The 57671-nt window shown below is 73.7% G+C and carries 43 protein-coding genes and 1 pseudogene (2 of these 44 cut by a window edge); 26 read left to right on the top strand and 18 right to left on the bottom strand.

Annotated features, from left to right (window positions below; translation table 11 throughout):
- The 5 genes from ACGF5G_RS10070 to ACGF5G_RS10050 form a co-directional block, all read left to right on the top strand.
- On the top strand, positions 1 to 1258 hold the 3' portion of the coding sequence (locus ACGF5G_RS10070) for a 3-hydroxyacyl-CoA dehydrogenase family protein (protein WP_393260979.1). It extends 533 nt beyond the left edge of the window; the window shows 1258 of its 1791 coding nt (coding positions 534–1791); its start codon lies beyond the left edge, outside the window; it ends in the stop codon at positions 1256 to 1258.
- A 40-nt stretch (positions 1259 to 1298) separates the two neighbouring features.
- Positions 1299 to 1793 (top strand): SigE family RNA polymerase sigma factor, encoded by a 495-nt coding sequence (locus ACGF5G_RS10065; protein WP_393260977.1) that lies wholly within the window; start codon positions 1299 to 1301, stop codon positions 1791 to 1793.
- Positions 1790 to 2821 (top strand): hypothetical protein, encoded by a 1032-nt coding sequence (locus ACGF5G_RS10060; protein ID WP_393260975.1) that lies wholly within the window; start codon positions 1790 to 1792, stop codon positions 2819 to 2821. Before ACGF5G_RS10065 ends, ACGF5G_RS10060 begins: the two co-directional genes overlap by 4 nt.
- Before the next feature lie 56 nt (positions 2822 to 2877).
- Positions 2878 to 3204, top strand: coding sequence for a hypothetical protein (locus tag ACGF5G_RS10055; RefSeq protein ID WP_393260973.1), 327 nt, complete (start codon positions 2878 to 2880; stop codon positions 3202 to 3204).
- 66 nt (positions 3205 to 3270) lie between these two features.
- Positions 3271 to 4080 carry an alpha/beta hydrolase gene (locus ACGF5G_RS10050; RefSeq protein WP_393260971.1) on the top strand — a complete coding sequence of 270 codons (810 nt, stop codon included), beginning with the start codon at positions 3271 to 3273 and terminating at the stop codon, positions 4078 to 4080.
- Between the two features lie 42 nt (positions 4081 to 4122).
- Here the strand turns inward: ACGF5G_RS10050 and ACGF5G_RS10045 are convergent, their stop codons facing one another.
- The 5 genes from ACGF5G_RS10045 to mce all read right to left on the bottom strand — a co-directional run bounded on the left by ACGF5G_RS10045 (position 4123) and on the right by mce (position 11888).
- Positions 4123 to 5451: an AI-2E family transporter gene (locus ACGF5G_RS10045; protein WP_393260969.1), complete on the bottom strand. Its 1329-nt coding sequence runs from the start codon at positions 5449 to 5451 to the stop codon at positions 4123 to 4125.
- Between the two features lie 418 nt (positions 5452 to 5869).
- Complete coding sequence (locus ACGF5G_RS10040; protein WP_393260966.1) at positions 5870 to 8056, bottom strand: hypothetical protein; 2187 nt, start codon at positions 8054 to 8056, stop codon at positions 5870 to 5872.
- A gap of 174 nt (positions 8057 to 8230) precedes the next feature.
- Positions 8231 to 9502 (bottom strand): cell division protein DivIVA, encoded by a 1272-nt coding sequence (locus ACGF5G_RS10035; RefSeq protein ID WP_393260964.1) that lies wholly within the window; start codon positions 9500 to 9502, stop codon positions 8231 to 8233.
- Between the two features lie 277 nt (positions 9503 to 9779).
- Entirely contained in the window at positions 9780 to 11135 is a 1356-nt protein-coding gene (gene ccrA, locus ACGF5G_RS10030) for a crotonyl-CoA carboxylase/reductase (RefSeq protein WP_393260961.1), read from the bottom strand.
- A 282-nt stretch (positions 11136 to 11417) separates the two neighbouring features.
- The gene (mce, locus tag ACGF5G_RS10025; protein WP_393260958.1) at positions 11418 to 11888 is read right to left on the bottom strand and encodes a methylmalonyl-CoA epimerase; all 471 of its coding nucleotides are present in this window, start codon (positions 11886 to 11888) and stop codon (positions 11418 to 11420) included.
- A gap of 62 nt (positions 11889 to 11950) precedes the next feature.
- Here mce and ACGF5G_RS10020 point away from each other — a divergent pair, with 62 nt between their 5' ends.
- The 6 genes from ACGF5G_RS10020 (at position 11951) to ACGF5G_RS09995 (ending at position 19185) form a co-directional block, all read left to right on the top strand.
- Positions 11951 to 13150, top strand: coding sequence for an acetyl-CoA C-acetyltransferase (locus ACGF5G_RS10020; RefSeq protein ID WP_393260956.1), 1200 nt, complete (start codon positions 11951 to 11953; stop codon positions 13148 to 13150).
- 177 nt (positions 13151 to 13327) lie between these two features.
- Complete coding sequence (meaB, locus tag ACGF5G_RS10015) at positions 13328 to 14263, top strand: methylmalonyl Co-A mutase-associated GTPase MeaB (protein WP_393261655.1); 936 nt, start codon at positions 13328 to 13330, stop codon at positions 14261 to 14263.
- A gap of 84 nt (positions 14264 to 14347) precedes the next feature.
- On the top strand, positions 14348 to 14761 hold the full coding sequence (locus ACGF5G_RS10010; RefSeq protein WP_357699960.1) for an Asp23/Gls24 family envelope stress response protein: 414 nt from the start codon (positions 14348 to 14350) through the stop codon (positions 14759 to 14761).
- 109 nt (positions 14762 to 14870) lie between these two features.
- Complete coding sequence (locus tag ACGF5G_RS10005) at positions 14871 to 16559, top strand: methylmalonyl-CoA mutase (protein WP_393260954.1); 1689 nt, start codon at positions 14871 to 14873, stop codon at positions 16557 to 16559.
- A gap of 190 nt (positions 16560 to 16749) precedes the next feature.
- Positions 16750 to 17667 carry a tetratricopeptide repeat protein gene (locus ACGF5G_RS10000; protein ID WP_393260951.1) on the top strand — a complete coding sequence of 306 codons (918 nt, stop codon included), beginning with the start codon at positions 16750 to 16752 and terminating at the stop codon, positions 17665 to 17667.
- A gap of 66 nt (positions 17668 to 17733) precedes the next feature.
- A complete protein-coding gene (locus ACGF5G_RS09995; RefSeq protein WP_393260949.1) occupies positions 17734 to 19185 on the top strand; it encodes an arginase family protein in 1452 nt (483 codons plus the stop codon).
- Between the two features lie 450 nt (positions 19186 to 19635).
- Here ACGF5G_RS09995 and ACGF5G_RS09990 read toward each other — a convergent pair whose 3' ends face one another.
- Complete coding sequence (locus ACGF5G_RS09990) at positions 19636 to 21600, bottom strand: penicillin-binding transpeptidase domain-containing protein (RefSeq protein WP_393260946.1); 1965 nt, start codon at positions 21598 to 21600, stop codon at positions 19636 to 19638.
- Positions 21601 to 21886: 286 nt separating this feature from the next.
- Between ACGF5G_RS09990 and ACGF5G_RS09985 the strand changes: the two genes are divergently transcribed.
- A complete protein-coding gene (locus ACGF5G_RS09985; RefSeq protein ID WP_393260943.1) occupies positions 21887 to 26938 on the top strand; it encodes an NAD-glutamate dehydrogenase in 5052 nt (1683 codons plus the stop codon).
- A gap of 178 nt (positions 26939 to 27116) precedes the next feature.
- On the opposite strand, the gene ACGF5G_RS09980 is transcribed toward ACGF5G_RS09985, so the two are convergent.
- Both ACGF5G_RS09980 and ACGF5G_RS09975 read right to left on the bottom strand, forming a co-directional pair.
- Positions 27117 to 27797, bottom strand: coding sequence for a class F sortase (locus ACGF5G_RS09980; protein ID WP_393260940.1), 681 nt, complete (start codon positions 27795 to 27797; stop codon positions 27117 to 27119).
- A 1-nt stretch (position 27798) separates the two neighbouring features.
- Positions 27799 to 28905 carry a hypothetical protein gene (locus tag ACGF5G_RS09975; RefSeq protein WP_393260939.1) on the bottom strand — a complete coding sequence of 369 codons (1107 nt, stop codon included), beginning with the start codon at positions 28903 to 28905 and terminating at the stop codon, positions 27799 to 27801.
- A 433-nt stretch (positions 28906 to 29338) separates the two neighbouring features.
- On the opposite strand from ACGF5G_RS09975, the pseudogene ACGF5G_RS09970 reads away from it, so the two are divergent.
- Positions 29339 to 29404: pseudogene (locus ACGF5G_RS09970) on the top strand (hypothetical protein); the annotation flags it as partial.
- Positions 29405 to 29882: 478 nt separating this feature from the next.
- Here ACGF5G_RS09970 and ACGF5G_RS09965 read toward each other — a convergent pair.
- The 3 genes from ACGF5G_RS09965 to ACGF5G_RS09955 all read right to left on the bottom strand — a co-directional run bounded on the left by ACGF5G_RS09965 (position 29883) and on the right by ACGF5G_RS09955 (position 32225).
- Positions 29883 to 30266 (bottom strand): hypothetical protein, encoded by a 384-nt coding sequence (locus ACGF5G_RS09965; protein ID WP_393260937.1) that lies wholly within the window; start codon positions 30264 to 30266, stop codon positions 29883 to 29885.
- 305 nt (positions 30267 to 30571) lie between these two features.
- Positions 30572 to 31621 (bottom strand): hypothetical protein, encoded by a 1050-nt coding sequence (locus ACGF5G_RS09960; protein ID WP_393260935.1) that lies wholly within the window; start codon positions 31619 to 31621, stop codon positions 30572 to 30574.
- A 10-nt stretch (positions 31622 to 31631) separates the two neighbouring features.
- Positions 31632 to 32225: a hypothetical protein gene (locus tag ACGF5G_RS09955; protein WP_393260932.1), complete on the bottom strand. Its 594-nt coding sequence runs from the start codon at positions 32223 to 32225 to the stop codon at positions 31632 to 31634.
- Positions 32226 to 32491: 266 nt separating this feature from the next.
- Between ACGF5G_RS09955 and ACGF5G_RS09950 the strand changes: the two genes are divergently transcribed.
- From ACGF5G_RS09950 to ACGF5G_RS09915, 8 genes are all read left to right on the top strand, one after another.
- Positions 32492 to 33982 carry a catalase gene (locus tag ACGF5G_RS09950; RefSeq protein ID WP_393260930.1) on the top strand — a complete coding sequence of 497 codons (1491 nt, stop codon included), beginning with the start codon at positions 32492 to 32494 and terminating at the stop codon, positions 33980 to 33982.
- 230 nt (positions 33983 to 34212) lie between these two features.
- The gene (locus tag ACGF5G_RS09945) at positions 34213 to 36954 is read left to right on the top strand and encodes a nitrate- and nitrite sensing domain-containing protein (RefSeq protein ID WP_393260928.1); all 2742 of its coding nucleotides are present in this window, start codon (positions 34213 to 34215) and stop codon (positions 36952 to 36954) included.
- Positions 36954 to 37376 carry a roadblock/LC7 domain-containing protein gene (locus ACGF5G_RS09940; protein WP_393260927.1) on the top strand — a complete coding sequence of 141 codons (423 nt, stop codon included), beginning with the start codon at positions 36954 to 36956 and terminating at the stop codon, positions 37374 to 37376. Before ACGF5G_RS09945 ends, ACGF5G_RS09940 begins: the two co-directional genes overlap by 1 nt.
- Positions 37366 to 37755: a DUF742 domain-containing protein gene (locus ACGF5G_RS09935; protein ID WP_393260926.1), complete on the top strand. Its 390-nt coding sequence runs from the start codon at positions 37366 to 37368 to the stop codon at positions 37753 to 37755. Before ACGF5G_RS09940 ends, ACGF5G_RS09935 begins: the two co-directional genes overlap by 11 nt.
- On the top strand, positions 37736 to 38338 hold the full coding sequence (locus tag ACGF5G_RS09930) for an ATP/GTP-binding protein (RefSeq protein WP_350708658.1): 603 nt from the start codon (positions 37736 to 37738) through the stop codon (positions 38336 to 38338). The genes ACGF5G_RS09935 and ACGF5G_RS09930 overlap by 20 nt, the downstream gene beginning before the upstream one ends.
- A 123-nt stretch (positions 38339 to 38461) precedes the next feature.
- Positions 38462 to 39499, top strand: coding sequence for a lactonase family protein (locus ACGF5G_RS09925; protein WP_393260924.1), 1038 nt, complete (start codon positions 38462 to 38464; stop codon positions 39497 to 39499).
- Positions 39500 to 39631: 132 nt separating this feature from the next.
- Positions 39632 to 41392, top strand: coding sequence for a substrate-binding domain-containing protein (locus tag ACGF5G_RS09920; protein ID WP_393260921.1), 1761 nt, complete (start codon positions 39632 to 39634; stop codon positions 41390 to 41392).
- A gap of 215 nt (positions 41393 to 41607) precedes the next feature.
- Complete coding sequence (locus ACGF5G_RS09915; RefSeq protein WP_393260918.1) at positions 41608 to 43089, top strand: sugar transferase; 1482 nt, start codon at positions 41608 to 41610, stop codon at positions 43087 to 43089.
- Positions 43090 to 43105: 16 nt separating this feature from the next.
- Here ACGF5G_RS09915 and ACGF5G_RS09910 read toward each other — a convergent pair whose 3' ends face one another.
- Complete coding sequence (locus tag ACGF5G_RS09910) at positions 43106 to 44236, bottom strand: PP2C family protein-serine/threonine phosphatase (protein ID WP_393260916.1); 1131 nt, start codon at positions 44234 to 44236, stop codon at positions 43106 to 43108.
- 97 nt (positions 44237 to 44333) lie between these two features.
- On the opposite strand from ACGF5G_RS09910, the gene ACGF5G_RS09905 reads away from it, so the two are divergent.
- Positions 44334 to 44873, top strand: coding sequence for a MarR family winged helix-turn-helix transcriptional regulator (locus tag ACGF5G_RS09905; protein ID WP_393260914.1), 540 nt, complete (start codon positions 44334 to 44336; stop codon positions 44871 to 44873).
- A gap of 50 nt (positions 44874 to 44923) precedes the next feature.
- On the opposite strand, the gene ACGF5G_RS09900 is transcribed toward ACGF5G_RS09905, so the two are convergent.
- Complete coding sequence (locus tag ACGF5G_RS09900) at positions 44924 to 46162, bottom strand: ROK family protein (RefSeq protein WP_393260911.1); 1239 nt, start codon at positions 46160 to 46162, stop codon at positions 44924 to 44926.
- Between the two features lie 76 nt (positions 46163 to 46238).
- On the opposite strand from ACGF5G_RS09900, the gene xylA reads away from it, so the two are divergent.
- From xylA to ACGF5G_RS09880, 4 genes are all read left to right on the top strand, one after another.
- The gene (xylA, locus tag ACGF5G_RS09895; RefSeq protein WP_393260908.1) at positions 46239 to 47426 is read left to right on the top strand and encodes a xylose isomerase; all 1188 of its coding nucleotides are present in this window, start codon (positions 46239 to 46241) and stop codon (positions 47424 to 47426) included.
- 12 nt (positions 47427 to 47438) lie between these two features.
- A complete protein-coding gene (gene xylB / locus ACGF5G_RS09890) occupies positions 47439 to 48905 on the top strand; it encodes a xylulokinase (protein WP_393260905.1) in 1467 nt (488 codons plus the stop codon).
- Between the two features lie 40 nt (positions 48906 to 48945).
- Positions 48946 to 50058: a DUF5925 domain-containing protein gene (locus ACGF5G_RS09885; protein ID WP_393260902.1), complete on the top strand. Its 1113-nt coding sequence runs from the start codon at positions 48946 to 48948 to the stop codon at positions 50056 to 50058.
- 62 nt (positions 50059 to 50120) lie between these two features.
- Positions 50121 to 51545 (top strand): MFS transporter, encoded by a 1425-nt coding sequence (locus tag ACGF5G_RS09880; protein WP_393260901.1) that lies wholly within the window; start codon positions 50121 to 50123, stop codon positions 51543 to 51545.
- A 52-nt stretch (positions 51546 to 51597) separates the two neighbouring features.
- On the opposite strand, the gene ACGF5G_RS09875 is transcribed toward ACGF5G_RS09880, so the two are convergent.
- The 5 genes from ACGF5G_RS09875 to ACGF5G_RS09855 all read right to left on the bottom strand — a co-directional run.
- The gene (locus ACGF5G_RS09875; RefSeq protein ID WP_393261653.1) at positions 51598 to 53274 is read right to left on the bottom strand and encodes an alpha-amylase family glycosyl hydrolase; all 1677 of its coding nucleotides are present in this window, start codon (positions 53272 to 53274) and stop codon (positions 51598 to 51600) included.
- A 63-nt stretch (positions 53275 to 53337) separates the two neighbouring features.
- Positions 53338 to 54417 (bottom strand): LacI family DNA-binding transcriptional regulator, encoded by a 1080-nt coding sequence (locus ACGF5G_RS09870; protein ID WP_393260898.1) that lies wholly within the window; start codon positions 54415 to 54417, stop codon positions 53338 to 53340.
- Positions 54418 to 54477: 60 nt separating this feature from the next.
- Positions 54478 to 55446 carry a carbohydrate ABC transporter permease gene (locus ACGF5G_RS09865; RefSeq protein WP_393260896.1) on the bottom strand — a complete coding sequence of 323 codons (969 nt, stop codon included), beginning with the start codon at positions 55444 to 55446 and terminating at the stop codon, positions 54478 to 54480.
- Between the two features lies 1 nt (position 55447).
- The gene (locus ACGF5G_RS09860) at positions 55448 to 56497 is read right to left on the bottom strand and encodes a carbohydrate ABC transporter permease (protein WP_393260893.1); all 1050 of its coding nucleotides are present in this window, start codon (positions 56495 to 56497) and stop codon (positions 55448 to 55450) included.
- Positions 56498 to 56563: 66 nt separating this feature from the next.
- Positions 56564 to 57671: the 3' portion of an ABC transporter substrate-binding protein gene (locus tag ACGF5G_RS09855; RefSeq protein ID WP_393260892.1), read on the bottom strand. 233 nt of this gene lie beyond the right edge of the window; the window shows 1108 of its 1341 coding nt (coding positions 234–1341); its start codon lies beyond the right edge, outside the window; the stop codon is at positions 56564 to 56566.

Raw genomic sequence — 57671 nt, 5'->3', positions numbered from 1 at the left:
GGTCGACGTCACCATCAACGACCGCGCCGGCTTCATCGCCAACGCGCTGCTCTTCGGCTATCTCAACCACGCCGTCGGCATGTTCGAGTCGCACTACGCCAGCCGTGAGGACATCGACGCGGCCATGAAGCTCGGCTGCGGCCTGCCGATGGGCCCGCTGGCGCTGATGGACCTGATCGGCCTGGACACCGCGTACGAGATCCTGGACACCATGTACCGGCGCGGCGGCCGGGACCGCCGGCACGCCCCCGTGCCGCTGATCAAGCAGATGGTCACCGCCGGGCTGCTCGGCCGCAAGTCCGGCCGGGGCTTCTACACCTACGAGCGGCCTGGCTCCCCGAAGGTCGTACCGGACGAGCGGACGCCCGTGGCGGCGGAGCCGGCGCTGGCCGACGGCGCGCGGGCCATCGCGAAGGTGGGCGTGGTGGGCTCCGGGACGATGGCCACCGGCATCATCGAGGTCTTCGCCAAGGCCGGCTACGAGGTCGTTTCGGTGACCCGGGGCGCGGAGAAGTCCGCGAAGGTCTGCGAGGCGGTCAAGACCTCGCTCAACAAGGGCGTGGTGCGCGGCAAGCTCAGCGAGGACGACCGGGATGCCGCGCTCGGCCGGGTCAACTGGTCGGCCACCCTGGAGCACCTCGCGGACGTCGACCTCGTGGTCGAGGCCGTGGTGGAGGAGCTGAGCGTCAAGAAGGCCCTCTTCGCCAGCCTCGACGAGATCTGCAAGCCGGGCGTCGTGCTCGCCACCACCACCTCGTCGCTGCCGGTGATCGACGTCGCGATGGCCACCCAGCGGCCCGCCGACGTGGTCGGGTTGCACTTCTTCAACCCGGCCCCCGTCATGCCGCTGGTCGAGATCGTGCAGACCATCCGGACGTCGGCCGAGACGACCGCCACCGCCCGCGCCGTCTGCGCCGCGCTGGGCAAGACGGGCGTGGTCTGCGGCGACCGGTCCGGCTTCGTCGTCAACGCGCTGCTCTTCCCGTACCTCAACGACGCGGTCAAGATGCTGGAGGCCAGCTACTCCACCGCCGACGACATCGACTACGCGATGAAGCTGGGCTGCGGCTACCCGATGGGCCCGTTCGAGCTGCTCGACGTGGTCGGCCTGGACGTCTCGCTGGCCATCCAGCGGGAGCTCTACCTGGAGCTGCGTGAGCCGGGCTTCGCGCCCGCCCCGCTGCTGGAGCACCTGGTCACGGCCGGCTACCTGGGTCGCAAGAGCGGCCGCGGCTTCCGCGACCACACCCGTCGCTGAGCGGGTCAACGCCCGGCGCCGGTGACGGCGTCTGCATGGTGTGACCTTCGAGGAGTACGTCAGCAGCCGCGGGCCGGCCCTGATCCGGCTGGCCCGGCTGCTGACCGGGGACGAGCACCGGGCCGAGGACCTCACCCAGGACGTCCTCGCCCGCGCGTACGTGCACTGGCGGCGGATCGCCAGGGCGGACCGGCCCGACGTGTACGTGCGCCGGATGCTGGTCAACGCCAACCACTCCTGGTGGCGCCGGCGTACGAACCGGGAACTGGCGACGGCCGACTTCGCCGAGCGGCCGCAGCGCGGCGACCTCGGCGGCGAGACCGCCGACCGGGACGCGATGTGGCGGCTCGTCCTCGGGCTGCCGGAACGCCAGCGGGCGGTGCTCGTGCTGCGCTACTACGAGGACCTCGACGACGCGACCATCGCCCAGATCCTGGACTGCTCGCCGGTCACCGTCCGCACCCATGCCATGCGGGCGCTCACCCACCTCCGGGAGCGCTGCGGCCTCCCGACGACGAACGGGAGCCGGTCGTGACCGACCTCGACGAGCGGATCGTACGGGCGCTGCGCGAGCGCGCCGAGGGGGCGGTGGACACCGACCGGCTGACGGCGCGTGCCGTCGCCGGGGGACAGGCCCGCCGCCGTCGTCGTCGGGCCGGCGCGGGGGTCGCGGTGGGCCTGGTGGCGGTGCTCGGCCTGACCGTCGGCACCGGCGCCGGCTGGCTGGAGGGGGTACGCCCACCGCACGCCGCCGCGCCGGGAACCTCTGCGGTGACGCCACCCGGGGCGGACGACGTACCGGGGGCCGCGAGCCGGCCCGACCTGGTGGGCACGGATCCGCAGGTGCTGCACTTCGGGTTGGACCCGGCACGGGCCCGCTATCTGGGCTGGGAGGTCTGGTCGGGGGTGGAGGTGGTCCGGGCCGACGTCGGCGGGGGCCGGGCGGTCACCGTCGAGCTGACCACCTCCGCCGCCGCGCTCATGCACGATGTGGTCAACGGAATGACGGTCGAGGAGGCCTACGACGGCAGCGACCGCCGGCACCGGGGCAGGGGAGACACGCCCAGCTGGGTCCGGCTCTGGCAACCGGCCCGCGGCCTGTACGCCCGGGCCACCGTGACCGCCGCCACCGCCCGGGAGGTCGACGTGGCGGTCCGCGCCCTCCGGCTGGGCGACGCGCGCCGCTGCGACGGTCCGGTGCGGCTGACCACGCTGCCCACCGGCGCCCGGCTCACCGGCTGTCGGGTCGAGGCGGACTCCTTCCCCGACACGCTGCGGGTGTCGCTGCGGGTGACCGCGAACGAGCAGCGGCAGATGACCGTGTCCTTCGAGTACGCGAGCAGTATCGCCAGCAGCCAGACCGAGGGGAACCGGACGATCGCCGGCCGGCCCGCCTACCGTTACCCGCAGGGCGAGCAACTGGAGCTGCTCGGATTCCCGAAGGCCCACCTGGTGGCCGACTTCGGCTGGCCCTTCGACGGCTTCACCGAGCAGGACGCCGCCCTCGTACTCGGCGGGGCGCGGGTGGCCGAGGACCCGATCCGCCCGGAGACCTGGGACTGACCGGTCGTGCGCCCGTGCCGGGCCGGCCCACAGGTCGGCCCGTACGCTTGGTAGGCGTGAGCCCCCGTCGCAACCGACCCCGCCGCGATGACACCGCCCACCTCGACTCCGACCGGGCCCGGCAGGGCGTCGCCTCGGTGCAGCAGTGGCGCGACGGCGAGTGGCAGGTGCGCGGGATCAGCGGCGGGGCGTCCACCAAGACGTACCGCTGCCCGGGCTGCGACCAGGAGATCCGGCCCGGGGTGGCGCACCTGGTGGCGTGGCCGGCCGACGGGCGGGGCGACCTGACGGACCGGCGGCACTGGCACAGTGGCTGCTGGCGCGCCCGGGACCGGCGCGGGCCGGTCGTCCAGCGCGGTCGCGGCGCCCCCCGGTACGGCTGAGCGATCTGGATCACCCTGTTTCCGCCCCGCCCGGCGGCCGCCGGGCGCACGGGTGAGACTGGACGGGTGAGCACACCGATCCGCGCGTCCACCATCCTGCCCGGGCATCGCGAGGACATCGAGCTGCACACCGCGGACGGACTGCGGCTGGTCGGCGAGCTGGCCCGACCGCTGGACCGGGAGCCGGTGGGCACCCTCGTCTGCCTGCACCCGCTGCCCACCCACGGCGGGATGATGGACAGCCACGTGTTCCGCAAGGCGGCGTGGCGCCTGCCGGCCCTGGCCGACCTGGCGGTGCTCCGCTTCAACACGCGGGGCACCAGCAGCCTGCGCGGCACCAGTGAGGGCACCTTCGACAACGCCGTCGGCGAGCGTTTCGACGTCGCCGCCGCCATCGAGTACGCCGAGTTCGCCGAGCTGCCGAACATCTGGCTGCTCGGCTGGTCGTTCGGCACCGACCTGACCCTGAGGTACGGCTGCGACCCGGCGGTCACCGGGGCGATCCTGCTCTCCCCGCCGCTGCGCTACTCCACCCCGGCGGACCTCGACCACTGGGCGGAGTCCGGCAAGCCGCTGACCGCCCTGGTGCCGGAGTTCGACGACTACCTGCGCCCCGACGAGGCGCGGGAACGCTTCGCGGCGGTGCCGCAGGCCGAGGTGGTCGGGGTGCCCGGCGCGAAGCACCTCTGGGTCGGCGACGCCGAGACCGTGCTGGACGAGGTGGTCCGCCGGGTCGCCCCGGCCGCCGCCGTGCCGCTGCCGACCGCCTGGGACGGCCCGGTGGAGACCGGCGACGTCAGCGCGTACGCCGACCGCACGGTGGCCTCCTTCGCCGACCGCCCGGTGCCCGGCCCGCCCGCGGGCCAGGCCGGCTGACCCGCCCACGGGCCGGGGCGGTCGTCGTGGTCCCGGCCGGGGTCAACGGGACTCCTGCCGGGGCAGGATCACCTCCCGCAGGATGAGCTGGAACGCGGCCACCGCCGGGATCGCGATCAGCGCGCCCACCACGCCCAGCAGGGACACGCCGAGCAGGGCGGCGACCAGGGCGGCCACCTCGTTGACCGCCACCGACCGGCGCATGACCTTGGGATAGATCAGGTAGTTCTCCACCTGCTGGTAGATCAGGAAGAACACCACGCAGGCGATGCCGACCGGCAGGTCGGTGGCGAAGCCGACCAGGCTGACGATCACCGCGCCCAGCGTGGCGCCGATCTGCGGAATGAGGTCGGTCACCGCGACCACCACGGCCAGCGCGAACGGGTACGGCAGCCCGACGGCCAGCGCGAAGACGAACGTGGTCGCCCCGGCCAGCACGGCGATGCTGAGCGCGCCCACCATGTACGCGCCGACCTTGGCCAGGATCTCGTCGCCGATCAGCCGCACCCGCTCCCGGCGGGACCGGGGCACCAGCGAGTAGCCCAGGTCGCGGAGCCGGTCGAAGTAGACCAGGAAGTAGATCGTCAGCACCAGCACGGTCAGCCCCCGGAACACCGTGCCGAAGACCATCTGGGCCCCGCCGAGCACCCCGCCGAGCGCCCGCCCGATCGTGGCCGGGTTCGCCGCGTTCTGCAGCCGTTCCATCAGGTCGTACCGCTCCACCAGTTCGTTGACCGTCCGGTTGCGGCGCAACTCCTCCAGGTAGCTCGGCAACTGGTCCACGAACTGCCCGGTCTGCGTGACGATCGGCGGCACCAGGGCGAACACGCCGCCGCAGAGGAGCAGCACGACCGTCAGCGCGACCGTCGCCACCGCCGCGCCGTGCGGCAGCCCCCAGGACCGCAGCCGGACCACGGCGGGGTGCAGGCCCACGGCGAGGAAGAGCGCGATGAGCACCAGGACGAGGATTCCGGCCGCGTTGCGCAGGCCCAGATAGAGGGCGTACGCGAGCAGAACCCCGGCCGCACCCGTGAAGCCGACCAGGAAGCTGCTGCGCCGCAGCGGTCGCCCCGGCCTGCCGAACCGTCCCGGCCCGACGGCCGGGGGCTCGTCGCCGCCCGGCGCCGACGCCGGGCCCTCGGTCACCGCCCCGGCCCGTTCCTGCTCGGCGGCCCGTCCCCACCCGGGCTCGGCCGTCCCTTCTGGCTCGGCGTCCCGCCTCCGTCCCGGGTCGTCGGCCCCCTCCGGCTCGGCGGCCCGCGTCCGTCCCGGGTCGTCGGCCCGCACCGGCTCGGCGGCCGTCCCGGCCGGGTCCGGGGTGGCCCCCCGCTCCCGGTCGGCGCCCGACGCCGAGGGTCCGTCCTGTGCCATCCGGACCTCCCTGATCGACTTCCGCCGGCGCCTGCCGGCCCCCGGGCGCGGGGACCCCAGGTCCGGGGGCTCCGATCAGGAGCGTAGTGGTCGTCAGGGCGCCGGACCGACCCCGTCCGTCCCTCGGGTCGCATCGGCCCGGCCGCCGGCCCACCCCACGGGATCCGTCGCCCGGCCGCTGTCGAGCTGCCCTCACAGACGGGGCACGACCGGATCCCACAGGATGCCGCCGCCCGGCCGCTGTCGAGCTGCCCTCACAGACGGGGCACACGTGCCCCCGGCGGACATGGCCCCGCATGGCCTCGACCCGGCCGATCAGGCGGCAGGCAATCGGGCCTGGTGTGACGGGTGGTCCCACAGATGGGGCAGCTCGACAGCGCCCACACCACCCGACCCGCCCGTGCGACGGGGCGGGTGGTCAGTCCTTCTCGACGACGACCTTGCTCGGCTTGGCGCTGCGCTCGTCGGTGGTCGGCTTCGTCGGCCGCTTGCCGTTCTCGCCGGTGCTGGTGATCTTCGTCGGGGTGGCGCCCCGGCCGGCCTCACCCGGCACCGCCGCCACGGTCGGCTCCCCCTCCACGCCGGCGCTGGCGGTGCCGCCGTCGACGGTGGTCACGGAGGCGACCCTGCCGCTCTCCGGCTGCCCGGCGTCCGCCGGCTCGATCCGACCCTTGGCCGGCTGGCCGGCCTCCGCCGGCTCGACCTTGCCCGCGCCGGGCCTGCCGTCCGCGGCCGGGGCGGCCTCCTTGCCCCCGGCCCCACCCGCCGAAGCCGCTGCCGCTCCGGCCGGCGTGGCCTCCTTTGCCGCTCCGGCCGGCGTAGCCTCCTTCTTCGCCTCGCCCGCCCCGGCGGCGGTCGACGCCTTCCCGCCGTTCGCCGTCGCGGTGCCGGTCCCGGCCGGCCCGCCGTCGGCCACCGGGCCGGCCGCGGCGGTGGCCGTCCCGCCCGGTCCGTCGGCCGCACCGACCAGCCCCAACCGCAGCTCGGCCACCTGCCGCTGCAACTCGTCGGACTCCTGCCGCGACTTCCACGTCTCCTGCCGCAGGTCGGCGAGCTGCTGCTGGGCCTGCGCGATCTCCAGCATCACCTGGGCGAGCTGCTGGCGGCTCGCGGCGGCCTCCTGCTGGGTGGCGGCGAGGTGCTGCTGGGTGGTGGCCAGGTGCTGCTGCGTCGTCGCCGCGTACTCCTCGAACTGGCGACGCGAGGTCGCCACGTGCTCGTTGGCCTTGCGGCGCTTCTCGGCCGCCTCCGACTCGGCCCGGCCGAGCAGCGTCGCCGCCTCCTCCTCGGCCTGGCGGCGCATCGCCAGCGCGTCCCGTTCGGCGGCCTGTCGGACGGCGGCGGCACCCTGCTCGATCTCGTTCTTCCGGCTGGTGTACTCCGACTCCAGCGCGGCGCGGCGCGACTCGAACCCGGTCTCCAGCTCGTCGTGCCGGCTCTTGTGCTGCTGCTCCAGCTCGGCGAGGCGGGTCTTGTACTGCTTCTCCAGGTCGTCGCGGCGCTTGGTGAACTCCTGCTCGGCGGTCGTCCGGCGCTGGGTCAGCTCGCGGTCCGCCGCCTCGCGGCGGCTGTTGACCTCCTGCTCCACCCCGGCCCGCCAGGCGCCCAGCTCCTGCTGCGTCTGCGCCCGGGCCTGCTGCACGTACGCCTCGGTCTCCGTGCGCATCCGCTGCACGTACGCCTCGGTCTCGGCGCGGCTGCGCTTGGCCGCCTCGGCCGCCTGGGTGGTGAGCCGCTCCGCCTCCTGCCGGGCCTTGTCGCGGGTGGCCCGGCCGGCCTGGGCGGCGTCGTCGATGATCTGCTTGGCGTCCCGCTGGGCCTTGGCGTGGGTGGCCCGGCCCGCCTCGGTGGCCTGGTCGACCAGGCGCTTGGACTCCTGCTGGGCCTTGGCGTGGACCTCCTTGGCCGCCTCGCGGAGCTGGGTGGCCTCCTGCTGGGCCCTGGCGTGGACCTCCTTGGCGGCCTCGCGGAGCTTGGTCGCCTCCTGCTGGGCCCGGTGGTGGATCTCCTTGGCCGCGTCCCGCAGCTGGGTGGCCTCCTGCTGGGCCTTCGCCAGCGCCTCCTGGGCGGCCTTGCCCAGCCGCGCGGCCTCCTCCTTGGCGCCCCGGACCGCGGCGTCCGCCTCGGCCCTGCGGGCCGCGCTGTGCCGCTCCTCCTCCGCCCGGCGGGCGGCCAGCGCGATCTCGAAGTCCTTGAGCGCGGCGGCGGCTTGCTCGCGCGCCTCCTCGATGATGTTTTCGGCGGCGGCCCGGCGCGCCTCGATCTCCTGGTTGGCGGCGACCAGGACCGCGTCGGCCTGCTCCTCGGCGAGAGTGAGGATCTGCTCCACCCGCGGGCCGAGGTGCCGGAAGGAGACGTTCTCCAGCGCGCCGGAGGACTTGCGCGCCTGGGCGAGGTCCCGCTGGAGGACCTCCACCTGGCCGGCGAGCTTGTGGATCTGTGTGTAGGCCTGCTCCCGCTCGGCCGCGAGGGCCGCGATCTCGTGCTCCGCACGAGCGACGTACCGGTCGACCTGTCGTTTCTCGTACCCCCGCAGAGCGGACTCGAAGCTGGGCTCCGTGGTCACGTCCCCGCCGAGAGCGAACAGTTCCTCGCCGTGCGACATGCCCCCATCCTCACACGCATCCGGCTCTGCTGGGGCGATACGGACGCCCCGGATGGGACCTACTTCACTGCGGCCACGCCCGGGCAATTCCCTGACGGGCAAACGCATACGGCGCGGGGCACACCGGTCACCCGGTGTCACCCCGCGCCGTCGTCATGCCCCCGGTCGGGTCGGTCAGTTGGACGTCTCGGCCGCCACCCGCTCGTCCGCGCCGTCGGCCTTCTTCGCCTCGGGCTTGGCCGGCGCGGCCTGGGCGGCCGGCTGCGCGGCCGGCACGCCCGGCACGATGCCGGCAAGGCCGGAGAGCATCTGGCCGAGCTGGGAGGTGACGGCGTCCTTCTGCCGGGTGAGGTCCTCGACCTCGCGGCGAGCCGCCTGGGTGGTCAGTTCGGCCTCGGTGCGCGCCTCGGTGAGCAGCCGCTTCGCCTCGGCCTTCGCCTCGCTGAGCGTCTTGTCGGCGAGCGCCTTGGCCTTGTCGACCGTCTCGTTGGCGGTGCGCTCCGACTCGACCCGGCGGGCCTCGGCGCGCTGCTCGATCTCCTTGGCCCGCTCCTGCGCGGCGTGCGCCCGCTGCTCCGCCTCGCTGACCAGCTTCTGGGTCTGCGCGACCTGCGCCGCGTGCCGCTCCGACTCCTCACGCTCGGCCTTCTCCCGGCGCTCGGCGAGCTGGAGCTCCAGGGCCTGGAGGTCCTTGTCGCGCTTGTCCCGCGCGTCGGTGAGCAGCTTGGTCGCCTCGGCGCGCTTCTCCTCGGCCTCCCGGGCGGCCTTCGCCCGCTGCTGGGTGATCTCCCGCTCGGCGGTCGCCCGGAGCGTGGCGACCTCGCGCTCGACGGTGGACTTCAGCTCGGCGACCTCGTGCGCGGTGACCGTGCGCAGCTGCTTGGTCTCGCGGTCGGCGTCGGCGCGCAGCGTGTCGGCCTCGCGCCGGGCCTGGACGCGGACCTCGGCGGCCTCCCGCTCGGCGGCGGTGCGGACGGTGCCGGCCTCCCGCTCGGCGGTGGCCTTCATCGCCGCCGCCTCGGCCCGCGCCTTGTCGGTGATCTCACGGGCCTCGAGGCGGGCGGCGGAGAGGATGCCCTCCGACTCGCGCTTGGCCTCGTTGCGGTGGTCGTTGGCCTGCTCCTCAGCCAGCCGGAGGATCTGCTCGACCCGGGTGCCGAGGCCGGAGAGGGTGGGCCGGCTGTTCTCCTCGAGCTGCTTGTTGGTGTCGGCGAGCTTCTGCTCCAGCGTGCTCATGCGCTGTTCGGCCTGGCGGAGCCGGCGCTGGGCGTCGTTCATGCGCTGCTCGGCCTCGGCCCGGGCCTGCTCGGACTGGGTCAGCGCGGCCGTCATCCGACCGATGAAGTCATCGACCTGGTGGGTGTTGTAGCCGCGTAGGCCGACGGTGAAATCGGGCTGGGAGTTCGCGTTATCGAAGAACGCAAGAGGGGAGGACTGCTGGGGCATTGGGACATACTCGCAGACTCCCCAGGGTGCTTCGCAAGAGCGGTCCCGAGCTTTCGCGTCCTCTTTACATGGTCAACTACGGGAGCCCCGGGAGGCGGGACCAATCGGCGATCTTGGCAGGTCCCGGGCGGGTCGGTCGGCACAGAGAGTGACTACGGAAAAGGGCCGCGGGAGATCGCCGCGGCCCTTTGTCGCGCATGGCCGGGTCGCTCGAATGAGCGCCCCGCGTCGGTGGCGGAAAACGATCGTCGTTCGCCCCCAATGGTCGTCGGTGTGGTCAGTGGCCGCGGAACCGGTTGATCGCGTCCTCGTGCCGGGAGCGCAGCTCGCGGTCGCGCACGCCGAGCCCGTCGGAGGGGGCGAGGCAACGGACGCCGACCTTGCCCTGGTGCGCGTTGCGGTGCACCTCGTACGCGGCCTGGCCGGTCTGCTCCAGGCCGTAGGTCCTGGACACCGTCGGGTGGATCCTGCCGAGTGCCACCAGCCGGTTCGCCTCCCACGCCTCGCGGTAGTTGGCGAAGTGGCTGCCGACGATCCGCTTCAGGTGCATCCAGAGGTAGCGGTTGTCGTACTGGTGCTGGTAGCCGCTGGTGGAGGCGCAGGTGACGACGGTGCCGCCGCGCTTGGTCACGTAGACGCTCGCGCCGAAGGTCTCCCGGCCCGGGTGCTCGAAGACGATGTCCGGGTCCTCGCCGCCGGTCAGCTCGCGGATCCGCTCGCCGAAGCGGCGCCACTCGTCCGGGTCCTGGGTCTCCTCGTCCTTCCAGAAGCGGAAGCCCTCGGCGGCCCGGTCGATCACCAGCTCGGCGCCCATCCTGCGGCACAGCTCCGCCTTGTCCGGGGAGGACACCACGCAGACCGGGATCGCTCCGCCGTTGAGCGCCATCTGGGTGGCGTACCCGCCGAGGCCGCCGGAGGCGCCCCAGATCAGCACGACGTCGCCCTGCTTCATGTTCGCCCCGTGGTGCGACACGAGCTGCCGGTACGCCGTCGAGTTGACCAGGCCGGGGCTGGCCGCCTCCTCCCAGCTCAGGTGGCGCGGCTTGGGCATCAGCTGGTTGGCCTTGACCACGGCCAGCTCGGCGAGGCCGCCGAAGTTGGTCTCGAAGCCCCAGATCCGCTGCTGCGGGTCGAGCATGGTGTCGTCGTGCCCGGCCGCGTCCTCCAGCTCCACCGACAGGCAGTGCGCGACCACCTCGTCGCCGGCCTTCCAGCGGGTCACCCCGGGCCCGGTGCGCAGCACCACGCCGGCGGCGTCCGAGCCGACCACGTGGTACGGCAGGTCGTGCCGCTTGGTCAGCTCGGAGTGCCGGCCGTAGCGCTCGAGGAACCTGAAGGTCGGCAGCGGCTCGAAGATGCTGGTCCAGACCGTGTTGTAGTTGATCGCACTGGCCATCACCGCGACGAGCGCCTCGCCCGGCCCGAGTTCCGGCGTCGGCACCTCCTGCACGTGCAGCGCCTTGCGCGGGTCCTTGTCCCGGGTGGCCAGGCCGTCGAACATCCCGGCCTCGTCCGCGCGCACCACGACGCCCCGGTACGACTCCGGCACCGGCAGGCCGGCGACGCCGCCGAGCTCCCGCTCCGGTTGGTCGGATCCCTCCGCCGCCATGATCGCTTCGAGGATGTCCTGCACGTCGACCTCCCGTTCGTCCGCACCCGCGCACGCGGGCCTGGGTGCTGCCATCGTCGGCGCGAGTGCGGCCGGCCGCCATGTCGGCATCCGACACATCCGACACGGCCGCGCTCCTGTTGAGGCGGGACGTTACTGAACGGTAGCTAGGGCTGGAAGTCCTCTGTGAAAAACTGCATCGGCCGATGCGTGGAGGTGTCCGGGCGGCGGTCGTACCGCGCAGTGCCGCGCTCGACGCCGGTGGTCACCGGCCCCCAACCCGGCGGCGGGGGCCGGTCGTGGGCGTCAGTGCGCGGCGGGCTCGACCAGCTCGACGAGCACGCCGCCGGCGTCCTTTGGGTGGACGAAGTTGACCCGGGAGTTCGACGTGCCGCGCTTCGGGGTGTCGTAGAGCAGCTTCACGCCCCGCTCGCGCAGCGCCGCACAGGCGGCGTCGATGTCGGCGACCGTGTACGCCACCTGCTGCACGCCCGGCCCCTTGCGGTCCAGGAACTTCGCGATGGTCGACTCGGGCGTCAGCGGGGCCAGCAGTTGCAGGCAGCCGCCCTCGGTGGTCGGGCCGACGGCCAGCATCGCCTCGCGGACGCCCTGCTCGGCGTTGGTCTCGGTGTGCACACAGCGCATCCCGAAGGTGCGCTGGTAGAAGTCGATCGCGGCGTCCAGGTCGGCCACGGCGACCCCGACGTGGTCGATGCGGAGCAGGCCGATGCCTGTGACATAGTCGGCAGCGGTCTCGGCGGGGGAGTTCTCAGCCATGGCGCTAGTCTGACCGAACAATCGTTAAGGCGTACAGGTCGGCACCCCCTCGGAGGCAGGTTATGGCTTCGGTGATCGTCAGCGGCGCGCGGACCCCCATGGGGCGCCTGCTGGGCAACCTCAAGGACCTCTCCGCGACCAGGCTCGGTGGCGTGGCGATCAAGGCGGCGCTGGAGCGCGCCGGCGTCGCCCCCGAGCAGGTCCAGTACGTGATCATGGGTCAGGTGCTCCAGGCCGGTGCCGGGCAGATCCCGGCCCGCCAGGCGGCGGTCGAGGCGGGCATCCCGATGTCCGTGCCGGCCCTGACCATCAACAAGGTCTGCCTCTCCGGCCTGGACGCGATCGCCCTGGCCGACCAGCTCATCCGGGCCGGCGAGTTCGACATCGTGGTGGCCGGCGGCATGGAGTCGATGACCAACGCCCCGCACCTGCTGCTCGGTCAGCGCGGCGGCTACAAGTACGGCGACGTCGTGGTCAAGGACCACATGGCGCTGGACGGGCTCACCGACGCCTGGGACTGCTGCTCGATGGGCGAGTCGACCGAGCGGCTCGGCGCGAAGCACGGCATCAGCCGCGAGGAGCAGGACGCGTTCGCCGCGGCCAGCCACCAGCGGGCCGCCGCCGCGCAGAAGAACGGGCACTTCGCCGACGAGATCACCCCGGTGGTCATCCCGCAGCGCAAGGGCGACCCGCTGGTGATCAGCGAGGACGAGGGCATCCGCCCGGACACCACCGTCGAGGTGCTGGCCAAGCTGCGGCCCTCGTTCACCAAGGACGGCACGATCACCGCCGGCACCTCCTCGCCGATCTCCGACGGCGCCGCCGCCGTGGTCGTGATGAGCAAGGCCAAGGCCAAGGAGCTGGGCCTGACCTGGCTGGCCGAGATCGGCGCGCACGGCAACGTGGCGGGGCCGGACAACTCCCTGCACTCGCAGCCGTCCAACGCCATCCAGCACGCCCTGAAGAAGGGCGGGCTGAGCGTCTCCGACCTCGACCTCATCGAGATCAACGAGGCGTTCGCCCAGGTCGGCATCCAGTCCACCCGTGACCTCGGCATCAGCCCGGACAAGGTCAACGTCAACGGCGGCGCGATCGCGCTGGGCCACCCGATCGGCATGTCCGGCGCCCGGTTGGTGCTCACCCTGGCCCTGGAGCTCAAGCGCCGGGGCGGCGGCACCGGCGCGGCCGCGCTCTGCGGTGGCGGCGGCCAGGGCGACGCACTGGTCATCCACGTCCCGGCCCCCGGCGAGAGCGGTCAGTGAGCGCGGCGCACCGCTGATCCGGTAGCCGCCGACAAACGAAGGCAGTGCAGTGAGCGGGAGGAGTGAGCCGGTCTTGCGAGCCCCGCAGTCGCGAACAGAGGCAGTGCAGTGAGCGAGATCGTCGACGACGTGCCGGCGGCGGGCGCACCCCCGGTGCGCCGCAGCCGGGACGTGCCGATGCTGGTCGAGCGGGCCCGCGCGGGGGATCCCCGCGCGGTGGCCCGGCTGATCACCCTGGTCGAGTCGGGCGACGAGACGCTGCCGCGGATCGCGGCGGCGCTCGCGCCGTACGCCGGGCAGGCCCAGGTGGTCGGCCTGACCGGCTCGCCCGGGGTGGGCAAGTCCACCACCACGAACGAGCTGGTCCGGGCGCTGCGCGCCCGGGGGCACCGGGTCGGCGTGCTGGCGATCGACCCGTCCAGCCCGTTCACCGGCGGGGCGATCCTCGGCGACCGGGTCCGGATGCAGGACCACGCGACCGACCCGGGCGTCTACATCCGCTCGATGTCCAGCCGGGGGCACCTCGGCGGGCTGTCGGCGGCCACGCCGCAGGCGGTCCGCGTGTTGGAGGGCGCCGGCTGCGACGTGGTGCTGGTGGAGACCGTCGGCGTCGGGCAGGCCGAGGTGGAGGTCGCCTCGCTGGCCGACACCACGCTGGTGCTGCTCGCCCCGGGCATGGGCGACGCGATCCAGGCGGTCAAGGCGGGCATCCTGGAGATCGCCGACGTCTTCGTGGTCAACAAGGCCGACCGGGACGGCGCCGACGCCACCTACCGCGACATCCAGGGCATGATCGCCCTGGGCGAGCGCGGCCCGGGCGACTGGCGGCCGCAGGTGGTCCGTGCGATCGCCGCGCGGGGCGAGGGGATCGACGACATCGCCGCCGCCATCGACAAGCACCGGGGCTGGCTGGTCGAGCACGGCGAGCTGCGCCGCCGCCAGGAGGCGCGGGCCGCCGCCGAGATCGAGGCGATCGCGCTGGGCGCGCTCCGCGCCCGGATCGGCTCCCTGCGTGACGGTACGGAGCTGCCGGCGCTCGCCGCGAAGGTGGCCGAGGGTGCCCTCGACCCGTACGCGGCGGCCGACGAGCTGCTCGCCCAGCTCGGCTCCTGAGGCGTCCCCTCCGGTACCCGCCGACCTAGTACGCTCGCACCGCTCCACGGACCCGTGGGGCGGTGCGCGGCGAGTGGGGGGACGATGGGCGACGAGGCGACCCAGGAGCTGTCGGTGACGCCGGACGCGGTGGCGGGCGGGAGCACGCACGTCTCCGACGAGGTGGTGGAGAAGATCGCGGTGGCCGCCACCCGGTCGGTGCCCGGGGTGGCCGAGCTGGGCGGCGACGTGGCCCGGTTCTTCAACGCGGTGCTCGACAAGGTCGGGCTGGACCAGGTCGGCGACGCCCGGCGGGGCTGTTCGGCCCACGTCACGAACGGCGCGGCCGTGGTCAACCTCGTCATCGTGATCGAGGCGGGTCGGCCGGTGCCGCAGGTGACCGACGCCGTCCGGGCGAAGGTGACCGAGGCGGTCGAGGCGTACGGGCTGCGGGTCGACGAGATCAACATCCGGGTCGACGACGTGACGCTGGGGGAGCCCGCCGCGCCGACCGCCTGACTGGTACGGGCAGCTCAGGTTACCGGCCGGTACGAGTATCCTTAGCGATCGTTCAGGCTGGGCTCTACACTCGACGTGCAGGTCGAGGACTCGAGGAGGAGCCCCGCGGATGAACGCCGACGAGATCGCAGCCGGACGGGCACGCTGGCAGGCCCGCTACGACGCCGCGCGCAAGCGGGACGCCGACTTCACCACGCTCTCCGGGATGGCCGTCGACCCGGTCTACGGGCCGCCGGAGGGCGTCGCCCACCCGGGCTTCGAGCGGATCGGCTGGCCGGGCGAGTACCCGTACACCCGGGGCCTGTACCCGACCGGCTACCGCGGGCGGACCTGGACCATCCGGCAGTTCGCCGGCTTCGGCAACGCCCGGCAGACCAACGAGCGCTACAAGATGATCCTCGGCGCGGGCGGCGGCGGCCTCTCGGTCGCCTTCGACATGCCCACCCTCATGGGCCGGGACTCGGACGACCCGCAGTCGCTCGGCGAGGTGGGCCACTGCGGCGTCGCGGTGGACAGCGCCGCCGACATGGAGACGCTCTTCGACGGCATCGACCTGGCCGGCGTGACCACCTCGATGACCATCTCCGGGCCGGCCGTGCCCGTGTTCTGCATGTACCTGGTGGCCGCCGAGCGGCAGGGCGCCGACCTGTCCCGGCTGGACGGCACGCTCCAGACCGACATCTTCAAGGAGTACATCGCGCAGAAGGAGTGGCTCTTCGACCCGGAGCCGCACCTGCGCCTGATCGGCGACCTGATGGAGTACTGCGCCCGGGAGATCCCGCGCTACAAGCCGCTCTCGGTCTCCGGCTACCACATCCGGGAGGCCGGTGCGACGGCCGCGCAGGAGTTGGCGTACACGCTCGCCGACGGGTTCGGCTACGTCGAGCTGGGGCTCTCGCGCGGGCTGGACGTCAACGTCTTCGCCCCGGGCCTGAGCTTCTTCTTCGACTCGCACGTCGACTTCTTCGAGGAGATCGCCAAGTTCCGGGCCGCCCGCCGGATCTGGGCCCGCTGGCTGCGCGACGTCTACGGCGCGACCAGCGAGAAGGCGCTCTGGCTACGGTTCCACACCCAGACCGCCGGGGTGTCGCTGACCGCCCAGCAGCCGGTCAACAACGTCGTACGGACGGCCGTCGAGGCGCTCGCCGCGGTGCTCGGCGGGACCAACTCCCTGCACACCAACGCGCTGGACGAGACCCTCGCGCTGCCCACCGACGAGTCCGCCGAGATCGCCCTGCGTACGCAGCAGGTGCTGATGGAGGAGACCGGGGTGACCAACGTGGCCGACCCGCTCGGCGGGTCGTGGTACGTGGAGGCGCTCACCGACAAGATCGAGGCCGAGGCGGAGGCGATCTTCGCCCGGATCCGGCAGCTCGGCGGGGAGGGCCCGCACCAGATCGGCCCGATGACCTCCGGCATCCTGCGCGGCATCGAGGACGGCTGGTTCACCGGCCACATCGCCGAGTCGGCCTTCGTCTACCAGCAGGCGCTGGAGAAGGGCGACAAGAAGATCGTCGGCGTCAACTGCCACACCGGCACGGTCGCCAAGGACCTGGAGATCCTGCGCATCTCGCACGAGGTGGAACTGGAGCAGCGCCGGGTGCTGGCCGAGCGCAAGGCCGGCCGGGACGACTCGGCCGTCAAGGCGGCCATCGAGCGGATGGTCGCGGTCGGCCGGACCGACGGGAACATGATCCCGGCCATGCTGGACGCCGTACGCGCCGAGGCCACCCTCGGCGAGATCTGCGACGCCCTCCGCGCCGAGTGGGGCGTCTACCGCGAACCCGCCCGCTTCTGACCCCCACCCCCTTACCCCTCCGCGATCTTGCACTTCCTGCCCCGGCAAATGCCGCGTACGCCGCGTACCGGGGGCCGAAAGCGCAAGATCGCGGAGGGCTGGGCGGGAGGCGGGAGCAGGCGTGACAGTTGCAACTGTCGCCGTCGCGGTTGATCTGAGTTCGGCGGGTCGCGTGCGAGACTAGGTAACCATGAGCGACCCACGGATCACCTCGTCGATCTTCACCCGCGGCGCGGTCGACCTCAGCGCGCTGCGCACCCCCGCACCGGCCCCCGCCCGCCCCACCGCCCCCGCCCAGCCCGGCCCCTCTGGCGGCCTGCCCGGCACCGCCGGCGGCGGCGTCAGCGTCATCGACGTCAGCGAGGCGACATTCCAGTCCGAGGTTCTCGAACGCTCGCTCACCACACCGGTGATCGTGGACTTCTGGGCCGAGTGGTGCGAGCCGTGCAAGCAGCTCTCGCCGGTGCTGGAGCGGTTGGCCGCGGAGGGCGGCGGCGCCTGGGTGCTCGCCAAGGTCGACGTGGACGCCAACCCGCGGATCGCCCAGATGTTCCGGGTGCAGGGCATCCCGATGGTCTACGCGGTGGTCGGCGGCCAGCCGATCGACGCCTTCTCGGGCGTGGTGCCCGAGGCGCAGCTGCGGCAGTGGATCCAGGCGGTGCTCAAGGCCGGTGGCGTGACCGTCGCCGAGCCGGAGGACCCGCGCCTCGACGAGGCCGACGACGCCCTGATGAGCGGCGACCTGGACGCGGCCGAGCGCGCGTACAAGAAGATCCTCGCCGAGTCCCCGGCGGACGCCGCGGCGGAGGCGGGCCTCGCCCAGGTCGGGCTGGCCCGCCGGGTGGCGGGGGCAGACCCGGGCGCGGCGATCGCCGCCGCCCAGGCCAACCCCGACGACGTCGAGGCCCAACTCCTGGCCGCCGACATCGAGGTGCTCAGCGGTCAGGCCGAGGCGGCGTACGCCCGCCTGGTGGGCCTGGTCCGCCGCACCGCCGGCGACGACCGCGAGAAGGTACGCCAGCACCTGGTCGGCCTCTTCGCGGTCGCCGGGCCGGAGGACCCGGCGGTCGCCTCGGCCCGCCGGGCGTTGGCCAGCGCCCTGTTCTGAGCACGTAGCACGCCAGCGCGGGCCGGCGTTCCGGCCGGCCCGCCCGACACCTGAGGACGGGAGCCCATGATGCGCCGGATCGCCGTCCTCGACGCGCCCAGCAACCTCGGCCTGCGCCCACCCACGCCCACCTCGGTGCCGGGCTGCGCCAAGGCCCCGGGCGCGCTGCGCGACCAGGGGCTGCTCGCCCGGCTGCGGGCCCGGGACGCCGGCTGCCTCACCCCGCCCCGCTACGACCCCGGCGACTGGCGACCCGGCGACGGGGTCTGCCACGCCCGGGAGATCGCCGACTACTCGGCGGCGCTCGCCGAGCGGATCGGCGCCATCATCGACCGCGGGGAGTTCCCGCTGGTCCTCGGGGGCGACTGCTCGGTCCTGCTCGGCTCGGCGCTGGCCATGCACCGGCTCGGCGAGGCGGTCGGCGGCCGCATCGGGCTGGTCTTCGTCGACGGCCACTCCGACTTCCGGCACCCTGGCAACGCCTCCTACGTGGGCGCGGCGGCGGGGGAGGACCTCGCCCTGGTCACCGGGCGAGGGCAGGCCGACCTGGCCGCCATCGAGGGGCGCCGGCCGTACTTCCGGGACATCGACGTGGTGGTGCTCGGCATCCGCGCGCAGGACGAGTACCGCCTGGACCTCCAGGCCGCCGGGATCACCACCCGTCCGGTGCCGGCGCTGCGCGCCGAGGGCGCGGCGCGTACCGCCCAGTGGGCGCACGAGCAGCTCGCCGACTGCGCCGGCTACTGGGTGCACATCGACGTGGACGTGCTGGACCCGGCGGTGATGCCGGCCGTGGACGCCCCCGACCCGGGTGGCATCGCCTTCGCCGAGCTGGAGATCCTGCTCGCCGGGCTGGTCGACACCCCGCACTGCCTCGGCGTCGAGCTGACCGTCTTCGACCCCGACTACGACCCGGACGGCGCGTACGCGGCCGAGATCGTCAACACCGTGGTGGCCGGGCTGCGCCCCGTCTCCGCCCCGGGCGCGTTGCCGCCCCGGCTGCTGCCGGACTCGTCGGCGGCTACCGCCCCCACGGTCCGCGCCTCGTCGGCCGGCAGCTCCTCGGTAGGTGCCTCGCCGGCCGGCAACTCGTCGGTCCGCGCCTTGTCGGTACCCTCGGCCCGGCGGGGCAACGGCCGTCCCGAGCCCCCGACCATGCCCTCGCCCGTTCCCGCTGCTGCCGCCGTCCCCGCCCCCGAGGACGACGATGACGACCGTGACCCGGGCGGCGGCGTCGAGGCGCGCGTCGAGGACGCTCCGCCGGCTCTTCTCGGCCCGGTCGGCCCGATTGCTGCGGTCGGCCCGGTCGATGCGGTCGGGGTGGTCGCCCCGGTGGCCGACGGCACCGGTCCCGGTCCCGGTCTGGGTCCCGGCCTGGCCGCGCCGGAACCGGTCGGTCCGCCCGCCTCCGCCGGGCCTGGCCTGTTGCGCCGGGCGCCGCTCGCGGGCCTGGGTCCGGAGGATTCGCCGCCCGCGACCGACGACGGCACCTCGCCGTCCACCGCCGGCATCGCCTGACGGCCGTCGGGGTCTCCGACAGGTCCGGTTCGTCCGACTCATCCGACTCATCCGGCTCGGTCGATCCCGGGCGGCCCGGTCGTGCGTCCGGCCCCCGGCGGCGTCGGCCTCTGGCACCCGGCGGCTTGCCCAGGCCGCGTGCGCTGGTGCTGGGCAGCTGAGCTGCACGTCTGCGTGCCCAGCTTCGCCCGGCCCGGGCTGGCTCGGGAGTGCCGGTGGAACCTCATGGCTGTCACCGTCGACGTTTGACGTCCATGAGGTTCCACCCGTGGTGCCTGCCGGAGCTGGTCGGTGCCGGTCCCGGACCGTGTCCGTGGCTGCCCCGTCTGTGGGGCAGCTCGACAGCGTCGAGCCGGCGGGCGGCGCCGCGGTCCGCGTCACCCGGCCCGGTCCGCGTCACCCGGCCCGGTCGGGTGCGACCCGTGGTGGGGTTGGCGCGCGCGGGGCGCGTCAGCGGGCCAGGGCGCGCAGGAAACGCTCGGCGGCGGGGACGGCGGTGGCCGTGCTGGCGCCGCCCTGCTCGACGAAGACCGCGAACGCGACGTCGCCCTGCCAGCCGACGAACCAGGCGTGCGTGTGCGCCGGGTTGTTGTCGTACTCGGCGGTGCCGGTCTTGCCGTGCACCGGCGCGCCCGGCACGTCCTTCAGCGCGGGGCCGGAGCCGGCGGTCACCACCTCGCGCATCATCGCCTTGACGGCCTCGACCGACTCCGGCTTGAGCTGGGGGCCGGGGGCGGCGGGCTGCGCCGGCGCCGGGTCCAGCACCAGTTTCGGCTGTTCGAAGCGGCCCCGGGCGACCGCCGCGGTGGCGGACGCCATGGCCAGCGGGCTGACGACCGTGGTGCCCTGTCCGATCGCGGCGGCGGCCTGCTCGGTCGCGCCGCCGTTCGCGGAGACCTTGCCCGTGAAGGCGTCGAGGCCGACGTCCCACTGCCCCTCCAGCCCGAGCGACCGGCCGGCGACGGCCAGCCCGTCGGGGCCGAGCTTCGGCGCCAGCGCCGCGAACGCCGTGTTGCAGGACTTGGCGAAGTCGGTGCGGAACGGCACCGCCCCCAGCTCGAAGTTGTCGGAGTTCTTGAACGGCCGGCCGTCCACCGTGAACGTCTTCGGGCAGGCCACCGTCGCGTCCGGCGTAACCGCGCCGAGGTCGAGCAGGCCGAGCGCGCTGACCATCTTGAAGGTGGAGCCCGGCGGGACCTGGGCGGTGAAGGCCAGGTTTTCCCCGGCCGCGCCGGGACCGTTGGCGGCGGCGAGCACGGCACCGTCGCTGATCCGCACCGCCACCAGCGCCGCCCGGCGCTTCTCGGCGCGCAGGGCGGCGTCGGCCGCGTTCTGGGTGGCCACGTCGAGCGTGGTCTTCAGCGGCTGCCCCGGCTGCGGCTCGCGGCGGAACACCTCGGTGCCGGTGGGGACCAGCGTGCCGTCCGGGCCGGGGCGCTCGGTGATCACGGTCAGCCCGGGCGCGCCGCGCAGCCGTTCGTCGTAGCGGCCCTGGAGGCCGCCGTGGCCGACCAGGTCGCCGGCCGCGTACCGGTCGGGGTGCTTCGCGAGGTCGTCGGCCTGGGCCGGGTCGACCGAGCCGAGCACCGCCCGGGCGAACTCGCGGGTGGGCGCGAGGTCGAGCTTGTCGCTGCGGAACTTGGTGCCCGGCAGGTCGTAGATGCGGGCCTTGATCTGCCGGTACGCCTCCTCCCGCAGGGTGACCACCTCGACGAACGCGCCCGGGTCGGCGTCGGCGAGCCGCTTGGGCAGGCCGGAGAGGTCCACCGGCGGGGTGATCGCCGGCCGGATCGCCCGGAAGGCCGCGTCCAGCTTCCGGGTCAGGCCCGCCACGTCGGTGACCTCGCTCGGTTGCAGCCCCACCCGCACCACGGGCCGGGGCGCCACGATCGGCTGGCCGGCGGCGTCGAGCACCGCGGCCCGGGGGCCGGAGTCCCGACGCAGCCCGAGCCGGTCGCCCCGGCTGAGCTGCTCCTGCACCAGCTGCGGCTCCCAGATCACCCGCCACTCGTCGTCGCCGCCGCGGCTGAGCCGCACCTGCCGGTCGTACGCCCAGCGGGTCTGACCCGGGAGGCTCCACTCGACTGTGACCACCGCCGTCGCGACGTCCGCGGTGATCTTCGCGTCGCCCTGGCGGGTCAGCGCCGGCGGCGTGGCCGCCAGCTCGCCGGAGAGCTCCTTGATCTCGCGGGACACGTTGGCGGCCGGCACCTTCGCGCCCGCCGGGTCCACGAACCCGACGGCCTGGAGGTCGCCGGAACGCCAGCCGGCCAGGAACGCGTCGACGCTGCGCTCCGGCCCGTCGTTGTCCGAGCAGGCGGTGAGCGCGCCGGCCGCGAGCGCGGTCACGGCGAGCAGCGCGAGCGACGGGCGGAGCCGGTTGCGAGGGTGACGGCTGGGGTACGAGGGGTGCATGGAGCAGTCCTCCGATCTCGGAACTGCCGTCACGCTAGTACGGCCGCGCCGTCCGTATCGTCCCGAGGCGGCTGCGACGTGCGCAAAGACGGGCCTGCGACGGGGTGATGAACAACCGGTGGCGGGGTAACCCCCGACCGGCCAACCTCGTATCCGCAACGGGTGAAAGGACAGAGTCCGGAACCGGACGTCCGCACCGTGGTCCGCCGACGAAGGCGCGGAACGGCAGGCCTAGGCTTGGCGGCAGAGTGACCCACAACGCGGTGGGTCGAGGGGAGTGGCACCGATGGACCGGCGTCCGGCGATCAAACCGGGACCCGACCTCCGGCAGGATGACACCAGCCGGGACGACAGCTTCGATTCGGCAACCGACGGGGACGGCTTCGACCGGCCCGACACAGGGGTGACCGGGATGACCGGTACGAGTATCGACACCATCTACGACCTGGGCCTGCCCGCTGACGCGCTGGCCGACGACGTGGAGGACAACGAGCTCGACGAGCCGGTACCCAACGCGGAGCGCCTGGTGGCCCAGGCCGTGGCGCTCGCCGGCGACGACCACGACGTGGCGACCCTGGTCAGCCGCTTCTGGCGGTTCGCGCCGGACGAGGAGCTGATCGGCTTCACCGCCGAGGAGATGCTCGACGCGGCGCGCGCGCACCGGGACCTGGCCCAGCAGCGGGTGCCGGGCGAGTTGAAGCTCCGCATCCACGAGCCCGACGCCGACCAGCACCACACGGTCATCGAGATCGTGACCGACGACATGCCCTTCCTGGTCGACTCGGTGACCGCCCTGCTCAACGCGCGCCACCTGGACGTGCACCTGCTGGTGCACCCGCTGGTGGTGGTGCGGCGCGAGCCGCTGGGCCGGCTGATCGAGGTCTCCGCCGACGTCGAGCCCGACGACGCGATCGCCGGCGACCTGGTCGAGAGCTGGATGCACGTCGAGATCGACCCGGTCCGGGACGCCGCCGAACGGGAGAAGCTGCGCCGCGAGCTCCAGCGCGTGCTGACCGACGTGCGGGAGGCGGTCGAGGACTGGCCGAAGATGCGCCAGCGGGCGCTCGCCCTCGCCGACGAGCTGGCCACCGCACGCACGTCGGACAACCGGCCGCCGGTGCCGGAGAAGGACATCACCGACTCGGTGGAGTTGCTCCGCTGGCTCGCCCACGACCATTTCACGTTCCTCGGCTACCGGGAGTACCGCCTGGCCGACGCCGGCGACGGGGGGCAGGCGCTGGAGGCCGTGCTCGGCACCGGGCTGGGCATCCTGCGCCAGGACTCCCCGGAGGCCCGGCCGCTGTCGTCGATGACGCCGGAGGCGCACGACAAGGTCACCGAGAAGCGCCTGCTGATCATCACCAAGGCGAACTCGCGGGCGACCGTGCACCGCTCCGCCTACCTCGACTACATCGGCTTCAAGATCTTCAACGAGGCCGGCGAGGTGGTCGGCGAGCGGCGCTTCCTGGGCCTGTTCTCCACGGCCGCGTACCGCACCAGCGTGCGCGAGCTGCCGGTGGTCCGCCGCAAGGTGGCCGAGGTGCTGGACCGCTCCGGCCTGAGCCAGCGCAGCCACTCCGGCAAGGACCTGCTGCAGATCCTGGAGACCTACCCGCGCGACGAGCTGTTCCAGATCAAGACCGACGACCTCTACCACGCGGTGATCGGCGTGCTGCGGATGGCCGGTCGCCGGCAGCTGCGGGTGTTCCTGCGCCGGGACGCGTACGGGCGGTTCATCTCCTGCCTGATCTACCTGCCCCGGGACCGGTTCACGACGCAGAACCGGCTGCGCATGCAGGACATCCTGCTCCGCGAGCTGCACGGCGTCGGGGTCGACTACACGACCCGGGTCACCGAGTCGATGCTCGCCCGGGTGCACTTCACCGTCCGGACCGACCCGACCAAGCCCCCGAGCGACATCGACGCCGACCTGCTCGCCGAGGAGCTGGCCGACGCCACCCGGCTGTGGGACGACGACTACCGGCTGGTGTTGGAGCGCAAGCTCGGCGACGAGCAGGCCAAGCACCTGTTCAGCCGGTACGCCGACGCCTTCCCGGAGGGCTACAAGGACGGCCACACGCCGTACGAGGCGATGAAGGACCTGGCCAAGCTGGAGCTGCTGGAGGAGCCCGGCCAGCTGGAGATGCACCTGTTCCGCAAGCAGGCCGCGCCGCGGGCCGGCGGGCGGGGCCCGGACGTCGACGAGGCGATGGACGTCCGCTTCAAGGTCTACCGGTACGGCGAGCCGATGATGCTCTCCGCCGTGCTGCCGGTGCTGCACTCCCTCGGCGTCCGGGTGGTCGACGAGCACCCGTACGAGGTGGACCGGATCGACGGCCGCGTCTACCTCTACGACTTCGGGCTGCGGCTGCCGGAGGGGCACCAGGAGCTGGCCGAGGTGCGCCCGCACGTGGAGAACGCCTTCGCGGCGGCGTGGCGGGGCGAGGCCGAGGTCGACGGCTTCAACGAGCTGGTGCTGCGTAGCGGCCTCACCTGGCGGCAGGTGGTGGTGCTGCGGGCGTACGCGAAGTACCTGCGCCAGACCGGCGCGGTCTTCTCGCAGGAGTACATGGAGTCGACCTTCATCGCGTACCCGAGGATCGTCGCGCTGCTGGTGGAGCTCTTCGAGGTCCGGTTCGCGCCGGGCGCGACGGGTCACGAGGAGCGGGAGCGGCGCAGCGAGAAGCTGGTCGCGGAGATCCGGGGCGCGCTGGACGACGTCGTCAGCCTCGACCAGGACCGGATCCTGCGGGCCTACCTGACGCTGATCCAGGCCACCCTGCGGACGAGCTTCTACCAGAAGCGCGAGGACGGGCGGCCGAAGTCGTACGTGGCGTTCAAGCTGGACCCGCAGGCGATCCCGGACCTGCCGGCGCCCCGGCCGAAGTTCGAGGTCTTCGTGTACTCGCCGCGCTTCGAGGGCGTGCACCTGCGGTTCGGGCCGGTGGCCCGGGGCGGGCTGCGCTGGTCCGACCGCCGGGAGGACTTCCGCACCGAGGTGCTCGGCCTGGTCAAGGCGCAGATGGTGAAGAACGCCGTGATCGTGCCGGTCGGCGCGAAGGGCGGCTTCGTGCTCAAGCAGAAGCCGGGGGACCGCGACGAGGCGGTCGTCTGCTACAAGGAGTTCATCTCGGCGCTGCTGGACGTCGCGGACAACATCGTCAGCGGCGAGATCGTGCCGCCGGAGGACGTGGTCCGGCACGACGGCGACGACCCGTACATGGTGGTCGCGGCGGACAAGGGCACGGCGACGTTCTCGGACATCGCCAACGAGATCTCCACGGCGCACAACTTCTGGCTCGGCGACGCGTTCGCCTCCGGCGGCTCCGCCGGGTACGACCACAAGAAGATGGGCATCACCGCCCGGGGCGCCTGGGAGTCGGTGAAGCGGCACTTCCGCGAGATGGGCCACGACACCCAGACCCAGGACTTCACCGTCGTGGGCGTGGGCGACATGTCCGGCGACGTGTTCGGCAACGGGATGCTGTTGTCGGAGCACATCCGGCTGGTGGCCGCGTTCGACCACCGGCACATCTTCCTCGACCCGGATCCGAACGCCGCCACCTCGTACGCCGAGCGGAAGCGGTTGTTCGAGCTGCCCCGCTCGTCGTGGGAGGACTACAACCGGGAGCTGATCTCGGCCGGCGGCGGCGTGTACCCGCGTACCGCCAAGTCGGTGCCGATCTCGCCGCAGGTCCGCGAGCGGCTCGGCCTGGACGCCGAGGTGGAGCAGCTCTCGCCGCAGGAGCTGATGAAGGCGATCCTGACCGCGCCGGTCGACCTGTTCTGGAACGGCGGCATCGGCACGTACGTGAAGGCCTCCAGCCAGACCAACGCGGAGGTGGGCGACAAGTCCAACGACGCGATCCGGGTGGACGGCCGGAACCTGCGCTGCCGGGTGGCCGGCGAGGGCGGCAACCTGGGCTGGACCCAGCTCGGCCGAATCGAGTACGCCCAGACCGGCGGCCGGATCTACACGGACTTCATCGACAACGCGGCCGGGGTGGACTGCTCCGACCACGAGGTGAACATCAAGATCCTGCTGAACACGGCGGTCGCCGACGGCGCGCTGACCCTCCCCGAGCGGGACGAGCTGCTCGCCGACATGACCGACGAGGTCGCCGAGCTGGTGCTGCGGGACAACTACGACCAGGCCCGGGCGATCAACAACGCGCAGGCGCAGGCCGCCTCGCTGCTGCCGGTGCACCGGCGGATGATCACCGAGCTGGAGCGTTCCGGGGCGCTGGACCGGTCCCTGGAGGCGCTGCCGCCGGACGACGAGCTGGCGGTGCGGACCGAGTCCGGGCTGACCGCGCCGGAGTTCGCGGTGCTGCTGGCGTACGTCAAGATCGTCCTGGAGACCGAGATCCTCGCCGAGGGGCTCGCGGACGAGGAGTGGACGACCGACGTCCTGGTCAACTACTTCCCGACGCCGATGCGCGAGCGGTTCGCCGACCGGATGGGCCAGCACCGGCTGCGCCGGGACATCGTGACCACCGTCCTGGTCAACGAGGCGATCAACCGGGGTGGCATCACGTTCGTCTTCCGGGTGGTCGAGGAGACGGCCGCCTCGGCGGCGGACGTGATCCGGGCGTACGTGGTGGTCCGCGAGGTGTTCGGGCTGCGCGAGCTGTGGGACGCCGTGGAGGCCCTGGACAACAAGGTCGACCCGGAGCTGCAGACGAGCGTCTACCTGGACACCCGGCGGCTGCTGGACCGGGCGGTGCGGTGGCTGGTGACCAACCGCCGCTCGCCGATCGACGTGCCGGCGGAGATCGCCCGGTTGCGCGACGGCGTGGCCCGGCTCCTGCCCGACCTCGAGGAGCGCTTCTACGGCAGCGAGCGGGAGTCGCTGGCGGCCCACATCGACTCGCTGACCGAGCGAGGGCTGCCGCGCGACCTGGCCGAGCAGACGACCCGGCTGATGTACAGCTTCGGCCTGCTCGACGTGGTGGAGACGGCGGCGAGCAGCGGGCGCGACGTCGGCGAGGTGGCCTCGGTCTACTTCGTGCTCTCCGACCGCTTCCGGGTCGACTCGCTGCTGTCGAAGATCTCCCTGCTGCCGCGGGAGGACCGCTGGCAGACGCTCGCCCGGATGGCGCTGCGTTACGACCTGTACGCCGCGCTGGCCGCGCTGACCGCCGAGGTGCTCGACTCCACCCCCGGCACCCTGCCGCCGCAGGAGCGGGTGCAGGAATGGGAGCAGTCGAACGCCACGTCGATCCACCGGGCCGAGCGGGCGATGGGGGAGTTCGACGAGTCCCGGGCGGACCTCGCCGCCCTGTCGGTGCTGCTGCGCCAGATCCGCACCCTGGTGCGGACCTCCGCCGCCGCCTGACGCCGGACACGCCACGCGGTCCGGCCGGTCGGTTCCCCGACCGGCCGGACCGCGTCGTCGTCTTCCAGGGTGTGCCCCGTTTCGCTGCCGTGCCGCGGGACCGGCCGGCCACGACGTGGCGGATGCCGCCGCCACCGCCCGGCCGGGACCGTGCGCCCGCCGGCCGCGGGGCCCTGGATCAGGCGGTCATGGAGGCGAAGACGACCACGTTGTCCGGGTAGCTGCGCGCCGCCTCGTCGAAGACGCCGCCGCAGGTGACCACCCGCAGGCCGGGCCGGTCGTTGGGGCCGTAGACCTGCTCCGTCGGGAACTCGGTCTTCGGGTACGCCTTCACCGACTCGACCGTGAACGTGACCCGTTGCCCGTCCTCGCGGGTGACGATGATCGTGTCACCGGGTTGCAGGGCGCCGAGGGAGAAGAAGACCGCCGGCCCGATCTTCGCCGAGTCGACGTGCCCGACGATGACCGCGTTGCCGACCTCCCCCGGGCTGGGCCCCGGCTCGTACCAGCCGGCGCGCTGCGCCTGCTCCAGCGGGGGCACCTGGACGGTGCCGTCCGGGTTGGTGCCGAGCGACATGATCGAGGCGTCGACCCCGATCCGGGGGATGCTGATCGTGGTGGGGGCGGAACGGGTCAGCCCCGTGGCGGCCCCGGCGACGTCCGGGTCCGCGCCGTCGCGCCCCGGCCCGGAGGTGGCCGGTCCGGCCTGCGCCAGGGGCTGCGGCGGGCGGGGGGCGGGGGCGGTCATGACCGACGCGCCGATCATGCCGGTGCCCACCATGGCGAGCAGGACGATGGCGGCCGCGCCGGCGGCGCGCCACGGTTTCCCGTGACGGCCGCCGGCCCGTCTCGCCGTCATGTCAGACCAGCGACTCATCGGTCCGACGCCGACGCATCAGCACCAGGCCGCCCAGGGTGGCCGCGCCGAGCAGGCTGGCCCCACCGGCGGCCAGGCCCCGGTCGGTCCCGGCGCCGGCACCGCCGTCGCCGCCGTCGACCCCGCCGCGCGGCAGGACGACGAGTTCACCCTCGCCGCACGAGCCCTTGAGCTCGTAGCGGCCCGGCTTGGCGTCCTCGGAGACCTCGGCCTCGCCGTAGTAGACGAAGTCACGCTTGTGCTCCCAGCGGTCCTTGTCGTCCTTCCGGGACTCCTCGTCGGACCAGTCCTTCTTCTCGTGGTCCTTCTTCCAGTCGCCCTCGTCCGAGCCGTATCCCTCGTGGTCCTTGCGGTCCTCCTCGCGGCCGCTGTCGCCACGGTCCGAGCCCCAGCTGTCCTCGCCGTACTTGTCGTGGTCCTTGCGGTCCTCGCCCTCGCGGCCGCTGTCGCCCCGCTCGTCCGAGCCGTACTTGTCGTGGTCCTTGCGGTCCTCGCCCTTGCGGTCCTCGCCCTTGCGGTCCTCGCCCTCGCGGCCACCCTCGGCGTCCTGGCCGTGCTCGTAGCCCTTCCAGTCGCCCTCGTCGGCGGCGCCGCCGCCCTGGCCGTAGCTGTTCGACGGCTGCGGCTTGGCGGTCTCGTCCTTGCCTTCGTGGTCCTTGCCCTTGTCGTGCTCCTTGCCCTTGTCGTGCTCCTTGCCTTCGTGCTCCTTGCCCTTGTCGTGCTCCTTGCCCTTGTCGTGCTCCTTGCCCTTGTCGTGCTCCTTGCCCTTGTCGTGCTCCTTGCCCTCGTGGTCCTTGCCCTTGTCGTGGTCGCCGGAACCCTCCTCCCCGCGCCAGTCGTCGCGGTCCTCGGCCGGCTTGAGCTTGACCTTGCCCGTGACCTTGGACCACACGTAGGCGTGCTCCTGGCGCTCCGAGCAGACCTCGAGCAGCTTGACCGTTTCGCCCGCCTTGACGACGTGGGGCTTGGCGTAGACCTTGCCCTCGTCGTGGTGGCCGTCCGCGAACGCGATACCCGGCGTGAACACGAGCAGGGAGGCACCACCGAGGGCAGCGCCCGCAACGACCTTCCCGAGCATCTTGTTTGCCATGACCTGCGTCACTCCATCCCTGTTGTCCTCGGCTCGGTGGCAACCGAGCTACGAACGACGTTAGACCGTTTCATGAGTTATGCAGGGAAAGATTCGTGTTTTAACCTATGTTGGGCATGCGGACGACAGGCGTGGTATGCCCGGTTTCGAGTGCTATGCGGCTTTCTCGCCCCGGGGCGGCAACCGGGTGTCGAACAAGCGGACCGCCGTGTGGCTCGACCGGATCGCCGCCATCAACGGGACCGCGGACAGCAGCTCCAACGGCGCGACGGGCGTCCGGGACCACAGGGCGACGCGAAGTGCACCGGCCCGCGAATCGTCGACATCATCGAGATCGACCCGCCGCCGAATCTGGTGACCGGCACCTCCGGCCATCCCGGCGGCACCGCCATGAGCGACACGGTCAAGGCCAACGGCGCCTACGTCAAACGGCATCGGGTACGCCCTGGCGAAGCTGGCTGCGATCGGCAACGCCCACAACCACATCGACGCCGCCCAGCACGGCTGGATCGGCTGGGACAGCAACATCGGCCCGACCGCCGACATGCCGAAGAGCGCCGCGGTCGCCTGTGGCAGCACCGTGGGCAAGGTGCGGCTTCATCGGCCAACCACTCGGCCCTGCGGGAGCCGTACGTCGGGTCGCCGACACGGTGAACGGCCGGACCGTGCGCTAGTCAGGGCATCGACTGGAGTCAGGGCATCGACGAGCTGTCGTTCGCCCAGGCGTTACGAGCTGGTCCAGGTGGGCTTGGACGCCGACATCGGCATGCTGGCCTGGTGCAACGAGTCCGGGCCCTGCCGGACTCCCCGATCTCGGGGGACTGGTTCCCCGCGCAGTTCACGCGGCTCCTGCGGGACGCGTACCGCCGCTCTCCTGACACCGGCGCCCACCCGCCGCTGGCAGTGGGTGAGGCGCTCCGGCGGGGTTCCCCGGCCCGACCGCTCGATGGTCGAGCCGGGGGCATCACGTACGGAGGTCAGGGGACCGTCCTCTCGATCGCCGCCCGGCCCAGCTCGGCCAGGTCCCGGCGGGCCCGCTCGATGTTCTCCGGCGTCAGGTCCTGGCCCCGGGCCGCCACCAGGTCCTCCGGCTCCCAGGGCTGCTCCGCGCCGGTGCGGATGTTGTCCGGCGCCGCCCCCGTGCCGGTGCCGGTGGCCCCGGTGCCGGCGGCGTACGGGTCACCGATCAGCTGGTCGGTCGGCGCGCCGCCCCGTGGCTGGTCACCGGGCTCCGCGAACGACGGAGTGTCCCGGTCGGCGCCGCCGCCGGTCATCAGCTGGGGGATGCCGGTGTCGTCCTCGACCGCCGCGGCCACCTCGGGGCTCTCCTCCAGCGGTCGGTCACGGTCACGATCCGTCATGTGGCTGCCCTCCTGCCGGCAGGTGGTTCCTGATCCTCCCGGCGTACCCCGCGTGGCGACGCCCATGCCCGGATGCGGGCCGGGCGGTTCAGCGCGTCTCGTCGGGGGTCTCCGGCCCGCTCGGCCGGGTTGCGCCACTGCCGCAGCAGCACCGACACGCCGAACACAGGCATGCCGAGGCCGGCCGAGAGGTTGATCCGGACACCCTGCGCCTTCTGGGCACGCGATCGGCGCGGGGCGGCCGGCACGGGCGCACCGCCGGGGCGCCCCCGGGCCGGTCCGACCGGGGGCGCCCGTGGGAGCGGTCAGCGGCCGAGCACGCGGTCGAGGAAGTCGCGGTAGTGGCGGACCGCCATCCGCAACTGCTCGGTGTCGGCCGAGCCGGCGTCCTGCCAGCCGCCCAGCTTGTTCTTCTGCGCGGACAGCGCCGAGGCGAGCGCCTGGATCGCCTCGTCGACCAGCGACTGCGCCTCCCCGGCCGCCGCGCGGGGGTCGTCCACGAACCGCAGCTGGACGTCCCGCCAGCGGTCCCGGAAACCCTGCGCCGCCGTGGGGTCGAAGAGCGTGGCCGGCTCGGCGGCGACGGTCGATCCCGCCGGCCGGGACGTCCCGGCCGACTCCAGCGAGCCGGCGGCGGCACCCGTGCGCCCGGCCGACGCGTGCTCGGCGTCGGGGTCGACCATGGCGGGGGTGGCGCTGCCGTACCCGGGCCCGCCGGCCGCGGCGGTCTCCGCGTCGCCCGTCCAGCCGGACAGGTCGGTCCGGCGCTCGGGGCCACCGTCGGCGGCGTCCGGCGGCAGCACGGTCGTGCCGCCCCGTGACCCGCCGCGCTCGTCGGGTCGGCCCTCGCCACGCTCATCGGCACCGCGGAACTCGGCGGTCGGGTCGGCCCGGCGCCCCTCCCGGGCGCCGTCCACGGCCCCGTCGCCCGGCCGCGCGGTCGACTCCGTACGCGGGTCGACCTCGTCCTCGGGGCGGGGGCTGGCCAGGGCGGACGCGGCCACCGCGTCGCCGACGGTGGTGGCGCCGAAGGCCGTCGGCAGCGGACCCGGCTCGTGGAACTCCGGCCGACCGCCGTCGGCGTCCCGGCCGCCGGAGCGCGCCGCGCCGGCGCCCCGGTCGCGGGACCGTGTCGCGTCGGCGTCCCGATCGCCGGACCGCTCGTCGTCGGCCGTCCCGCGGCGCGGAGCGCGCTCGCCGGCGACGGCCGGGTCGTCGAACGTGCCCCGGTCGTCGAGGGCGTCCTCGGGCACCTCGGCGCGGCCGGCCTGGTCGCCGGGTGGCGGCACCGGCACCGGTGTGGAGCGGACGGCCTCGGGGTGCTCGTTGCCCACCCGCTGCTCTTCCTGTCGCATCGCGGTCTCCTCAGCGGCTCGTGACGTCGTGCTGGCTGTCCGGACTGCGCTGCTCGGGCGGCCGGTGCCCGACCGGCTCCTGGCCGAGCAGGTCGGCGAAGAGGGCGCGGTAGTGGACGACGGCCTGGCGGAGCTCCTCGGTGCTGGCCTCGCCGCGCGAGTTGCGCAGGTGGATCTCGTGGGCGTCGCGGTAGTGGCCCAGCGTGCGGGCGTGTTCCACCGAGAGGTGGGCGATCTGGTCGGAGAAGTCGCCGGTCGGGTAGCCCCGTTCGGCGATGAGCCGGGTGACCAGTTCGTCCGCGTCGCCCACGGTCTCGGCCGGGGAGTCCACGAAGCGGACCTGGATCTCCTCCCAGGCGGCGGCGTACCGGGCGCGGGACTCGGGGGCGAGGGGGGTGAGCGTGAGCCCGGCGTGGCGGCGCTCCCGCTCGCGCAGCTCCCGCTCGGCTGCGGTACGGCTGTCCCGTTCGGCGACGGCGCGGTCGTACTCGGGACCGAACCGCGACCGCAGCGCCCGACGGCGGGCGTACGACCGGGCGGCCACGGCCAGCGCCGCGACCACCAGCACGACGAGAACTATGACGATTACCTGCGTGGGCGACATGGCTCCTCCTTCGGTCAGTGGTATTCCCTCCGCTCCGTGATCGCCAATCCCGTTCCGCGGCACTTTCCTGACGAACCCGACCGGGCGGCATTCCCCGTGCCGGCATGACGAGTCGCACAGCGTGATCGCCCCCAAAAACTTGACTCATTCCAGAAAAGGGGCTTGGGTGGGGTGATGCCGGTCGAGACCGACGTCGAACGCCTCCGGGCCGCCGGGCTGCGGGTCACGCAGCCCCGGGGGCGACCACACCGATCAGGAGGAGTGCCATGAGCGACCCGCAGGCCAGCAAGCCGATCCTCACCACCCGTCAGGGTCACCCCGTGCACAACAACCAGCAGCAGCGGACGGTCGGTTCGCGTGGCCCGGCGACGCTGGAGAACTACCACTTCCTCGAGAAGATCAGCCACTTCGACCGGGAGCGCATCCCGGAGCGGGTGGTGCACGCGCGCGGCTTCGTCGCGCACGGCGAGTTCGAGGCGTACGGGACGATCGGCGACCAGCCGGCGTCGACGTACACCCGGGCCAAGCTGTTCCAGACCAGGGGCAAGAAGACCCCGGTCACCATCCGCTTCTCCACCGTCATCGGCGGCCGAGACTCCTCCGAGGCGGCCCGCGACCCGCGCGGCTTCGCGGTGAAGTTCCGCACCGACGACGGCAACTGGGACATGGTGGGCAACAACCTCCAGGTCTTCTTCATCCGCGACGCGATCAAGTTCCCCGACGTGATCCACTCGCTGAAGCCGGACCCGGTGACCTTCCGCCAGGAGCCGAACCGGATCTTCGACTTCATGTCGAACACGCCCGAGTCGATGCACATGCTGACCTGGCTGTTCTCCCCGTACGGCATCCCGAAGAACTACCGGACCATGCGCGGGTCCGGGGTGAACACCTACCGGCTGGTCAACGCCGGGGGCGAGGGCGTGCTGGTCAAGTTCCACTGGCTGTCGCAGCAGGGCGAGCACAACCTCACCCAGGCCGAGGCGGACGCCATCCAGGCCACCGACCTGGGCCACGCGTCCAAGGACTTCTACGAGGCGATCGAGCGCGGCGAGTACCCGAGGTGGGAACTCAACGTCCAGGTCATGAGCGACGACGAGCACACGGAGCTGGACTTCGACCCGCTCGACGACACCAAGATCTGGCCGGAGGAGGACTTCCCCTACCTGCCGGTCGGCATGATGACGCTCAACCGCAACATCACCGACCACCACAACGAGAACGAGCAGATCGCCTTCGGCACCGGCGTGCTGGTCGACGGGATCGACTTCTCCGACGACAAGATGCTGGTCGGGCGCACGTTCTCCTACTCGGACACCCAGCGTTACCGGGTCGGGCCGAACTACCTCCAGCTGCCGGTCAACCGGCCGCGCGAGGACGTGGTCGTCAGCACCAACCAGGGCGGCGGCCAGATGTCGTACGGGGTGGACAACCGGGGCGGCAACCCGCACATCAACTTCGAGCCGTCCTCGGTCGCCGGGCTCCGCGAGGCCGACGAGTCCTACCGGGAGTACCGCCCGTTCGTCTCCGGCCAGGTCATGAAGGCCCCGATCGAGCGGCAGAACAACTACTCCCAGGCGGGCCGCCGCTACCGTGAGATGGCCGACTGGGAGCGCGACGACCTGATCCTCAACCTGACCACCCTGCTGGCACAGTGCGACAAGCACATCCAGGAGAAGATGGTCTGGCACTTCAGCCAGTGCGACGAGGACTACGGCCGTCGGGTCGCCGAGGGTCTCGGCATCTCCGTCGGCGCCTGATCCGCACCACCCACCGAACGCCCCGCCGGCCCCCGGCGGGGCGTTCGTCCGCTGTGGACGTCCGTCCGGTAGGCCCGACGCGACGGACGGTAGTGCATCGGGCGGGATTTACGTATCCTGCCCAAGGCGTCCGCCGGACGGGCCGGCACCGTGAGCCGCGACCGTCCGACCCGGACGCTGCCCGGCCGGCGCCGGCGCCCCCGCAGCCACACCTTCCGGGCGAGGTCTGATTGAAATCCCGCGACTGGCCGATCCGCTCCAAGCTGACCGCGCTGGTCGTCGTCCCGGTGACCGCGCTGCTGGCGCTCTGGATCTTCGCCACGACGCTGACCTTCGGGCCGGCCCTCGACCTGCTCGCCGCCCGGACCCTTCTCTACGACCTCGGCCGCCCCGGCGAGACGGTGGTGGCCGAGCTGCAACGGGAGCGCCGGCTCTCGGTGGTGCACCTGGCCGGCGGGGAGGTCGCGCCCGGGCTCGCCGAGCAGCGCCAGCGGACCGACCGCGCGGTCGCCGAGCTGCGCCGCCGGGTCGGCGGTGAGGAACTGCGCGACGCCGCCGGCGACCACCTCGACACGCGGCTCGACCACCTCGTCACCGCGCTGGACGCGCTGCCCGCCGGGCGGGGGTTCATCGACCGGCGCGAGGTCGACCGGGCCGGCGCGGTCGGGCTCTACAGCGGGATGATCTCCTCGGCCTTCCAGGCGTTCTCGGCCATGGCGAACCTGCCCGACCGGGACCTGAACCGTCAGGCGCTCGCCGTCACCGCGCTCGGCCGCAGCCGGGAGCTGCTCGGCCAGACCGACGCCCTGCTGGCCGGGGCGTTCACCGCCGGCCGGTTCGCCGAGGGCGAGCACACCCAGGTCGTGCAGACCATCGCCAACCAGCGGTTCCTCGCCGAGGCGGCGGTCGCGGACCTGCCCGATGCGGAGCGCGCCGCGTTCCAGCGGCTGACCGAGGGGGAGGTCTTCGGCCGGCTGCGGACGATGCAGGACGCCCTGGTCGACGCCCGGTCGCCGACCCGGCCGGCGGTGGACCCGGCGCAGTGGCAGGCCAGCTACGAGGCCGTGCAGCAGGCGCTGCGGGAGTTCGAGCTGGCCCAGGCCGACGGGCTCGCCGACCGGTCGGTGCCGACGGCCGTCGGCATCCTCGTCCGGCTCGCCGCCGCCGGGGTGCTCGGCCTGGCCGCCGTCGTGGTCTCGGTCCTGGTGGCGCTGCGGGTCGGTCGTTCCCTCGCGCAGCGGCTCACCGGCGTACGCACGGCCGCGCTGGACATGGCCGAACGCCGGCTGCCCGACGTGGTGGCCCGCCTGCGCCGGGGCGAGCAGGTCGACGTCGCCCGGGAGGCGCCCGCGCTGGAGTACGGCGGCGACGAGATCGGCCAGGTGGCGCGGGCCTTCACCGAGGTGCAGCGGACGGCGGTCCGCTCGGCCGTCGACGAGGTCACCCTGCGCCGGGGGCTCAACGAGGTCTTCCTCAACATCGCCCGCCGCAGCCAGGGGCTGGTGCACCGGCAGCTCGCCCTGCTCGACCGGATGGAGCGGCACACCGAGGACCCGGACGAGCTGGCCGAGCTGTTCCGCGTCGACCACCTCGCCACCCGGCTGCGGCGGCACGCGGAGGACCTGGTCATCCTGGCCGGCGCCGCCCCCGGGCGGGGCTGGCGCAACCCGGTCGCGATGGTCGACCTGATCCGGGGCGCCATCTCCGAGGTGGAGTCGTACGACCGCGTCGACATCGCCGCGGTGCAGCCCGGTGGCGCGCTGGGGCGGGCCGTCGGCGACGTGATCCACCTGCTCGCCGAGCTGATCGAGAACGCCGCGGCGTTCTCCCCGCCGCACAGTCGGGTGGAGGTCTCCGGACAGCACGTGGCCAACGGCTACGCCGTCGAGGTCACCGACCGCGGCCTGGGCATGACCGCCGCCGCGCTGGAGGACGCGAACCGGCGGCTGGCCCGGTCCCCCGACTTCGAGCCCGCCGAGACGGCCCGGCTCGGCCACTTCGTCGTGGCCCGGCTCGCCGCCCGGCACGGCGTCCGGGTGCGGCTGCGCCCGTCCGACGGAGGCGGCTTGACCGCCGTCGTGCTCATCCCCGCCGACCTGGTCACCGACGAGCCGCCCCTGCTGCCCGAGGGCGTCGCCCCGCCGGAGCGCCAGTCCGGGGCGACGCCGGAGGAACGGCGGATGGCCCGGGCGAGCCGGCTGAGCACGCTGCCCCGGCCCCGTACCGCCCGAGCCGCCGAACCCGGCGCGACGCCGCCTTCCGCAGCCCCGCCCGCCGCAGCCCCGCCCGCCGCAGCCGCGCCCGCCGCAGCCCCCGCCGCGCCGGACCAGCCCGGTCGCGCCGCCGGCCCGGCCCCGTCCGGCGTCGGGGGCCCGGCCTCCGCCGGCCCGGACCGGCCCGCCTCCGCCACCCGAGGCCCAGCCGTCGCCGGCCGGGTGCCCGGAGGCCCCGGCCCCGCCGAGAGCGCCGGGGAGATCGACGGGCTGCCGCGTCGGGTGCGGCGCCACGGGCCGGCCGTCCGGCAGCGGCGGTCGACGCCGGACGCTCCCGGGGGCGGCCCGGCGGTCGGGCACCCCGCGGCGGCCCGGCACCCGGTCGTCGACGGCCCGACGCCGCGGCCACCGGTGATCGAGAGCCCGGCCCCGCGTACTCCGGAGGAGGCGCGGCGCGCCATGTCCGCCCTGCAGGCGGGCACCGCCCGTGGCCGCGCATCGGCCGGCGGCGCGACGGCCGACGCGGCCGTGGCCGCCGCCCGTGGCCGTGCCGCGGCTGGCGGCGCGACGGCTGACGCGGCCGTGGCCGCCGGCGCCCCGGCGGCCGGTGGCGACACACCGGAGCAGGCCGCAGAGCCGACCCCGACCCCGACCCCGACCTCGATACCGACCCCGACCTCGATACCGACCCCGACCCCGACGCCGGCCGAGCCGCCGGCGGAACCGGACCCCGTGACCGCGACTGAGAGGGACGCCTGATGCTGCATCCGACGAGGCAGAGCGCCGATCTCGACTGGTTGCTCGACGACCTGGTGGAACGGGTGCCGCCCGCCCGCCAGGCGGTGGCGCTGTCGGCCGACGGGCTGCTGCTCGGCTCCTCCACCAACCTGGACCGCGCCGACGCCGAGCACCTGTGCGCGCTGGCGTCCGGCTTCTCGAGCCTGGCCCGGGGCGCGAGCCGGCAGGTGGCCGGCGGGGCGGTCCGGCAGACCGTGGTGGAGATGGAGTCGGCGTACCTCTTCGTCACCGCCGCCGGGCAGGGGGCCTGCCTGGCGGTGGTCAGCGACGCGGACGCGGACATCGGCCTGGTGGCGTACGAGATGGCGATGCTGGTCACCCGGGTGGGGGAGTACCTGAGCGCCCCGGCCCGGTCGGCGGCGGGGGCTGCCGATGCGGGCTGAGTCCCCCGGGCCGCAGCACGAGTGGCTCGACGACGACGCCGGCCCCGTCGTGCGGCCCTACACCCTCACCGGCGGGCGGGTCCGGTCGTCCGCGGACGGCTTCGACCTGGTCGCGTACGTGCTGGCCGAGCCGGCCGCCGACCCGGTCGCCCACCCGGAGCTGCACCCCGAGCACCGGCGCCTGGTGTCGCTGGCCGCCCGGCCGGTGCCCGTCGCCGAGTTGGCGGCCGAGCTGGACCTCGCGGTGGGCGTGGTCCGCGTCCTGCTCGGCGACCTGCTGGCCCGGGGACTGGTCGCGGTGCACCAGCCGACGGCCACCGCCTACCTGCCCGACGACGACATCCTCAAGGCGGTGGTCAGTGGACTCCGTGCGCTGTGACGAGGCTGGTTCCGCTCCCCGGATCCCGCTCGCGCTGAAGATCCTCATCGCCGGGGGCTTCGGCGCCGGCAAGACGACGCTGGTGAGCGCGCTCAGCGAGGTCCGGCCGTTGCAGACCGAGGAGATCCTGACCGGGGCCGGGGTCGACACCGACGACCTCTCCGGCGTCGAGGCGAAGTCGACCACGACGGTGGCGATGGACTTCGGCCGGATCACGATCAACGACGACCTCCAGGTCTACCTGTTCGGCACCCCGGGCCAGGACCGCTTCTGGTTCCTCTGGGACGAGCTGGCCTTCGGGGCGCTCGGCGCGGTGGTGCTCGCCGACACCCGTCGCCTGGCGGACTGCTTCCCGTCGATCGACTACTTCGAGCAGCGGGGCATCCCGTTCGTGGTGGGGGTGAACTGTTTCGACGGCGCCCGACGGTTCAGCCTGGAGACCGTACGCCAGGCGCTGGACCTCGACCCCGACGTGCCGCTGGTGCTCTGCGACGCGCGGGACCGACAGTCCGGCAAGGAGGTGCTGATCGCCCTCGTCGAGCACGTGGCCCGGCAGCGCGGCGAGCCGGTGCCGGCGGCCTGAGCCCGCCGGCGCGGCCGGTCCCGTCGACCGGCCGCGATTCGGCGCGGCTTTCGGGGGCAAGGAGCCGGCACAGGGGGAAGCCTCTGGTTGGATCGACGGAGGAATCGGCGGAGGGTGGAACCGGTGACGGAACAGGGCGAGGTCGTCCACATCGGCGGCTACACGGCACCCGGCGGGGGCCGGGGCACCGGCATCGTCGCGGCGCGGCGGGACCCGGGCTCCGGCGAGCTGTCCCCGCTCGGCACCGTCGCGGTCACCCCGGCGCCCTCCTTCCTCGCCCGGCACCCGCGGCTGCCGGTGCTGTACGCGGTCAACGAGCTGCCCGACGGCGAGGTCAGCGCCTTCCGGGTGGCCGCCGACGGCGACCTAACCCCGCTCGGCACCCGGTCCACCGGGGGCGCGGAGCCCTGCCACCTGGCGGTCGTCCCGGACGGCGGCCACCTCGTCGTGGCCAACTACGGCGGCGGCAGCGTGGCGGTGTTCCCGCTCGGCCCCGACGGGGTGCCCGGCGAGCGCAGTGACCTGGTGCGGCACGAGGGGCACGGGCCGGACCCGGAGCGCCAGGCCGGCGCCCACGCCCACATGGTCAACCCCGACCCGGGCCGGGGCCCGCTGCTCGCGGTCGACCTCGGCACCGACTCGATCTACCGCTACGACCTGGACGCCGCCTCCGGTCGGCTGGTGCCCCGGGCGCCCCGGGTGCGGGCGGCCGCCGGCTCCGGCCCCCGGCACCTGGCCCGGCACCCGGACGGCCGGCGGTGCTGGGTGGCGGGGGAGCTGGACGCCTCGGTGACCGCGTACGAGTTGACCGCCGAGGGTGCGCTGCACCAGCGGGGCCGGGTCGACGCCAGCGACCGGCCCGGGCACGTCCAGCCGTCGGAGATCGCGGTCGGCCCGGACGGCCGCTTCCTCTACGTGGCCAACCGCGGGGTGGGCACGATCGCGGTCTTCGCCCTGGCCGGAGAGCTGCCGGAGCTGGTCGCCGAGGTGGACACGGGCGGGGAGTGGCCGCGGCACTTCGCCCGGGCGGGGGAGCACCTCTACGTGGCCGACGAGCGGGCCGACATGGTCCGGGTCTTCCGGGTGGACTCGGCCACCGGTGTGCCGGCCCCGGTCGGGGAACCGGTGGCGGTGCCCAGCCCCACCTGCGTCCTGCCCTGACCAGGCCAGATCAACGCGGCGAGGCGAGGCGGTCACTCGTCGTCGACAATTTGGTGGTCGAGTGTATATCCTGCGTAACTTTCGTCCGAACGGTTGTGGCAGCCACCGAGGCGGGTACGCAGTATGGTCAGCGTGTCAGCAGGCCGCCATCGCATGCGTTCCAACGTTCACGCAGCTACCGCCGCCGTTGCCGTCGGCGTGCTCGCCGTGACGGCCGGCGGCTGGTTCGGCTACCGGCAGCTTGCGCAACCGGACTGCTCCGGCAGGATCGAGCTGTCCGTCGCCGTCGCCGACGAGCTCGCCCCCGCCGTCGACGCGGCGGCCGCGCGGTGGGTCGAGGACGGGGCCGCGGTCGGCGGGACCTGCATCGCGGTGAAGGTCTCGGCCTCCGACCCGGTCGACGTGGCCGCGACGGTCGCCGCCAAGCACGGTGTCACGCTGGCCGGCGTCGGGCAGGCCAGTGGCACGGCGGTCAGCCCGGACGTCTGGGTGCCCGACTCCTCCACCTGGCTGCTGCGGCTCAAGACCGGCGGCGCCACCGCCTTCGACCCCGGCAACGGCGCGTCCATCGCCCGCAGCCCGGTGGTCGTGGCGATGCCGGTGCCGATCGCCTCGCGGCTGGGCTGGCCGCAGAAGAAGTTCAGCTGGAGCCAGCTCCTCCAGCAGGTCCAGAGCGACAAGCCGCTGCGTACCGGCATCGTCGAGCCGACCCGCGACGCGGCGGGGCTGTCCGGCCTGCTCTCGCTGACCGCCGCCGCCAGCGCCACCGGCGGCCCGGACGCCGAGAAGGACAAGGTCGCCGCGCTGCGGGCGCTGGCCACCGACCGCTCGGCGCTGCGGCCGGACCTGCTCGCCCGGTTCCCCACCGCGTCGGACGCGACGACGGTCGCCAGCAGCCTCGGCGCGGCGGCGTTGTCCGAAGAGGACGTGATCCAGTACAACAGCAAGAAGCCGCCGGTGCCGCTGGCCGCGCTCTACCTGGAGCCGGCGCCCGCGCCGCTGGACTACCCGTACGCGGTGCTGCCCGGCATCGAGCCGGCCAAGGCGTCGGCGGCGCGGGAACTCTACGAGGTGCTCACCACCGCCGACTTCCGCGACAGGCTGGCGGCCCAGGCGCTGCGGGCGCCGGACGGCAACTGGGGCGCGGGCTTCGACGCCCCGCAGGGCGCACCCAGCCCGGCCGGCGGCGCGTCGGCCCCGCCGGCGACCGGCGGCACCGCGGCGACCGGCGGGCCCGATCCGCAGAACATGGACCGGGCGCTCTCCAGCTGGTCGATCGCCACCCAGTCCGGCCGGATGCTCGCTGTCATCGACGTCTCCGGCTCCATGAAGGAGAAGGTGGCCAACGCCGGCAACGCGACGCGGCAGCAGGTCACCGCGGAGGCGGCCCGGCGCGGGCTGAACCTCTTCGACGACTCCTGGTCCATCGGCCTCTGGACGTTCTCCACCGAGTTGGTCGGCTCCCGCGACCACCAGGAGTTGGTCGCCATCGGGCCGCTGTCGCGGCAGCGCGGCAAGCTGGAGCAGGCGCTCGGCTCGATCCGGTCCTCCAACGGCAGCACTGGCCTCTACGACACCATGCTGGCGGCCTACCAGAAGGTGCAGGACAACTGGGAGCCGGGCCGGGTCAACTCGATCGTGCTGTTCACCGACGGCAAGAACGAGGACTCCGACGGCATCACCCAGCAGCAGTTGCTGGCCGAACTCAACAAGATCAAGGACCCGGAGCGGCCGGTGCAGGTCGTGATCATCGGTATCGGCGGCGACGTCAGCAAGGCCGAGCTGAAGTCGATCACCGACGTGACCGGCGGCGGCGCCTTCGTCACCGAGGACCCGACCAAGATCGGCGAAATCTTCCTCCGGGCGGTCGCGCTGCGCAAGGCCCCGGCCTGAGTGACGAAGCAGGGCGCGCAGGGCCCGTCGTACCGTTGGATCCGGTACCGCGGGCCCTTTCCCGCCACCGGGTCCGTCGGGAAAAGTGACGGCAATACGTCGGAAGCAATCGGCCACCCTGTTTGTCGAGGCAGGATGTCGTAGTGCTCCGCGGCCGGCCCGCGACGGGGCCGGTCGACGACCGGGGCCGTCGGCATGCGAAGTGGGGAGGGCCGGTGACCTCGGCGACGCTGTTGACCCCCGCCCGAGCGGCGTCGCCCGACCAGCCGTGGTCCGGGCAGGCGGCCCGCGCCGACGAGCGCGCCTACGTCCGCTCCCTGGTGGTGCTGGACACCACCATCCTGACCATCGCCGTGCTCATCGGGTACGTGGCCCGCTTCGGCGGCGACACCCCGGGCGGATCGAAGGTCCCGTACGTCGTGGTGGCTCCCGGGCTCGTCGTCGCCTGGTTGATCTCGCTCCGGGTGCTGCGCTGCTACGACGACCGGGTCCTCGGGTACGGCGCGGACGAGTACCGCCGGGTCAGCGCCGCCAGCCTGCGCCTCGCCGGTGGCATCGCGATCGTCGGCTACATCGCCGACGTCGGCGTCTCCCGGGGCTTCCTGGGCATCTCGTTCGCGGTCGGCGCCGTCGGTCTGGAGGTGGCCCGGTTCGCCGCGCGCAAGCGGCTGCACCGGGCGCGGTCCCGGGGTGCGGGCTGGTCGCGCAAGGTGCTGGTGGTCGGCGACACCGCGCACGTGCTGGAGCTGGTGCACACCCTGCGCCGCGAGCCGTACGCGGGCTACCAGGTGGTCGGCGCGTGCATCCCCGACGCGCTGCTCGCCCCGGTCGCCCAGCGGCTGGGCGACGTGCCGGTGGTCGGCTCGTTCCGGGGCATCCCCGAGGCCGCCACCGCCATCGGCGCGGACACGGTCGCGGTGACCGCCTCCGGCGAGCTGACCGCCACCCGGCTGCGGCGGCTGGGCTGGCAACTGGAGGGCACCGGCGTCGACCTGGTGGTGGCGCCCGCGCTGACCGACGTCGCCGGCCCGCGCATCCACACCCGGCCGGTCGCCGGCCTGCCGCTGATCCACGTCGAGGCGCCCGAGTTCCGCGGCGCCCGCAAGCTGGTCAAGGGCTTCGTCGACCGGGCGGCCTCCTCACTGGCCCTGACGCTGCTGCTGCCGCTGCTGGCCGTCATCGCGCTGGCGATCAAGCTCGACAGCCGGGGGCCGGTGCTGTTCCGCCAGACCCGCGTCGGGCAGGGCGGCCGGGAGTTCGGCGTCTACAAGTTCCGCACCATGGTGGTGAACGCCGACGCCCTGCTGGCGGAGCTGGCCTCCCGCAACGAGACCGACGGCCTGATGTTCAAGATGCGCGACGACCCGCGGGTGACCCGGATCGGCCGGCTGCTGCGCAAGTGGTCGCTGGACGAGCTGCCGCAACTGGTCAACGTCCTGTTCGGGCAGATGAGCCTGGTCGGCCCCCGCCCGCCGCTGCCCTCCGAGGTGGCCCGCTACGACGGGGACGTGGCCCGCCGGCTGCTGGTCAAGCCCGGTATGACGGGGCTCTGGCAGGTCAGCGGCCGGTCCGACCTCAGCTGGGAGGACGGCATCCGGCTCGACCTCTACTACGTGGAGAACTGGTCGCTCGCGGCCGACCTGACGATCCTCTGGAAGACCTTCGGTGCCGTGGTCAACAGTCGCGGGGCGTACTGACCCGCCCCGGTGGGCGTCAGTCCTGCGGGCCGGTCCAGTCCAGGCACACCACGACCGCGTCGTCGACCAGGTCACCGGCGACGAACGCGCGCAGGTCGCCGATCAGCGAGCGCACCGCGTCCAGCGGCTCCATCGGCCCGGTCCGGCGCAGGAACCGGTCCAGCGCGGTCTCGCCGTACCGGACGTCCTGCCCGGTGGCGTCGACGACGCCGTCGCTGACCACGAAGAGCCGGTCGCCCCGGCACAGCTCGATCCGCTGCTCGTGGTAGTCGGTGGCCTCGAACATGCCGAGCGGGAACTGCGCCTCCAGCGGCAGCTGGTGGACCTCCCCGTCGCGCAGCAGCACGAGGCGGGGCGACCCGGCGTCGACCACGGTCAGCACCCCCGAGCGCAGGTCGAGGTCCATCAGCAGCGCCGCGAGGTGCTGGTCGCCGCGGTGCAGGTCGTAGATCGCCTGGTCGGCGAGGGCCGCCTGGTCGGCGAGGCCGAGCCCGGCCCGGCGGGCGTTGCGCAGCGCGTACGTGGCGAGCGAGGTGAGCATGGCGGCGGCCACCCCCTCGCCCGTGCCGTTGATGGTGGACAGCCAGACGCGCTCCCCGTCGTCGGACCAGTCGAAGCTGTCGCCGCGCACCGCGTACGCCGGTTCGAGCTGCCCCGCGAGGCTGAACGAGGGCCGGATCCGGCTGCGGCCGGGCAACATCTCCCACTGCATCTCGGCGGCGAGGGTGAGCCTCCTGCTGCGCCGTGCGGCCCGGTAGACGTCCGTGCCGGCGCTGACCGCGGCGATCTCGTGGGCCAGCGCGGTGGCGGTCTCCGTCAGTTCGTGGAGCGCCCCCGGGTCGCCGGGGGCCGGCGCCACCCGCAGCACCCCCCGGCGTTCCCCGCGCATCGACACCGGCAGGTACGCGGTGTCGTCGGCGACGATCGGGGTCTGGTGGTCGAAGCAGCGCCAGGCGGGGTGCCCCGGGCCGGTGACCGGCTCCCCGTCGCCGAGCGGCAGCAGCGCCGCCAGCCGGTAGTCGACCTGGAGGAGCTGCACCCGGGTGATCCCGTAGGCCCCGGCCAGGGTGTCGGCGACCCGGTCCAGCAGGAGATCGGCGGGCGCCTCGTTGAGGGCGCGCCGTACCCGGTCGACCGGTTCGCTCATCCTTGGCTCCTTGGTCGCGAGCCCGCACCAGCGGTTTCGGAGTAGTCTCGGGCGCACCATGGCGGAAGTGCACGGTCCCCAGGGGCCCCAGACGAGTATGGCTGCCGAGCTCGACGCGGTGGCCGATGCCCTGCTGACGGTCTGGGAGGCCGCGCGGGAGCGCACGACCAGCCGCGTCTCCGGCGCCCAGCTGCGCGCGATCATGCTGGTCGAGCAGCACGACGGGATCAACCTCCGCCGCCTGGCCACCGGGCTCGACATGCTGCTCTCCTCCGCCAGCCGGCTCTGTGACCGGCTGGTCGCCGCCGGCATGATGGAACGCGAGCCCGGCCGCCTCGACCGGCGGGAGATCTCGCTGCACCTCACCCCGGAGGCCCACCGGCTCCTCGCCGAGCTGCGCGACGACCGGCGGCAGCAGCTCGCGGCGATCCTCGGCGACATGACCCCCGAGGGGCGGCAGGCCCTGCTGCGGGGCATGCGGGAGTTCGACGAGGCGGCGCGTCGCCGCCACGCGTCCGTCCAGTCCGTCGAGCCGGCCGGCCCCTGGTCCGGCGCGGGCGGCCCGGCGGAGCCTCGGGTCGGCCCACCGAAGCAGGAGTGGCCCGGCGACGAGCCGAGGGTGGCCAGGACGGCCTGACCCGCCGGCGGCACGCCCGGGCCGCGCCGGCCGCCCATCGGAGGAGTGGCTCAGGGCTGCCGGGTCAGCCAGCCGGCGGGTCGGGCGAGGATCCGGCGGATCACCGAACCGGCCCCGCCGACGGCCGCCGCCGCGCCGCCGAGCGCCGCGGGGCGGACGGTGACCGGCGACCAGGCCGCGGTGAGCACCCGGCGGGAGACCTCGGCGAGCACCGGCGGGCGGAGCCAGGGCGCCAGCGGGGCGTACCCGCCGCCGAGCACCACGGTGTCCAGGTCCAGCAGGTTGACCACCCCGGCCACGGCGACCCCGAGCGCGGTTCCGGCGTCGGCCAGGGCGTGCAGCGCCGCCGGGTCGCCCGCCCCGGCCAGCTCCGCGAGCCGGGTCGTCGCGGTGTCCGCCGGGAGGTCCGCGCCGGCCAGGCCGGCCGCCGCGAGGATGGCCTCCTGACCGGCGTACGTCTCCAGGCAGCCCCGAGCCCCGCACCGGCACGGCCGGCCGTCGGGGCGGACCGGGACGTGGCCGATCTCGCCGCTCCAGCCGCGGGCGCCCCGGAACAGGGAGCCGTCCAGGACGATCCCGGCGCCGATGCCGACCTCGCCGGAGACGTGCAGGAAGCTGGCCGGGCCGGCCGGTCCGGCGTGCAGCTCACCCAGCGCGGCGAGGTTGGCCTCGTTGTCGACCACCAGCGGTGGCACGCCGCCCACGTCCGCGGTCAGCGGCGGATGCCCGGCGAGGAGGGCGGGAACGGGCACGTCGCGCCAGCCCAGGTTCGGCGCGAGGCGGACCAGCCCGGCGTCGTCGACCAGGCCGGGCACCGCGAGGGCCGCGCCGGCCAGGGTGAGCCCCTCGCGGGCCGCCTCGGCGCGGGCGTGGGCGGCCAGGTCGGCCAGCCGGGCGACGGCCTCGGCCGGGGAGACCGGCCGGAGGTCGGCGCGGAGCACCGTGTGGTGGCGGACCCGGCCGGCGAGGTCGACCACGCAGGCGGCCAGGTAGTCGACGTTGACCTCCAGGCCAAGCCCGGCCGGGCCGTCGGTGGCGAGCACCAGGCCCCGGGACGGCCGCCCCGCGCCGGTCCGCGGCGTCGGCTCCGCCTCGCGCACCAGCCGGCCGGCGAGCAGGTCCTCCACCACGGCCGAGACGGTGGCCCGGGTCAGGCCGGTCCGGGTGGCCAGCTCGGCCCGGGACGGCGGGCGGTCGGCGGCGGCGATCCGGCCGAGCACCACGGCGAGGTTCCACTCGCGCAGGCTGCCCTGCCGGACCGGCCCCGGCGGGGCGTCGGGTCGGGTCACTCCTTGACGCTGCCACAGGTCGATCGAATAATTCAACCACTGAACAAATAGCGGACGACACCCCCGGAGGTCTGCCATGGCACCCCGTCCCACCCCCGCCGACAAGTTCTCCTTCGGCCTCTGGACGGTGGGCTGGCAGGCCCGCGACCCGTTCGGCGACGCCACCCGGCCGGAGCTGGACCCGGTCGAGGCGGTGCACCGGCTCGCCGGGCTCGGGGCGTACGGGATCACGTTCCACGACGACGACCTGGTGCCCTTCGGCGCGGACGCCGCCACCCGCGACGGGCACGTCGCCCGGTTCCGCAAGGCGCTCGACGAGACCGGCCTGGTGGTGCCCATGGTCACCACCAACCTGTTCACCCACCCGGTGTTCAAGGACGGCGGATTCACCAGCAATGACCGCGACGTCCGGCGCTACGCGCTGCGCAAGGTGCTGCGCAACGTCGACCTCGCCGCCGACCTCGGCGCCCGCACCTTCGTGATGTGGGGCGGTCGGGAGGGCGCCGAGTACGACCTAGCCAAGGACGTCCGGGCCGCCCTGGACCGCTACCGGGAGGCCGTCGACCTGCTCTGCCAGTACGTCGTCGACCGCGGCTACGACCTGCGCTTCGCCCTGGAGCCCAAGCCGAACGAGCCGCGCGGCGACATCCTCCTGCCCACCGTCGGGCACGCCCTCGCCTTCATCTCCACCCTGGCCCACCCCGAGCTGGTCGGGCTCAACCCCGAGGTCGGGCACGAGCAGATGGCCGGGCTGAACTTCGCCCACGGCATCGCCCAGGCGCTCTGGCAGGGCAAGCTGTTCCACATCGACCTCAACGGCCAGCGCGGCGTCAAGTACGACCAGGACCTGGTCTTCGGCCACGGCGACCTGCTCAACGCGTTCGCCCTGGTCGACCTGCTGGAGCACGGCGGCCCCGGCGGCGCGCCCGCCTACGACGGCCCCCGGCACTTCGACTACAAGCCCTCGCGCACCGAGGACACGGCCGGCGTCTGGGCGTCGGCGGAGGCGAACATGCGGACGTACCTCCTGCTCAAGGAGCGGGCGGCGGCCTTCCGAGCGGATCCGGAGGTGGCCGAGGCGCTGGCGGCCAGCCGGGTCGCCGACCTCGGCACGCCGACACTGGCGGCGGGAGAGGGCCACGCCGACCTGCTCGCCGACCGTTCCGCGTTCGAGGAGTTCGACGTCGACGGGGCCGCCGCGCGGGGCTTCGGCTTCGTCCGGCTCAACCAGCTCGCCGTCGAGCACCTGCTCGGCGCGCGCTGAGGGCCGCCGGAGATGCCGCTCGTCGCCGGGGTCGACTCCTCGACCCAGTCCTGCAAGGTCGTCGTCCGGGACGCGGAGACCGGTGCCCTGCTCCGGCAGGGCCGGGCACCGCACCCGGACGGCACCGAGGTCGACCCGTCGGCGTGGTGGTCCGCGCTGGCCGCGGCGGTCAACGCCGCCGGCGGGCTGGCCGACGTCGCGGCGGTCTCCGTCGCCGGCCAGCAGCACGGCATGGTCTGCCTCGACGCGGCGGGTACCGTCGTCCGGCCCGCGCTGCTGTGGAACGACACCCGCTCCGCCGGGGCCGCCGCCGAGCTGGTCGAGGAGGCCGGCGGCGGGGCGGCCGGCCGCCGGTTCTGGGCGGACGCGGTCGGCAGCGTGCCCGTGGCCAGCTTCACCGCCACCAAGCTGCGCTGGCTGGCCCGGCACGAGCCGGAGCACGCGGCCCGGGTGGCGGCCGTCTGCCTGCCACACGACTGGCTGACCTGGCGGCTGGCCGGCGCGCCCGGACTGGCGGCGCTGCGCACCGACCGGGGCGACGCCAGCGGCACCGGCTACTGGTCCCCGGCCACCGGCGACTACCGGCTCGACCTGCTGGAGCGCGCCTTCGGCCGGCGCCCGCACGTGCCGGCCGTGCTCGGCCCGGCGGAACCGGCCGGCGCGCTGCGCCCCGACGCCCTCCCGGCCGGCCCGGGACTCCCCGACGGGGCCGTGCTCGGCCCCGGCACGGGGGACAACGCCGCCGCCGCGCTCGGAGTCGGCGCGGGGCCGGGCGACGTGGTGCTCTCCATCGGCACCTCCGGCACCGTGTTCAGCGTCGCCGACACCCCCGCCGCCGACCCGACCGGCGCGGTCGCCGGTTTCGCCGACGCCACCGGCCGCTTCCTGCCGCTGGTCTGCACGCTCAACGCCGCCCGCGTGCTCGACGCCGCCGCGGCCCTGCTCCGGGTCGACCTGGAGGAGCTGGCCGCGCTGGCGCTCGCCGCCCCCGCCGGCGCGGACGGCCTGGTCGTGGTGCCCTACCTCGAGGGCGAGCGGACCCCGGACCGGCCGCTGGCCACCGGCGCGGTACACGGACTGACCCTGCGCACCTCGACCCCGGCCCACCTGGCCCGGGCCGCCGTCGAGGGCCTGCTCTGCGCCCTCGCCGACGGCCTCGACGCGCTCACCGCCCAGGGCGCCACGGTGCGCCGGGTGATCCTCGTCGGCGGGGGAGCCCGCTCGGTGGCGGTGCGCCGGATCGCGCCCGAGGTCCTCGGGGTGCCGGTGGTCGTCCCGCCGCCGGGGGAGTACGTCGCCGACGGCGCCGCCCGCCAGGCCGCCTGGGTCGCCCTGGGCGGCGCGGCGCCCCCCACCTGGTCGGTCCGGGACACCGAGGAGTACGCCGCCGCGCCCGTCCCCGCCGTCCGCGAGCGGTACGCCGCCGCCCGCGACCGCTTCCTCGACCGACTCGACCGCGCCCCGGCCGGCGAGGAGTAAACGACTGTACGGGCGCGCCCCGGCTCGCGATCATCGACGGATGCGAACCACCCCCCAAGCGGACGAGGCGCCGGTGACCGTCGGGACCGGCATCCCCTCGATGCTCCAGTACGACGACGCGGACACCCCCTGCGACGTCATCGACGCGCTGGTCCTGGCGGACTTCGTCACCGGCCGGCACCCGTGGTCGCACACGGTCCGGCTCTCCCGGGTGCGCCCCGACGCGCCCCTGACCGCCCCCGACGGGCGGCTGCTGCGTACGGCGGTGGAGAACCGGCAGCGGTCCCGCCTGCTGGCCGGCGACGGCTGGACGGCCCGGGTGGTCACCTGGAAGGGGCGGGGCGCCGAGGTGACCGTCACGGCCGTGACCGAGGAGATCGGCCGGGCGGCCCTCGACCGGATCGTCGACGGCGCCGCCGAACCGGAGGACCCGGGTGCCGGCCGGATCGGCTTCTGGCACCAGAACCCCCGCCGCGGCAGCCAGCGGGACGTGCGGTCGATCGCCGCGCCGGAGTGGGCGCAGATCCGGCCGAACTACGCCGCCGGGGCGCGCACCGCGCTCGACGCGCTGATGGCGACCACCCCGGAGCAACTCGCCGGCCGGTTGGTGCTCCTGCACGGAGCGCCCGGGACGGGGAAGACCACCGCCCTGCGCGCCCTCGCCAGGGCGTGGCGCGAGTGGTGCCAGGTCGACGCCGTGCTGGACCCAGACGTACTCTTCGCGGACCCGGCGTACCTGTCGGAGGTGGCGGTCGGGGACGAGGACGGCGAGCCGGGCACGGGTCGCCGGTGGCGGCTGCTCATCCTGGAGGACTGCGACGAGCTGATCCGGGGCGAGGCGAAGCAGGCCGCCGGCCAGGCGCTGTCCCGGCTGCTCAACCTGACCGACGGGCTGCTCGGGCAGGGGCGCGACGTGCTCGTCGCCATCACCACGAACGAGGACCTGTCCCGGCTGCACCCGGCCGTGGTCCGCCCCGGGCGCTGCCTGGCCCGGATCGAGGTGGGTCCGCTGTCGTACGAGGAGGCGACGGGTTGGCTGGGCACGTCGGCGGGGGTGCCGCCCCAGGGGGCCACCCTCGCCGAGCTGTACGCGCTGCGTGCGGGCACGCCGGCCACGCCCGCGGCCCCGCCCGCGATCGGCGGCTACCTCTGAGCCGCCCGACCCGCCCGCGCGCCGTCACCCGCTCGTGACCTGACCCTGGTTGGCTGCCGCTCATGACCTTGATGAGGGGCGGGGCGGCGCGGGTCTGGGGCGGCTCGGCCGCGCACCGGTTCTACAGCGTCGTGGTCTTCGTGCTGCTCGCCTCGCTGGACAACGTGGCGATCGGCCTGGTGCCCCCGCTGTACGGGCCGATCGCCGACGCCTTCGACGTGCCGCGGCGGCTGCTCGGCCTGGTCACCGCCGTGAGCTTCCTGGCCAGCGCGGTGGCGGCGGTGGGCTGGGCGTACGTCGGCGACCGCGCGAACCGCAAGCCGCTGCTGATGGTCGGCACCCTGATCTGGGCGCTGGGCACCGGCGGCAGCGCGGTCGCGGCGAACTACCCCGCGTTCCTGGCCGCGCAACTGCTGGCGGCGGTCGGGCTGGGCGCCGTCGGGTCGGTCGGGTTCTCGGTCGTCACCGACCTGATCTCACCCCGCCGGCGGGGGCTGGTGATGAGCTTCTGGGGGCTGTCCCAGGGGGTCGGCACGCTGGCCGGCACGCTGGTCGGCGGGCTGCTCGGGGCGGCCGACTGGCGGCGGCCGTTCCTGGCGCTGACGGTGGTCGGCCTGCTGGCGACCGCCGCCTACCTGTTCACCTACGACATCCGCCGGGGCCAGAGCGAGCCGGAGCTGGCCGACGCGCTCGCCACCGGCGCCGAGTACGACTACCGGATCAGCCGGGCGGACCTGCCGAGGATCCTCGGCAGGCGGACGAACCGGTGGCTGATCCTGCAGGGCCTCACCGCACAGGCGGCCTTCGGGTCGCTGGTCTGGCTGCCCGTGCTCTTCGCCGAGCGGGCCGAGGACCAGGGCTACTCCGCCGCCACCGCCGTGGTGGTGGGCAGCGTCTTCGCCACCCTGTTCCAGCTCGGCGGGGTGCTCTCCATCGTCGGCGGGCTGGTCGGCGACGCCCTGCAACGCCGTACGCCGAGGGGGCGGGCGCTGGTCGCGGCGGTCGGCATCCTCGCGGCGCTGCCGTTCTACCTGGTGCTCTTCTTCGTGCCGATCCGCATCGACGTGCCCGACGGCGCCGGCGCGGGGACGGTGGTCCGGGCGGTGCTGGCCAGCGTGGTCACCGAGCCGACGGTCGGGCTGAGCCTGCTCACCGCCGTGGTGGCGTTGGCGCTGACCTCCGCGAACTCGCCGAACTGGTTCGCCCTGATCGCCGACGTCAACCCGCCCGAGCACCGGGGCACCGTCTACAGCCTCGGCAACCTGGTGAACGGCGTCGGACGGGCGGCCGGCAACGGGCTGGTCGGGGTCGCCTTCCACGGGCTGCGGGCGGCCTTCCCGCCGCCGCTGAACTACGCCGTCGGGCTGGCCGCCTTCCAGCTCTTCTTCATCCCGACCGGGATCATGTACTGGCTGGCGTCGCGGACCTCGCCGACCGACATCGCCGACGTCCACGACCTCCTGCACACCCGCGCCGAGCGGCTGTAAGGAAGGGCCCCTTGTTAACGCTATGCGTTAACAAGGGGCCCTTCCTTACAGCTCAGGCCGGCCGGACCCAGACCGTGACGTCGGTGGGGACGGCGCCGTCGGTGTCGAGCGGGGCGCTGGCGTGCACCAGTTCGGTGCCGGCCGGCAGCGGCACGGCGGCGTCGCCGAAGTTGGTCAGCACGGTCAGCCCGCCGTTGCGGAAGGAGAGCACCTCGTCGCCGCTGGCGAGCCACTCCAGCGGGCCCGCGCCGAGGTCGTGCTCGCGGCGTAGCCGTAGCGCCGTCCGGTACAGCTCGTACGTCGAGCCGGGCACGCCCCGCTGCCGGTCCAGGGCGTGCTCCGCCCAGACCGGTGGCTGCGGCAGCCAGCTCGCGTCGGTCGGCCCGAAGCCGTACGACGGGGCGTCGGCCTCCCACGGGATCGGCACCCGGCAGCCGTCCCGGCCCCGCTCGGTGTGCGCGCTGCGTACCCAGGTCGGGTCCTGCCGCGCCTCGTCGGGCATCGTGGTGTGCTCCGGCAGGCCCAGCTCCTCGCCCTGGTAGAGGTAGGCCGAGCCGGGCAGGGCGAGCATCAGCAGGGTGGCCGCCCGGGCCCGGCGCAGGCCGAGCGCGGCGTCCGGCTGCGGGTCGCCGATGCCAATGCCGTTGGGCCGCTTGCCGCCGACGGGCAACCCGAGCCGGGAGGCGTGCCGGACCACGTCGTGGTTGGACAGCACCCAGGTGGTCGGGGCGCCGACCGCGTCGGTGGCCTCCAGCGAGCGGGTGATCACCGCGTACTGGGCGGGCGCGGTCCACGAGGCGAGCAGGTACTCGAAGTTGAACGCCTGGTGCATCTCGTCGGGGCGCACGTACCGGGCCAGCCGCTCGGCCGGCTCGACCCATGCCTCGGCGACCAGGATCCGCTCGCCCGGGTAGCCGTCCAGCAGCCGGCGCCACTCCCGGTAGATGTCGTGCACGCCGTCCTGGTCCCACATCGGCGGGCGCGGCTTGTCGACCTCCCGCCCGGAGAGGATCTCCTGCGGCTCCTGCCAGTCGGCCAGGTCGGCCTGCTTGATCAGGCCGTGCGCCACGTCGACCCGGAAGCCGTCCACGCCCCGGTCCAGCCAGAACCGCAGCACGTCCAGGAACTCCGCCCGCACCTCGGGGTTGTCCCAGTTGAGGTCGGGCTGCCCGGTGTCGAACAGGTGCAGGTACCACTGGCCGGGTCGGCCGTCGGGGTCGGTGACCCGGGTCCAGGCCGGCCCGCCGAAGACGCTCTGCCAGTCGTTCGGCGGCCGGTCGCCGTCCGGTCCCAGGCCGTCCCGGAACACGTACCGGTCGCGCTCCGGGCTGCCCGGGGCGGCGGCGAGCGCCGCGGTGAACCAGCGGTGCGCCGACGACGTGTGGTTGGGCACCAGGTCGACGATCACCCGCAGCCCGCGCGAGTGCGCCTCGGCGATCAGCCGGTCCGCGTCGGCGAGGCCGCCGAAGAGCGGGTCGACGTCGCGGTAGTCGGCCACGTCGTAGCCGGCGTCGGCCTGCGGCGACGGATAGAACGGCGACAGCCAGACCGCGTCGACGCCCAGCTCGACGAGGTGGTCGAGGCGGGCGGTGATGCCGGGCAGGTCACCGATCCCGTCGCCGTCGGAGTCGGCGAAGGAGCGCGGATAGACCTGGTAGATGACGGCCCGCGTCCACCAACCGGTGGCCGCGTCGGTGGGCGTGTCCTGGTGTGTCGGGTTGCTGTTCAGGGCCTTCTCCCGTGTGTCGAGCCGTACGGTCGGGTGCGTGGTGCCGGGGATCGGCGGTCCCCGTCAGTGTGCCCGGGGCGGCGCGGTCGATTCCCGCACGATCAGTCGAGTGGGCAGGATCACGGGCGTTCCCGGCGGGTCGCCGGCTGCCCGGCGGGCCGGGGCGCGGCCCGCGCCCGCGTCGGGGCCGGGCGGCTCCGGTCGCCGGCCGACGAGCGGGTCGAGCAGCATCCGGGCGGCCAGCCGGCCCTGCTCCGCCGCGGGCTGGGCGATCGTGCTCAGGCCGACGACGCGGGCCAGGTCGTGGTCGTCGACGCCGATGACGCTGACGTCCTGCGGCACCCGCAGGCCGGCGTCCCGCAGTGCCGTCATCGCCCCCATCGCCATCTCGTCGCAGGCGGCGAAGATCGCCGTCGGCGCGTCGCCGCGGCGGAGCAGCTCCTCGGTGGCGCGCGTGCCGCCGTCGATGGTGAACTGCGACTCCACGTCCAGGTCCGGGTCCGGGGCGAGGCCGGCGTCGCGCAGCGCGTCCCGGTAGCCCCGCCGCCGGTCGAGGTGCGTGGTGAAGGCCAGCTCGTCCTCCGGGTCGCCGGAGATGTGCGCGATCCGGCGGTGGCCCAGGTCGAGCAGGTGGCGGGTGGCGGTCCGCGCGGCGTCCACGTCGTCGATGCGTACGCAGGGCCAGCCCGGCACGACCGAGCCGGAGCTGACGGTCACCCCGGGCAGCGCCAGCTTCGTCAGGGCGATCAGGTCGGCGGGGCGCAGCGGCGTGGCGACCAGCATGATCGCGTCCACCCGCTTGTGCAGGTTGGCGGCGCTCAGCACCCGCTGGCGGGTCTGCTCCCGCCCGCCGAGGTTGTGCAGCAGCAGGTCGTAGCCCGACTGGTGGAGGAACTCCTCGACGGACTCCACGACGGTGGCGAAGAACCACCGGGTGATCCGCGGGACCACGACCGCGATGGCGCCGGTGCGCCCGCCGGCCAGCCGGGAGGCGCTCGGCGAGACGGCGTACTCCAGTTGCTCGGCCGCCGCGAGCACGCGCCGCCGGGTCGCGGCCGAGACCGTCGGGAGCCCACGCAGCGCCCGGGAGACGGTGGCCGTGGAGACCCCGGCCAGGCGTGCGACATCATCGATCTTCGTCACGGTACCCCCGCTTCGCGCCGGCTCCGCCGCCGCCGGTGTCCCGGCGGCGGCGGAGAGGCGTCAGCCCTTGACGCTGCCGGCGAGCAGGCCCCGCACGAAGTAGCGCTGGAGGGACAGGAAGACGATCAGCGGTACGACGATCGAGATGAACGCGCCGGCGGTGAGCCGCTGCCACTCGTTGCCCCGGGTGCCGGCCATCTCGGCCAGCCGGACGGTGAGCGGAGCGGTCTCGTTGCCGCCACCGGCGAAGATCAACGCCACCAGCAGGTCGTTCCAGACCCAGAGGAACTGGAAGATGCCGAACGCGGCCAGCGCCGGGGTGATCAGCGGCAGGACGATGGTGCGGAAGATCTTCGGGTGGGTGGCCCCGTCGACCCGGGCGGCCTCCATCAGGTCTCCCGGGAGCTGCGAGATGAAGTTGTGCAGCAGGAAGACCGCGAACGGCAGCGCGAAGCAGGTGTGCGCGAACCACACCTGCGCGAACTTCTGTTCGTCGACCAGGTCCCAGGCGGGCAGCACGGTGACCCCGCCGACGGTGACCCCGGTGGAGAAGAACTTCAGCAGCGGCACCAGCGCCATCTGCAGCGGCACGATCTGCAGCGCGAAGATCGCGATGTACACCCAGTCCCGCCCCCGGAAGTTGATCCAGGCCAGCGCGTACGCGGCCAGGGCCGCGAAGGCGAGCGGGAAGAGCACCGACGGGACGGTGATCGCCAGCGAGTTGATGAAGTAGCTGGCGAGCTGCCCGGACGACGAGGAACGCCCGAACAGCACCTCCTGGTAGTTCTCGAAGGTGAACTGCGGGTCGGTGAAGAAGGTCCACCACCCGCTGCTCTTGATCTGGTCCTCCGGCCGGAACGACGAGATGAACAGGCCGAAGGTCGGGATGGTCCAGAGCACCGCGATGACGATCGACACGAGGGTGGCGGTGCGGCTGTTCAGCCGCTTGCGCACCCGCGCGGCGGTGGTGGACGTGCGGCCGTCGGTCTTCTGGGTGCCGGCGGCGACGGTGGGCGTTGCGGTGGTCATCTCAGCCCTTCCGCTGCTGTCGGAGGTTGCGGATCTGGTAGATCACGATCGGCACCACCAGGACGAACAGGAAGACCGCCAGCGCCGAGCCCTGCCCGTTCTGGCCGTACCGGAACGCCTGGTTGTACATCTCGTTGGCGATCACGCTGGTGTCGTAGTTGCCGTTGGTGGCCGTCCGGACGATGTCGAAGACCTTGAGCGTGGCGATCGACAGCGTCACCACGACCACGATCAGCGCCGGCCGGATGCTCGGCATGGTGATCTGCCAGAACATCTGCCACGGGGTGACCCCGTCGAGGCGGGCCGCCTCCACGATGTCGGCGGGGATGGCCTTGATGGCGGCGGAGAGCACCACCATGGCGAACCCGGCCTGGATCCACACCATGATCACGATCAGCAGCAGCGTGTTCAGCGGCGACTCCAGCAGCCACTGCTTCGGTTCGCCGCCGAGGCTCACCACGATCTGGTTGAGCAGGCCGATCTGCTCCTGCCCGTCGCCGCGGTAGGCGTACACGAACTTCCAGATGATGCTGGCGCCGACGAAGGAGATCGCCATCGGCAGGAAGATCAGTGACTTGGCGACCGCCTCGAACCGGGCCTTGTCCACCATGACCGCGTAGATCAGGCCGAACGCGGTGGCGACCAGCGGGACGAGCAGCACCCAGATCAGGGTGTTCAGCAGCACCCGGACGATCGAGTCCTCCGAGAACATCCAGCCGTAGTTGCGCAGCCCCACCCAGTCGTTGCTGCCCGCGTCCATGAAGGACAGCATGGTGGTGCGGATGGCCGGCACCACCAGCCCGACGGTCAGCAGCAGCAGCGTCGGCAGCAGGAAGAAGAGCGCGAACACGCCCTCGCGCGGCTTGCGCCGGCGGGGGAGCGGGGCGCCGCTTGCGGAGGCGGCGACGAGCTGCGCCTCCCGGCGGCGGGCGAACCAGGCCGGCACCACGTCGAGGAGCAGGAGCAGACCGCCCACCACCGCGACGAAAGCGATCAGCCCGTACATCAGCATGAGGAACTTTGGCTGTTCCTCCGCGAAGTCGAACTCCATCGACCCTCCCAGGTCTGGATCTGCCGGTGGGCCGGCCCGCGTCCGCGGACCGGCCCACCGTTCAGATCACTTCCAGCTGCTCTCGATGCCGTTCAGCACCGTCGCGGTGTCCTTGCCGTTGATCCAGTCGACCATGCCCTTCCAGAACGTCCCCGCGCCGACCGTGGCCGGCATCAGGTCGGAGCCGTCGAAGCGGAAGACCGAGCTCTTGTCCTGAAGGATCTGGACGGAGAGCTTGTCGATCGGGTTGGCGACGTTGGCCAGGTCGAGCTTGTTGTTCGCCGACACCCAGTCACCGATCTTGGCGCGGCTGTTGGCGTACTCGCCCGAGGCGAGGTAGGTCTGCACCGCCTGGACCTCGGGGCGGTCGGTGAAGGCCGCGACGAACTCGCCGCCGCCCAGCACCGGCTTGCCCTTCGCGGGGTCGATCGCCGGGAAGTAGAAGGCGAAGACGTCGCCGTCCTCGGCCACCTTGGTGCCCTTCGGCCACTGGTTCGCGTAGAAGGAGGCCTGCCGGTGCAGCGCGCACTTGCCGGTGGTGATCGGGAGGCCGGCCTCGCCGAAGGCGGTGGTGGCGATGCTCTTCACGCCGCCGTAGCCGCCGTTCATGTACTTCTCGTTCTTGAGGATCGTGCCGGCCTTGTCGACGGCCTCGGCGACCTTCGGGTCGTTGAACGGGATGCCGTGGGTGGTCCACTGGTCGTAGACCTCGGGGGTCTGCGTCCGCAGCATCACGTCCTCGATCCAGTCCGTGGCCGGCCAGCCGGTGGCGTCACCGGACTCGATGCCGGCGCACCACGGCTTGGTGCCGGTGGCGGCGATCTGGTCGCTGAGCTTGATCAGGTCATCCCAGGTGGTCGGGACGGTCCAGCCCTTCTCCTTGAAGGTCTTCGGCGAGTACCACACGAACGACTTCACGTTCGAGCCGAGCGGGGCGCCGTAGAACTGGCCGTTGACGGTGCTGTACTTCAGCCAGTCGGCCGGGTAGTTCTCCTCCGCCATCTTCTTGGTGTCGGCGCCGACCGGCTTGAGCTTGCCCGCGTCGGCGAAGCGCTTGAGCAGGCCCGGCTGCGGGATGAACGCGAGGTCGGGGGCATTGCCGCCGTCGACCCGGACGCCGAGCTGCGCCTCGAACTCGGCGCTGCCCTCGTGGTCGATCTTGATGCCGGTGCAG

It is taken from the genome of Micromonospora sp. NPDC047730 (genome assembly GCF_043204765.1).
Classification (GTDB): Bacteria; Actinomycetota; Actinomycetes; order Mycobacteriales; family Micromonosporaceae; genus Micromonospora.
The sequence above is the reverse complement of the archived record's forward strand: the minus strand, read 5'-3'. Positions and strand labels throughout refer to the sequence as shown.

Coding starts and splice junctions, on each gene's coding strand:
- ACGF5G_RS10000 (WP_393260951.1), top strand. CDS start 16,750: ATGAGCGACCCACGGATCACCTCGTCGATCTTCACCCGCGGCGCGGTC.
- ACGF5G_RS10040 (WP_393260966.1), bottom strand. CDS start 8,056: ATGTCGCACGGCGAGGAACTGTTCGCTCTCGGCGGGGACGTGACCACG.
- ACGF5G_RS10045 (WP_393260969.1), bottom strand. CDS start 5,451: ATGGCACAGGACGGACCCTCGGCGTCGGGCGCCGACCGGGAGCGGGGG.
- ACGF5G_RS10010 (WP_357699960.1), top strand. CDS start 14,348: ATGGGCGACGAGGCGACCCAGGAGCTGTCGGTGACGCCGGACGCGGTG.
- ACGF5G_RS09940 (WP_393260927.1), top strand. CDS start 36,954: ATGCTGCATCCGACGAGGCAGAGCGCCGATCTCGACTGGTTGCTCGAC.
- meaB (WP_393261655.1), top strand. CDS start 13,328: ATGCTGGTCGAGCGGGCCCGCGCGGGGGATCCCCGCGCGGTGGCCCGG.
- ACGF5G_RS09860 (WP_393260893.1), bottom strand. CDS start 56,497: ATGGAGTTCGACTTCGCGGAGGAACAGCCAAAGTTCCTCATGCTGATG.
- ACGF5G_RS09995 (WP_393260949.1), top strand. CDS start 17,734: ATGATGCGCCGGATCGCCGTCCTCGACGCGCCCAGCAACCTCGGCCTG.
- ACGF5G_RS09985 (WP_393260943.1), top strand. CDS start 21,887: ATGGACCGGCGTCCGGCGATCAAACCGGGACCCGACCTCCGGCAGGAT.
- ACGF5G_RS09965 (WP_393260937.1), bottom strand. CDS start 30,266: ATGACGGATCGTGACCGTGACCGACCGCTGGAGGAGAGCCCCGAGGTG.
- ACGF5G_RS09885 (WP_393260902.1), top strand. CDS start 48,946: ATGCGAACCACCCCCCAAGCGGACGAGGCGCCGGTGACCGTCGGGACC.
- mce (WP_393260958.1), bottom strand. CDS start 11,888: ATGGCTGAGAACTCCCCCGCCGAGACCGCTGCCGACTATGTCACAGGC.
- ACGF5G_RS09960 (WP_393260935.1), bottom strand. CDS start 31,621: ATGCGACAGGAAGAGCAGCGGGTGGGCAACGAGCACCCCGAGGCCGTC.
- ACGF5G_RS10005 (WP_393260954.1), top strand. CDS start 14,871: ATGAACGCCGACGAGATCGCAGCCGGACGGGCACGCTGGCAGGCCCGC.
- ACGF5G_RS09935 (WP_393260926.1), top strand. CDS start 37,366: ATGCGGGCTGAGTCCCCCGGGCCGCAGCACGAGTGGCTCGACGACGAC.
- ACGF5G_RS09865 (WP_393260896.1), bottom strand. CDS start 55,446: ATGACCACCGCAACGCCCACCGTCGCCGCCGGCACCCAGAAGACCGAC.
- ACGF5G_RS09950 (WP_393260930.1), top strand. CDS start 32,492: ATGAGCGACCCGCAGGCCAGCAAGCCGATCCTCACCACCCGTCAGGGT.
- ACGF5G_RS09990 (WP_393260946.1), bottom strand. CDS start 21,600: ATGCACCCCTCGTACCCCAGCCGTCACCCTCGCAACCGGCTCCGCCCG.
- ACGF5G_RS09955 (WP_393260932.1), bottom strand. CDS start 32,225: ATGTCGCCCACGCAGGTAATCGTCATAGTTCTCGTCGTGCTGGTGGTC.
- ACGF5G_RS09880 (WP_393260901.1), top strand. CDS start 50,121: ATGACCTTGATGAGGGGCGGGGCGGCGCGGGTCTGGGGCGGCTCGGCC.
- ACGF5G_RS10035 (WP_393260964.1), bottom strand. CDS start 9,502: ATGCCCCAGCAGTCCTCCCCTCTTGCGTTCTTCGATAACGCGAACTCC.
- ACGF5G_RS09905 (WP_393260914.1), top strand. CDS start 44,334: ATGGCTGCCGAGCTCGACGCGGTGGCCGATGCCCTGCTGACGGTCTGG.
- ACGF5G_RS09980 (WP_393260940.1), bottom strand. CDS start 27,797: ATGACGGCGAGACGGGCCGGCGGCCGTCACGGGAAACCGTGGCGCGCC.
- xylB (WP_393260905.1), top strand. CDS start 47,439: ATGCCGCTCGTCGCCGGGGTCGACTCCTCGACCCAGTCCTGCAAGGTC.
- ACGF5G_RS09975 (WP_393260939.1), bottom strand. CDS start 28,905: ATGGCAAACAAGATGCTCGGGAAGGTCGTTGCGGGCGCTGCCCTCGGT.
- xylA (WP_393260908.1), top strand. CDS start 46,239: ATGGCACCCCGTCCCACCCCCGCCGACAAGTTCTCCTTCGGCCTCTGG.
- ACGF5G_RS10020 (WP_393260956.1), top strand. CDS start 11,951: ATGGCTTCGGTGATCGTCAGCGGCGCGCGGACCCCCATGGGGCGCCTG.
- ACGF5G_RS09910 (WP_393260916.1), bottom strand. CDS start 44,236: ATGAGCGAACCGGTCGACCGGGTACGGCGCGCCCTCAACGAGGCGCCC.